The organism is Enterobacter sp. ENT02 (assembly GCF_019219165.1).
Lineage (GTDB): Bacteria > Pseudomonadota > Gammaproteobacteria > Enterobacterales > Enterobacteriaceae > Enterobacter > Enterobacter mori.
On record NZ_JAHUWD010000002.1, the window covers coordinates 115344 to 173014 of the forward strand.

51 protein-coding genes and 7 tRNA genes (2 of these 58 cut by a window edge) are annotated in these 57671 nt (G+C 54.7%); 11 read left to right on the top strand and 47 right to left on the bottom strand.

Translation table 11 applies throughout. The features are described 5' to 3' along the window. The 12 genes from lipB to leuS all read right to left on the bottom strand — a co-directional run. Positions 1-62 carry the 5' portion of a lipoyl(octanoyl) transferase LipB gene (gene lipB, locus KW829_RS06470; RefSeq protein ID WP_010428573.1) on the bottom strand. The gene continues 580 nt to the left of window position 1, outside the view, so the window shows 62 of its 642 coding nt (coding positions 1-62); it begins with the start codon at positions 60-62; its stop codon lies beyond the left edge, outside the window. Positions 63-155: 93 nt separating this feature from the next. Beyond that, a complete protein-coding gene (gene ybeD / locus KW829_RS06475) occupies positions 156-419 on the bottom strand; it encodes a DUF493 family protein YbeD (protein WP_006177135.1) in 264 nt (87 codons plus the stop codon). Between the two features lie 106 nt (positions 420-525). After that, positions 526-1737: a D-alanyl-D-alanine carboxypeptidase DacA gene (gene dacA, locus KW829_RS06480; RefSeq protein ID WP_042715190.1), complete on the bottom strand. Its 1212-nt coding sequence runs from the start codon at positions 1735-1737 to the stop codon at positions 526-528. 139 nt (positions 1738-1876) lie between these two features. Beyond that, positions 1877-2980 (bottom strand): endolytic peptidoglycan transglycosylase RlpA, encoded by a 1104-nt coding sequence (gene rlpA / locus KW829_RS06485; protein WP_089598885.1) that lies wholly within the window; start codon positions 2978-2980, stop codon positions 1877-1879. A 16-nt stretch (positions 2981-2996) separates the two neighbouring features. Continuing rightward, positions 2997-4109 (bottom strand): peptidoglycan glycosyltransferase MrdB, encoded by a 1113-nt coding sequence (gene mrdB, locus KW829_RS06490; protein ID WP_042715186.1) that lies wholly within the window; start codon positions 4107-4109, stop codon positions 2997-2999. Between the two features lie 2 nt (positions 4110-4111). Further along, complete coding sequence (gene mrdA / locus KW829_RS06495; RefSeq protein WP_089598886.1) at positions 4112-6013, bottom strand: peptidoglycan DD-transpeptidase MrdA; 1902 nt, start codon at positions 6011-6013, stop codon at positions 4112-4114. 28 nt (positions 6014-6041) lie between these two features. Beyond that, the gene (gene rlmH / locus KW829_RS06500) at positions 6042-6509 is read right to left on the bottom strand and encodes a 23S rRNA (pseudouridine(1915)-N(3))-methyltransferase RlmH (protein ID WP_003858701.1); all 468 of its coding nucleotides are present in this window, start codon (positions 6507-6509) and stop codon (positions 6042-6044) included. A 3-nt stretch (positions 6510-6512) separates the two neighbouring features. Next, positions 6513-6830 carry a ribosome silencing factor gene (rsfS, locus tag KW829_RS06505; protein ID WP_003858696.1) on the bottom strand — a complete coding sequence of 106 codons (318 nt, stop codon included), beginning with the start codon at positions 6828-6830 and terminating at the stop codon, positions 6513-6515. Positions 6831-7098: 268 nt separating this feature from the next. Beyond that, complete coding sequence (gene nadD, locus KW829_RS06510; RefSeq protein ID WP_218307870.1) at positions 7099-7764, bottom strand: nicotinate-nucleotide adenylyltransferase; 666 nt, start codon at positions 7762-7764, stop codon at positions 7099-7101. Next, on the bottom strand, positions 7757-8788 hold the full coding sequence (gene holA / locus KW829_RS06515) for a DNA polymerase III subunit delta (RefSeq protein ID WP_182946536.1): 1032 nt from the start codon (positions 8786-8788) through the stop codon (positions 7757-7759). Before holA ends, nadD begins: the two co-directional genes overlap by 8 nt. After that, the gene (lptE, locus tag KW829_RS06520; protein ID WP_041951371.1) at positions 8788-9357 is read right to left on the bottom strand and encodes an LPS assembly lipoprotein LptE; all 570 of its coding nucleotides are present in this window, start codon (positions 9355-9357) and stop codon (positions 8788-8790) included. Before lptE ends, holA begins: the two co-directional genes overlap by 1 nt. Positions 9358-9371: 14 nt before the next feature. Next, on the bottom strand, positions 9372-11954 hold the full coding sequence (gene leuS / locus KW829_RS06525) for a leucine--tRNA ligase (protein ID WP_211447177.1): 2583 nt from the start codon (positions 11952-11954) through the stop codon (positions 9372-9374). Positions 11955-12168: 214 nt separating this feature from the next. Between leuS and KW829_RS06530 the strand changes: the two genes are divergently transcribed. Further along, positions 12169-12651 carry a zinc ribbon-containing protein gene (locus tag KW829_RS06530; RefSeq protein ID WP_218308218.1) on the top strand — a complete coding sequence of 161 codons (483 nt, stop codon included), beginning with the start codon at positions 12169-12171 and terminating at the stop codon, positions 12649-12651. Positions 12652-12799: 148 nt separating this feature from the next. Here KW829_RS06530 and rihA read toward each other — a convergent pair whose 3' ends face one another. The 10 genes from rihA to miaB all read right to left on the bottom strand — a co-directional run bounded on the left by rihA (position 12800) and on the right by miaB (position 23066). After that, positions 12800-13741, bottom strand: a complete 942-nt coding sequence (rihA, locus tag KW829_RS06535; RefSeq protein ID WP_218307871.1) for a pyrimidine-specific ribonucleoside hydrolase RihA — start codon at positions 13739-13741, stop codon at positions 12800-12802. A 120-nt stretch (positions 13742-13861) separates the two neighbouring features. After that, positions 13862-14587: an amino acid ABC transporter ATP-binding protein gene (locus KW829_RS06540; RefSeq protein ID WP_010428605.1), complete on the bottom strand. Its 726-nt coding sequence runs from the start codon at positions 14585-14587 to the stop codon at positions 13862-13864. Continuing rightward, positions 14587-15261, bottom strand: a complete 675-nt coding sequence (gene gltK, locus KW829_RS06545; RefSeq protein ID WP_218307872.1) for a glutamate/aspartate ABC transporter permease GltK — start codon at positions 15259-15261, stop codon at positions 14587-14589. The genes KW829_RS06540 and gltK overlap by 1 nt, the downstream gene beginning before the upstream one ends. Then, on the bottom strand, positions 15261-16001 hold the full coding sequence (gltJ, locus tag KW829_RS06550) for a glutamate/aspartate ABC transporter permease GltJ (protein ID WP_218307873.1): 741 nt from the start codon (positions 15999-16001) through the stop codon (positions 15261-15263). Before gltJ ends, gltK begins: the two co-directional genes overlap by 1 nt. Positions 16002-16155: 154 nt before the next feature. Then, a complete protein-coding gene (locus tag KW829_RS06555) occupies positions 16156-17061 on the bottom strand; it encodes an amino acid ABC transporter substrate-binding protein (protein ID WP_010428610.1) in 906 nt (301 codons plus the stop codon). Positions 17062-17466: 405 nt separating this feature from the next. Next, positions 17467-19005 carry an apolipoprotein N-acyltransferase gene (lnt, locus tag KW829_RS06560; RefSeq protein ID WP_218307874.1) on the bottom strand — a complete coding sequence of 513 codons (1539 nt, stop codon included), beginning with the start codon at positions 19003-19005 and terminating at the stop codon, positions 17467-17469. A gap of 5 nt (positions 19006-19010) precedes the next feature. Beyond that, a complete protein-coding gene (gene corC, locus KW829_RS06565) occupies positions 19011-19889 on the bottom strand; it encodes a CNNM family magnesium/cobalt transport protein CorC (protein WP_218307875.1) in 879 nt (292 codons plus the stop codon). Between the two features lie 89 nt (positions 19890-19978). After that, positions 19979-20446: an rRNA maturation RNase YbeY gene (gene ybeY / locus KW829_RS06570; RefSeq protein ID WP_010428616.1), complete on the bottom strand. Its 468-nt coding sequence runs from the start codon at positions 20444-20446 to the stop codon at positions 19979-19981. Continuing rightward, a complete protein-coding gene (locus KW829_RS06575) occupies positions 20443-21489 on the bottom strand; it encodes a PhoH family protein (protein WP_010428617.1) in 1047 nt (348 codons plus the stop codon). The genes ybeY and KW829_RS06575 overlap by 4 nt, the downstream gene beginning before the upstream one ends. Positions 21490-21641: 152 nt before the next feature. After that, positions 21642-23066 carry a tRNA (N6-isopentenyl adenosine(37)-C2)-methylthiotransferase MiaB gene (miaB, locus tag KW829_RS06580; protein WP_218307876.1) on the bottom strand — a complete coding sequence of 475 codons (1425 nt, stop codon included), beginning with the start codon at positions 23064-23066 and terminating at the stop codon, positions 21642-21644. Between the two features lie 135 nt (positions 23067-23201). Here miaB and ubiF point away from each other — a divergent pair, with 135 nt between their 5' ends. Further along, positions 23202-24377, top strand: a complete 1176-nt coding sequence (gene ubiF / locus KW829_RS06585) for a 3-demethoxyubiquinol 3-hydroxylase (RefSeq protein ID WP_218307877.1) — start codon at positions 23202-23204, stop codon at positions 24375-24377. A 107-nt stretch (positions 24378-24484) separates the two neighbouring features. On the opposite strand, the gene KW829_RS06590 is transcribed toward ubiF, so the two are convergent. From KW829_RS06590 to nagB, 12 genes are all read right to left on the bottom strand, one after another. Continuing rightward, positions 24485-24559: transfer RNA gene (locus KW829_RS06590), tRNA-Gln, on the bottom strand. 37 nt (positions 24560-24596) lie between these two features. Then, positions 24597-24671 (bottom strand) — tRNA-Gln (locus KW829_RS06595). A 44-nt stretch (positions 24672-24715) separates the two neighbouring features. Beyond that, a tRNA-Met gene (locus tag KW829_RS06600) sits at positions 24716-24792 on the bottom strand. Between the two features lie 17 nt (positions 24793-24809). After that, positions 24810-24884, bottom strand: a tRNA-Gln gene (locus tag KW829_RS06605). Between the two features lie 32 nt (positions 24885-24916). After that, positions 24917-24991 (bottom strand) — tRNA-Gln (locus KW829_RS06610). 23 nt (positions 24992-25014) lie between these two features. After that, positions 25015-25099, bottom strand: a tRNA-Leu gene (locus KW829_RS06615). 8 nt (positions 25100-25107) lie between these two features. Beyond that, positions 25108-25184 (bottom strand) — tRNA-Met (locus KW829_RS06620). Between the two features lie 223 nt (positions 25185-25407). After that, a complete protein-coding gene (asnB, locus tag KW829_RS06625) occupies positions 25408-27072 on the bottom strand; it encodes an asparagine synthase B (RefSeq protein WP_218307878.1) in 1665 nt (554 codons plus the stop codon). A 249-nt stretch (positions 27073-27321) separates the two neighbouring features. Beyond that, entirely contained in the window at positions 27322-28074 is a 753-nt protein-coding gene (gene nagD, locus KW829_RS06630; RefSeq protein ID WP_010428628.1) for a ribonucleotide monophosphatase NagD, read from the bottom strand. Positions 28075-28119: 45 nt separating this feature from the next. Further along, complete coding sequence (locus tag KW829_RS06635; protein ID WP_010428629.1) at positions 28120-29340, bottom strand: N-acetylglucosamine repressor; 1221 nt, start codon at positions 29338-29340, stop codon at positions 28120-28122. Between the two features lie 8 nt (positions 29341-29348). Then, the gene (gene nagA / locus KW829_RS06640) at positions 29349-30497 is read right to left on the bottom strand and encodes an N-acetylglucosamine-6-phosphate deacetylase (protein ID WP_089598895.1); all 1149 of its coding nucleotides are present in this window, start codon (positions 30495-30497) and stop codon (positions 29349-29351) included. Between the two features lie 57 nt (positions 30498-30554). Further along, positions 30555-31355 (bottom strand): glucosamine-6-phosphate deaminase, encoded by an 801-nt coding sequence (gene nagB / locus KW829_RS06645; RefSeq protein WP_010428635.1) that lies wholly within the window; start codon positions 31353-31355, stop codon positions 30555-30557. A 328-nt stretch (positions 31356-31683) separates the two neighbouring features. Between nagB and nagE the strand changes: the two genes are divergently transcribed. From nagE to chiQ, 4 genes are all read left to right on the top strand, one after another. Continuing rightward, entirely contained in the window at positions 31684-33702 is a 2019-nt protein-coding gene (gene nagE / locus KW829_RS06650) for an N-acetylglucosamine-specific PTS transporter subunit IIBC (protein ID WP_100165289.1), read from the top strand. Between the two features lie 179 nt (positions 33703-33881). Further along, complete coding sequence (glnS, locus tag KW829_RS06655) at positions 33882-35549, top strand: glutamine--tRNA ligase (protein ID WP_010428641.1); 1668 nt, start codon at positions 33882-33884, stop codon at positions 35547-35549. 446 nt (positions 35550-35995) lie between these two features. Then, on the top strand, positions 35996-37393 hold the full coding sequence (chiP, locus tag KW829_RS06660; RefSeq protein WP_010428644.1) for a chitoporin: 1398 nt from the start codon (positions 35996-35998) through the stop codon (positions 37391-37393). 47 nt (positions 37394-37440) lie between these two features. Then, complete coding sequence (gene chiQ / locus KW829_RS06665; protein ID WP_010428646.1) at positions 37441-37767, top strand: ChiQ/YbfN family lipoprotein; 327 nt, start codon at positions 37441-37443, stop codon at positions 37765-37767. Positions 37768-37869: 102 nt separating this feature from the next. On the opposite strand, the gene fur is transcribed toward chiQ, so the two are convergent. The 4 genes from fur to ybfF form a co-directional block, all read right to left on the bottom strand. Then, entirely contained in the window at positions 37870-38316 is a 447-nt protein-coding gene (gene fur / locus KW829_RS06670; protein WP_010428651.1) for a ferric iron uptake transcriptional regulator, read from the bottom strand. Positions 38317-38607: 291 nt separating this feature from the next. Next, positions 38608-39138 carry a flavodoxin FldA gene (gene fldA, locus KW829_RS06675; protein WP_003858653.1) on the bottom strand — a complete coding sequence of 177 codons (531 nt, stop codon included), beginning with the start codon at positions 39136-39138 and terminating at the stop codon, positions 38608-38610. Between the two features lie 155 nt (positions 39139-39293). Next, positions 39294-39581 (bottom strand): LexA regulated protein, encoded by a 288-nt coding sequence (ybfE, locus tag KW829_RS06680; protein WP_010428654.1) that lies wholly within the window; start codon positions 39579-39581, stop codon positions 39294-39296. 128 nt (positions 39582-39709) lie between these two features. Beyond that, positions 39710-40483 (bottom strand): esterase, encoded by a 774-nt coding sequence (gene ybfF, locus KW829_RS06685; protein ID WP_089598900.1) that lies wholly within the window; start codon positions 40481-40483, stop codon positions 39710-39712. A gap of 183 nt (positions 40484-40666) precedes the next feature. Here ybfF and seqA point away from each other — a divergent pair, with 183 nt between their 5' ends. Further along, on the top strand, positions 40667-41215 hold the full coding sequence (gene seqA / locus KW829_RS06690) for a replication initiation negative regulator SeqA (protein ID WP_010428659.1): 549 nt from the start codon (positions 40667-40669) through the stop codon (positions 41213-41215). 24 nt (positions 41216-41239) lie between these two features. Next, on the top strand, positions 41240-42880 hold the full coding sequence (gene pgm / locus KW829_RS06695) for a phosphoglucomutase (alpha-D-glucose-1,6-bisphosphate-dependent) (RefSeq protein ID WP_218307879.1): 1641 nt from the start codon (positions 41240-41242) through the stop codon (positions 42878-42880). 104 nt (positions 42881-42984) lie between these two features. Here the strand turns inward: pgm and potE are convergent, their stop codons facing one another. The 9 genes from potE to kdpF form a co-directional block, all read right to left on the bottom strand. Continuing rightward, positions 42985-44298, bottom strand: coding sequence for a putrescine-ornithine antiporter (potE, locus tag KW829_RS06700; protein WP_010428664.1), 1314 nt, complete (start codon positions 44296-44298; stop codon positions 42985-42987). Continuing rightward, positions 44295-46493: an ornithine decarboxylase SpeF gene (gene speF, locus KW829_RS06705; RefSeq protein WP_218307880.1), complete on the bottom strand. Its 2199-nt coding sequence runs from the start codon at positions 46491-46493 to the stop codon at positions 44295-44297. The genes potE and speF overlap by 4 nt, the downstream gene beginning before the upstream one ends. Before the next feature lie 254 nt (positions 46494-46747). Beyond that, positions 46748-46852 (bottom strand): leader peptide SpeFL, encoded by a 105-nt coding sequence (gene speFL, locus KW829_RS06710; protein WP_003858645.1) that lies wholly within the window; start codon positions 46850-46852, stop codon positions 46748-46750. A 278-nt stretch (positions 46853-47130) separates the two neighbouring features. After that, positions 47131-47808 (bottom strand): two-component system response regulator KdpE, encoded by a 678-nt coding sequence (gene kdpE, locus KW829_RS06715; RefSeq protein WP_218307881.1) that lies wholly within the window; start codon positions 47806-47808, stop codon positions 47131-47133. Continuing rightward, positions 47805-50492, bottom strand: a complete 2688-nt coding sequence (kdpD, locus tag KW829_RS06720) for a two-component system sensor histidine kinase KdpD (RefSeq protein ID WP_218307882.1) — start codon at positions 50490-50492, stop codon at positions 47805-47807. Before kdpD ends, kdpE begins: the two co-directional genes overlap by 4 nt. Next, positions 50493-51068: a potassium-transporting ATPase subunit KdpC gene (gene kdpC / locus KW829_RS06725; RefSeq protein ID WP_218307883.1), complete on the bottom strand. Its 576-nt coding sequence runs from the start codon at positions 51066-51068 to the stop codon at positions 50493-50495. It lies immediately after the preceding gene. 12 nt (positions 51069-51080) lie between these two features. Then, the gene (kdpB, locus tag KW829_RS06730; RefSeq protein ID WP_218307884.1) at positions 51081-53129 is read right to left on the bottom strand and encodes a potassium-transporting ATPase subunit KdpB; all 2049 of its coding nucleotides are present in this window, start codon (positions 53127-53129) and stop codon (positions 51081-51083) included. 18 nt (positions 53130-53147) lie between these two features. Further along, entirely contained in the window at positions 53148-54827 is a 1680-nt protein-coding gene (kdpA, locus tag KW829_RS06735; protein WP_212474200.1) for a potassium-transporting ATPase subunit KdpA, read from the bottom strand. Further along, positions 54827-54916: a K(+)-transporting ATPase subunit F gene (gene kdpF, locus KW829_RS06740; RefSeq protein WP_014069365.1), complete on the bottom strand. Its 90-nt coding sequence runs from the start codon at positions 54914-54916 to the stop codon at positions 54827-54829. Before kdpF ends, kdpA begins: the two co-directional genes overlap by 1 nt. Before the next feature lie 309 nt (positions 54917-55225). On the opposite strand from kdpF, the gene KW829_RS06745 reads away from it, so the two are divergent. The 3 genes from KW829_RS06745 to KW829_RS06755 all read left to right on the top strand — a co-directional run. Continuing rightward, entirely contained in the window at positions 55226-55432 is a 207-nt protein-coding gene (locus KW829_RS06745) for a YbfA family protein (RefSeq protein ID WP_003858637.1), read from the top strand. A gap of 599 nt (positions 55433-56031) precedes the next feature. Continuing rightward, complete coding sequence (gene phrB / locus KW829_RS06750; protein ID WP_218307885.1) at positions 56032-57444, top strand: deoxyribodipyrimidine photo-lyase; 1413 nt, start codon at positions 56032-56034, stop codon at positions 57442-57444. 10 nt (positions 57445-57454) lie between these two features. Further along, positions 57455-57671 carry the beginning of a type 2 GTP cyclohydrolase I gene (locus tag KW829_RS06755; RefSeq protein WP_010428682.1) on the top strand. It continues 527 nt past the right edge of the window, so only the first 217 of its 744 coding nucleotides appear in the window; it begins with the start codon at positions 57455-57457; the stop codon falls past the right edge of the window.

A 57671-nucleotide genomic window follows, 5' to 3' on the forward strand; every position in this document is an offset into this window, starting at 1 on the left:
TGGGAGACAGGCTCGTAAGGTTGAAGCCCGAGATGGCGGACAAGAATGTTATCCTGGTACAAAACGACGTCTCCGAAGACGGGGAGAAAAGGGTGCGGAAAGTATATCACAGCAGGGAGAGGGGTTACCCGGCAAACCGGGTAACCGCAGAGGGACTACAGCACCATACGAACGATTTCGATATTGCCGAGTTCTTCGTACAGCGTCTCAACCTGCTCAATGTGTGTCGCAGTGATGGTAATAGAAACCGAGTGGTAGTTGCCCTTGCTGCTTGGTTTTACTGACGGAGAGTAGTCACCCGGCGCATGGCGCTGTACCACTTCAACCACCTGATCAACCAGCTCAGGCTTCGCCAGACCCATTACTTTGTAAGTAAATGAGGTAGGGAATTCAAGCAGTTCGTTAAGTTTGGTTTTCATGTCAGCTCCGGCGTAACGTCAAAAAATAATAACTCCCACGTCGGGTGGGAGTTATCAGGATACTTAGTATATGGGGATCAAAATCACACTTTCAAGTGTTCAGTTTTTAGCCAAACCAGTGGTGGAACATCAATTTAATGTAATCAATGATTTTGCTGAAGAAATTGCCTTCAGGAATTTCATCCAGCACCACGAGCGGACGCTGATCGATGGTTTTGCCGTCAAGCTGGAAGTTGATGGTACCCACAACCTGGTTCTTCTGCAGCGGGGCGTGCAGTTCGGTGGTGTTGAGCACATAGCTCGCTTTCAGATCTTTCATGCGGCCACGAGGAATGGTCAGATACAGATCTTTATCCACACCCAGGGAAGCACGGTCATTATCACCGAACCAGACTGGCTCTGAGGCGAACTCTTTACCCGCTTTCAGCGGATTGACGGTTTCGAAGAAACGGAAGCCCCAGGTCAGCAGTTTTTTGCTTTCGGTTTCACGGCCTTTGAAGGTGCGACCGCCCATCACGGCGGAAATCAGGCGCATCTGGCCTTCAGTCGCAGAGGCCACCAGGTTGTAACCCGCTTTATCGGTATGGCCAGTCTTGATGCCGTCAACGTTCAGGCTGTTATCCCACAGCAGGCCGTTACGGTTGGTCTGACGGATCCCGTTGAAGGTGAACTCTTTTTCTTTATAGATGGTGTATTCGTTCGGAACATCACGGATCAGCGCCTGGCCAATCAGGGCCATGTCACGTGCGGAGCTGTACTGACCGTCTGCGTCCAGGCCGTGTACGGTCTGGAAGTGACTGTTTTTCAGACCCAGTGCGGAAACATAGCTGTTCATCAGGCCAACAAACGCGTCCTGGCTGCCTGCTGCGAAATCTGCCATGGCGACGCAGGCGTCGTTACCAGACTGCAGGTTGATACCGCGGATCAGCTGGGAGACGGGAACCTGCATGCCAGGTTTCAGGAACATCAACGATGATCCTTTGAACACCGGGTTACCGGTCGCCCAGGCATCGTTACCGATGGTGACCAGGTCGGTTTCTTTGAATTTACCAGCCTTCATGGCCTGGCCGATAACGTAGCTGGTCATCATTTTAGTCAGGCTGGCCGGATCGCGACGGGCATCGGCATTCTGTTCTGCCAGAACTTTGCCAGAGTTGTAATCGATCAGGATGTAGGATTCCGCGTCGATTTGCGGAACGCCAGGGATCATGGTCTTGATGTTCAGGTCATCCGCGTGAGCTGCAGAGAGAGCAGCTGCGCAAAGGGCCGCGGTCAGCGCCATGCGCTGCACAAAACGAGCAGAAAAAGTGGTCTTCATGGTCAGAACTACGACATCCGTGATGGAATTAAAAAAAGTGCCTTACTATAGCAAATGCTATACAGGCAGGCATCCGACTTTCATCATGAGATTGTGAATGTGTTTTACACAAATTGACATTTCGGATACCGCCGATTCATTACTTCGCAACAGTGATAAATGACTGGAGCTGCGCTTCACTTTGCAAACGCTGTTGCAGGGAAGCTGCCTGAGATTTGCTGGCAAACGGCCCCATCTGAATACGCCAGACTGCACCGTTTTGCTCAACGCGGCCCGGCACGCTGAACTGCTGGCTTAAGCGCTGCTGATACTGCTGTGCACGTGCCCGATCGCTGACGGCGCCGACCTGAACCACGTAACTGCCGCTTGCGGCCGCAGGGGCGGGAGTACTTTGCGTGGTCGCTGGTGCGGTCACGGGAGCAGGTTGCGTGACTGGGGCTGCGACAACCGGGGCTGGCGTGGGTTCACTGCCTTCAAGGACGCCAGAGGATAAAGTTGTCGGCGCACCGAGGAAACCGCTGCTTTTCACCGGGGCACCGGTACTATCATCGCTTTGTAACGTATCGTTACTGATGGCGCGGACTTCGCCCTGTGGTTGAGCTGGCTCTGCAGGGGTAGACGCGCCTCCCATTCCACCACTCAGGTCAGGGCGAGCCGGCAGGGCATAGGTTTGTTTCGCGACAGTCGTACAGGCGGTGCCTGGACCTGAAAGGGTACCATCCTGCGCGACGATAATCGGATCGATACGCACTTTGGTGTTGTTCGAGGTGTTCAGACGGTCAGCCGCTGCGCGGGACAGCGAGATGACGCGGTCATTCCCGTATGGGCCACGGTCGTTGATACGCACGACGATCATACGGCCGTTCGCCAGGTTGGTGACGCGAGCATAGCTTGGGATCGGCAGCGTAGGATGCGCCGCCGTGATTTGCATCGGATCGAAGGTTTCGCCTGATGCGGTCAGGTTACTACCCGGCTCGGCATCATAAATGGCAGCAAAGCCAGCCTGGCTGAAACGGGAAGGATCCTGAACAATTTTGAAGCTTTTGCCGTCGCGCTGATAATCCTGATTCGCCGTTGCGTTCAGCGGTTCATAGATCGGATCGGCACCGCTAATTTCGACAATCGGGCCGTTACAGACCGCCGGCTGCGGCGGCGCGACGGTTGCCTGTTGCTGACCATCATCACTCGTGCAGGCTGCAAGTAAACTTGCTGCGATGCAGATCCCCAGCCACTGCTTACGCATTGCGATCCCCTTATTTTTATACGCTTTTGGACAACATTTTTCTGTGGGTATGGATCGACATGACGATACCAAACCCGGCCATCAACACGATCAGTGCCGAGCCCCCGTAACTCACCAGCGGCAGCGGTACGCCTACAACCGGCAGAATACCACTCACCATACCAATATTTACGAAGACATAAACGAATAAAATCAACATCAATCCGCCTGCCATCACGCGACCAAAGGTGGTTTGCGCTCGTGCGGCAATCCACAAACCTCGCATGATCAGCAGCACGTAGAGCGCCAGCAGAATTAAGATGCCAACCAGCCCTAACTCTTCCGCCAGCACGGCAAAGATAAAGTCGGTGTGGCGTTCCGGTAAGAATTCCAGCTGCGACTGTGTACCGTGCAGCCAGCCTTTCCCGCGCAGGCCACCGGAGCCAATCGCAATCTTCGACTGAATAATATGATAGCCCGCACCCAGCGGATCGGTTTCCGGATCGAGGAGCATCATCACGCGCTGGCGCTGGTAATCATGCATCAGGAAGAACCAGAGGATGGGGATAAAGGCGGCAACCAGCACCACCGCGATACCGATCAGACGCCAGCTCAGGCCTGACAGGAACAGGACAAACAGGCCGGACAGTGCGATAAGAATCGAGGTGCCGAGGTCAGGCTGTGCTGCAACCAGCAAGGTCGGCAGGAAAATCAGCACCAGCGCGATCGCGGTATTTTTTAGCGAAGGCGGGCAGACGTCGCGGTTAATAAAGCGCGCGACCATCAGCGGTACGGCAATTTTCGCGATTTCCGACGGCTGGAAGCGGACGATCCCCAGATCCAGCCAGCGCTGTGCACCCTTGGATATCGCACCAAAGGCATCAACCGCAACAAGCAGGATGATACAGAAAATATAGAGATAGGGCGCCCAGCCTTCGTACACACGGGGTGGGATCTGCGCCATCACCACCATGATGACCAGGCCCATCGCGATTTGGCCGATTTTGCGCTCCATCATGCCGATGTCCTGACCGCTGGCGCTCCAGATAACCAGGGCGCTGTATACCAGCAAAGCCAGCAGAATCAATAGCATGGCAGGGTCAATGTGGATCTTGTCCCACAGCGATTTTTTATTCGGATTATCCGTCATGATTATTGGTCCTCCGCCGCAGCGGCTGCCGGGTTTTCTGCCGGCAGTTCGGTGTTGTTATCACCCAGCATAATGTGGTCGAGGATTTGACGCATGATGGTACCTACAGCCGGACCTGCACCGCCGTTTTCGAGAATCATCGCCACTGCAACCTGCGGGTTATCATAAGGGGCAAACGCCGTCATGAGCTTGTGGTCACGCAGACGTTCAGCAATTTTGTGCGCGTTATAGGTTTCGTTTGCCTTCAGGCCGAAGACCTGCGCGGTACCCGATTTAGCGGCCACTTTGTAGGGTGCGCCAGCGAAGTACTTATGCGCTGTCCCGTTTGGACGGTTTGCCACGCCGTACATACCGTCTTTGGCGATTTCCCAGAAGCCGGAATGGATATCGCCCACCGGTGCCTCATGCGGCTGGATCCACGGGACTTTCTTGCCATTCTCAACCGTACTTTGCAGCAGATGAGGAACCTTCACCACGCCGTCGTTAATCAGGATCATCATCGCTTTGTTCATCTGCAGTGGGGTAGCTGTCCAGTAACCCTGGCCGATCCCGACCGGAATGGTATCACCCTGGTACCACGGCTTCTTAAAGCGCTTCAGCTTCCATTCGCGGGTGGGCATATTGCCAGAACGTTCTTCCGCAAGATCGATGCCGGTGTAGTGTCCGTAGCCGAATTTACTCATCCACGTCGACAGACGATCAATACCCATGTCATAGGCGACCTGGTAGAAGAAGGTATCCGCAGACTCTTCCAGTGATTTGGTCACGTTCAGATGACCGTGACCCCATTTTTTCCAGTCGCGGTAACGTTTTTCAGATCCTGGTAGCTGCCACCAGCCGGGGTCAAACAGGCTGGTATTGCGATTGATCACGCCCGCACTCAGTGCAGAAACCGCAACGTAAGGTTTTACCGTTGACGCAGGCGGGTAAACACCCTGTGTCGCACGGTTCACCAGCGGGGTGTTCGGATCGTTAAGCAGACCGGAATAATCTTTGCTGGAGATACCATCCACGAAGAGGTTAGGGTCATAGCTCGGCATGGAGACCATGGCCAGAATTCCACCGGTGCGTGGGTCGGTGACGATAACGGCGGCACGGCTGCCAGCCAGCAGGGTTTCGATATACTGCTGCAGCTTAAGGTCGAGTGTCAGATACACATCATGCCCCGCCTGCGGCGGCACCTCTTTCAGCTGGCGGATTACGCGGCCACGGTTGTTAACTTCAACCTCTTCATAACCGGTTTCGCCGTGCAGCACATCTTCATAATAACGCTCAATCCCCAGCTTACCGATATCATGCGTTGCGGCGTAGTTGGCCAGCTTGCCGTCTTTATCAAGGCGGTCAACGTCTTTATCGTTAATCTTGGAAACGTAGCCAATCACGTGCGTCAGCGCAGAGCCGTAAGGATAGAAGCGGCGCTTATAGCCTTTCACTTCCACGCCGGGGAATCGATACTGGTTCACGGCAAAACGGGCCACCTGCACTTCTGTCAGGTTGGTTTTGACTGGAATAGACGTGAAGCGGTGAGAACGGGAACGCTCTTTTTTAAAGGCGGCGATATCGTCATCGTTGAGATCGACCACGCTTCTCAGCGCGTTCAGCGTATCCTGCACGTTGTCGACCTTTTCCGGCATCATCTCGATTTGATAGATGGTGCGGTTTAAGGCCAGCGGCGTGCCGTTACGGTCGTAGATAATGCCGCGGCTTGGCGCGATAGGTACCAGCTTGATGCGGTTCTCGTTTGAACGCGTCTGGTAGTCGGTAAAGCGGACAATTTGCAGATTATAGAGGTTGGCGATCAGCACGCCGGTCAGCAGCAAAATCCCCGTAAAGGCGACCAGTGCCCGGCGCACAAACAGCGCGGACTCAGCCGTATAGTCGCGAAAAGAATTCTGTAGTTTCATCCGCTGCTTAATCTACCCTGGTCAGTCATTACTCGCGGTGGTAGGGGTGGTTGGTAGTAATGCTCCACGCGCGGTACAGGCTTTCTGCCACCAGCACCCTAACAAGCGGGTGGGGGAGCGTCAGCGCGGAGAGAGACCAACTTTGTTCTGCTGCCGCTTTGCAGGCGGGGGACAACCCTTCAGGTCCGCCAATCAACAGACTGACATCACGACCATCCTGCTTCCAGCGCTCCAGTTCGTGCGCCAGCTGCGGCGTATCCCAGGGTTTACCTGGAATATCGAGGGTAACGATGCGATTTTTGCCTGCGGCAGCCAGCATCAGTTCGCCCTCTTTATCGAGAATACGTTTGATATCCGCGTTCTTGCCGCGCTTACCGGCAGGAATTTCCACCAGTTCGAACGGCATATCTTTTGGAAAACGACGCAGATACTCAGTAAAACCGGTTTGTACCCAGTCCGGCATTTTGGTGCCGACAGCGACCAGCTGCAACTTCACGCATTAACCCCAGAGTTTTTCCAGCTCATACAGGCGACGACTCTCTTCCTGCATGACATGGACAATCACATCGCCGAGATCGACAACCACCCAGTCGGCGGTCGCTTCACCTTCAACGCCAAGCGGTAACAGCCCTGCTGCACGTGATTCCTGAACGACGTGATCGGCAATCGAAACCACATGGCGAGTAGATGTACCGGTGCAGATAATCATGCAGTCGGTGATGCTGGATTTACCTTTTACGTCGATAGCGATGATGTCCTGACCTTTCAGGTCATCAATTTTGTCGATAACAAAATCCTGGAGTGCTTTACCCTGCAAGTTTTCCCCCTGGGTGAATGAGATTGTGTAACTATAAATTCGTAGCCAGACAGTATACCTGAACTGACGCCAGTGTCGGGACAAATGTCACCGGCCGGGCTTTTGAAGGCGGGTATCATCCCACCCTCCGCCGGAGATTGCATCGCCATTTTTGTAAAACAATTTCTGTAAAGCAATGATCGGCGGGAAAGTCTGGCAGCGGAGGATAACAGTATGGCTTACCCTGTCAAGGCAGGATAATCAATCAGCCGCTTTTTCTTGCCTCAGGCTATGCGTCTGCGCTTTTCTGATACAACCCGTGCTGATTGATATACGCCAGCACTGACGAAGGCAGCATATCGTCACAGGCTAAACCCTGCTGCAGGCGCTCGCGAATGAGCGTCGCAGAAATATCAAACCACGGCGTTTCTGCCAGATAAATCTTCCCGGCTGGCTGATTATGCAGATCTTCCACGTTGTCGGTGAGATGAGCTTCAAGCCATTGCTGGTACTGTGGTTCGCGCATGGTCAGCGGATACCCGGGGCGACGGCACACGAGAAGGTGGCTGTTCTCCAGTATGGTTTCATACTGATGCCAGGTAGGAAAGTTGAGCAGGGAATCCTGACCGATAATAAAGGCCAGCGGTTTATCCGGCCCTTGTTCAGCTCGCCACTCCTGCAGCGTCTGGGACGTCCAGGACGGGGTGTTGCGACGTAACTCCCGTTCGTCAATACGGAAAAGGGGTTTATCCGCAATCGCCAGCGCGAGCATCTCTTTTCGCTGTTCGCTGGTGGCCTCTGGTTGAGGACGGTGCGGCGGAACGTTATTGGGCATAATAATTACGCGCTGCAGGCCAATCAGATTCGCCAGAATTTCAACCGGCTTAAGATGCCCGTAATGCACCGGGTCGAAGGTTCCGCCGTACAGCGCTTGTAGAGAATGCATGCTATCCATCGATAAATACGTCTGCCAGCGCCTTGTGGCAGAGCAGCAGTGAAAGGCTTTCCAGCTCCGACCAGACCGACTGACCGTAATCTTGTTTCAACGTGAGCTCGGCGCGCATCAAAAGCTGTACAGCCTGGCGCAGCTGTTCATGACTCAGGCGGTTGATGGCCTCGGTGGTCATCGCCCTGCGGTTTTGCCATACACGGTGTTTATCAAACAGTGAACGCAATGGCGTATGGGCAGACTGACGCTTTAGCGTATTCAGTAACAACAGCTCTCGCTGGAGTGTGCGCAGCAAAATGACAGGTTCACTGCCTTCAAGGCGCAACTGCTGCAATATGTGTAGCGCGCGTTTGCTCTTTGCTGACAGCAGCGCGTCAACCCAGTGAAACGGCGTAAAGTGGGCGGCATCGTTTACCGCCTGCTCAACACGCGGTAACGTCAGTTTACCGTCAGGCCAAAGCAGAGAAAGCCTGTCGAGTGCCTGCGCCAGCGCCAGCAGGTTGCCTTCATAGCAGTAGCAAAGCAGCTGGTTTGCCGCCTCATCCAACTGAAGATTGTGCTGTTTTGCTCGCGCGGCTACCCATTTAGGCAGATGTGCCTGTTCAGGTGTCTGGCAGGTGACCTGCACAGCGTTGGTCGCAAGTTGAGTAAACCACGCTGCGTTTTCCTGCGCCTTGGTGAGCTTGTTGCCGCGCACAATCAGCAGCAGATCGCTGTGTAACAGGCTGACCAGGGTAGCGAGTTGCTCATTCATGGCCGCGTTAGGGCCATTTTCCGGCAGTAGGATCTGGATTGTCTGGCGCGATGCAAACAGGCTCATTGCCTGGCAAAGTGAAAAGAGGGCGTTCCAGTCGGTGTTGTTGTCCAGCTGGACGGTGTGGTGTTCATCAAAGCCCTGAGCGACCGCCGCGTGACGAACGGCATCCAGACTTTCCTGAAGTAATAGCGGATCGTTTCCGAGCAGCAGATACGCCGCGCGCAGCCCTTCATTGAGCTGCGCGCGGAGTTGTTCAGGATACAACCTGATCATCAGTTACCCATCGACGTTGACATGGTCGGCGCGTTAGCGTCCGGTGTGTCGATAATGTCAGAGCCTTGTTTCGTCGACGCAGCAATGCTTGGCAGTTTACGGATCAGCTGTTCCGCTGCCTTATCATACATTTCGTTGATGATAATCTGCTGCTCGGCATCTTTTGCCAGCGCCGTTTGCGGGTTATCGAAGAACGAACGGTAGACTTTAGTACTGATTGGATAAATATCTTTACCCGGGATCAATACGGCCGCTTTCACGTTAAGCACCATCTGATATTCCGCAGTACGGCCATCCTGGAAGATGGACGCGGTATCTTTAGACAACGTCGAGGTCAGGATGCGGAATGACGGAACATCCTGGCGCAAAGTGCCTTTCTCGATCAACTCAACATCGTTCAAACGGAGCTGGTTACGAACAGCCCGGCTGAGTGGGCCATTCGGATCCGAAGAGTCGAAGATCAACGTTTTCATCTGAGGCGGCACTGCCGTAGTATTGCGCAGATGCCACCCGCAACCTGCGGTGACAAGCACCGCCAGGGATAAGAGTATTGTTGCCAGTTGTCGCACGTTTCCTCCCGCGCTTAGCCAACGACCAGATTAAGCAGTTTACCTGGTACGTAGATCACTTTACGTACGGTAACGCCCTCAAGATATTTTGCAACCAGCGGTTCCTGACCTGCGCGTTCGCGAACCTGCTCTTCGGTTGCATCAACAGCCACGGTGATTTTACCACGCACTTTGCCGTTGACCTGCACCACAACCAGGGTCGTGTTTTCCACCATCGCTGATTCGTCTGCCACAGGCCACGGCGCGTTGTCGATATCGCCTTCGCCTTTCAGCTCCTGCCACAGGGTGAAGCTGGCGTGTGGCGTGAACGGGTTAAGCATGCGAACAACGGCCAGCAGCGCTTCACGCATGATGGCACGATCCTGCTCGCCATCCTGCGGGGCTTTCGCCAGCTTATTCATCAGTTCCATAATAGCCGCAATTGCGGTATTGAAGGTCTGACGACGACCAATATCATCGGTTACTTTCGCAATTGTTTTATGAACATCGCGACGCAGCGCCTGCTGATCTTCAGTCAGTGCCGCAGCGTTCAGTGCTGGCGCATCACCCTGTGAGGTGTGCTCGTAAACCAGTTTCCAGACGCGTTTCAGGAAGCGGTTAGCGCCTTCAACGCCGGATTCCTGCCATTCGAGGGTCATGTCGGCCGGTGAGGCAAACATCATGAACAGACGCACGGTGTCAGCGCCGTAACGCTCAACCATGACCTGCGGGTCGATACCGTTGTTTTTGGACTTGGACATCTTGCTCATGCCGGTGTAAACCAGTTCATGACCTTCAGCGTCTTTCGCCTTAACGATACGGCCTTTTTCGTCGCGCTCAACGATCGCATCAACAGGAGAAACCCAGTTACGTTCGCCGTTCGCGCCCACGTAATAGAACGCATCTGCCAGCACCATGCCCTGACACAGCAGCTGTTTCGCGGGTTCGTCAGAGTTCACCATGCCCGCATCGCGCATCAGCTTATGGAAGAAGCGGAAGTAGAGCAGGTGCATGATGGCGTGTTCGATACCACCGATGTAGATGTCTACCGGCAGCCAGTAGTTTGCCGCATCGGAATCCAGCATACCGTCCTGATACTGCGGGCAGGTGTAGCGCGCGTAGTACCAGGAGGATTCCATAAAGGTGTCGAAGGTGTCGGTTTCACGCAGAGCAGGCTGACCGTTGACGGTGGTTTTTGCCCACTCAGGATCGGCTTTGATCGGGCTGGTGATGCCGTCCATGACCACGTCTTCCGGCAGGATCACCGGCAGCTGATCTTCAGGCGTTGGCATGACGGTGCCGTCTTCCAGCGTCACCATTGGAATTGGCGCACCCCAGTAACGCTGACGGGAAACGCCCCAGTCACGCAGACGGAAGTTCACTTTACGCTCGCCTACGCCCAGCGAAGCCAGCTTGTCGGCAATGGCGTTGAAGCCGTCTTCAAAGCTCAGGCCGCTGAATTCGCCGGAGTTGAACAGGGTGCCTTTTTCGGTCAGCGCTTGCTCGGACAGGTCGGGTTCAGAACCATCGGCGGCCAGAATAACCGGTTTGATTGTCAGGCCATATTTTGTGGCAAATTCGTAGTCGCGCTGGTCGTGACCCGGAACGGCCATCACGGCGCCTGTGCCGTATTCCATCAGCACGAAGTTAGCAGCCCAGACAGGGATGGCTTCGCCAGTCAGTGGGTGAATGGCTTTAAAGCCAGTATCCACGCCTTTTTTCTCCATCGTCGCCATGTCGGCTTCGGCCACTTTAGTGTTGCGGCATTCGTCGATGAAGGTAGCCAGTTCCGGATTGTTCTCTGCCGCTTTCTGCGCCAGCGGGTGACCTGCGGCTACGGCCAGGTAGGTCGCGCCCATGAAGGTATCCGGACGGGTGGTGTAGACGGTCAGGGTCTGGTCGTAGTTCTCAACGTTGAAGGTGATTTCCACGCCTTCAGAACGGCCGATCCAGTTGCGCTGCATGGTCTTAACGGTATCTGGCCAGTGGTCCAGGTTATCCAGATCGTTCAGGAGCTCATCAGCGTAAGCGGTGATTTTAATAAACCACTGCGGGATCTCTTTACGCTCAACTTTGGTGTCGCAGCGCCAGCAGCAGCCGTCGATAACCTGTTCGTTTGCGAGAACGGTCTGGTCATTCGGACACCAGTTAACGGCAGAGGTTTTCTTGTACACCAGGCCTTTTTTATACAGCTCGGTGAAGAATTTCTGTTCCCAGCGATAGTATTCTGGGGTACAGGTCGCCAGCTCGCGGCTCCAGTCATAGCCAAAGCCCAGCATTTTGAGCTGGTTTTTCATATACGCGATGTTGTCGTACGTCCACGGTGCCGGAGCCGTATTGTTTTTTACCGCTGCGCCTTCCGCAGGCAGACCGAACGCATCCCAGCCGATAGGCTGCAGGACGTTTTTGCCCAGCATGCGCTGGTAGCGCGCAATCACATCACCGATGGTGTAGTTACGCACATGGCCCATGTGTAGTCGACCAGAAGGATAGGGAAGCATCGACAGGCAGTAATACTTCTCTTTGCTCTCGTCTTCGGTTACTTCAAAGGTGCGCTTCTCGTCCCAGTGTTGCTGGACTTTTGATTCTATCTCTTCCGGGCGGTATTGCTCTTGCATGGCAGCCAGTGGTCCTGTTTTCAATACAGCTACAAATGTAGCCAATGGATGTGGTAATTCAGATCCGCATAGCATAGCCCAAACGCCCGCGTCAAAACAGCCTTTCGCACAAATGCGCTTTGCAGGAATTTACCGGGTCTGTGCTTCACCTGACAAAGCGGCGGCGAAATAAGGTCTATTATTAGAAATAGTTACTTACCCGGGAGGCAAAATGATGAACAAGGTTGCTCAATTTTACCGCGAACTGGTAGCGACACTGACGGAACGGCTGCGCAACGGCGAGCGCGATATCGACGCGCTGGTCGAACAGGCTCGCTCACGGGTGACGCAAACGGGTGAGTTAACGCGAACCGAAGTGGAAGAAGTGACGCGCGCCGTGCGGCGTGATCTGGAAGAGTTCGCGCGCAGTTACGAGGAGAGCCAGGACGAGGTCGCGGACAGCGTCTTTATGCGGGTGATTAAAGAGAGTCTGTGGCAGGAGCTGGCGGATATCACCGACAAAACGCAGCTGGAGTGGCGCGAGGTGTTTCAGGATTTGAACCACCACGGCGTCTACCAGAGCGGTGAAGTGGTGGGGCTGGGGAACCTGGTCTGCGAGAAGTGTCATCACCATATTGCGGTGTACACGCCGGACGTGCTGCCGCTGTGTCCGAAGTGCGGGCACGATCAGTTCCAGCGTCGGCCATTTGAGCCCTAGGTAAAAGCAAAACTGTTTGCTCCCTCTCCCCATGGGAGAGGGTTGGGGTGAGGGCATCAGGCCGCAAAAGGTAAAAGCAAAACGGCAACCCCTTGCCGTTTTTAGTGTTTGCTCCCTCTCCCCGTGGGAGAGGGCTGGGGTGAGGGCATCAGGCCGCACTATAGTAAGCCAGTCTCTCCGCCAGCAAATCCACAAACGCCTCCCGGTCGATGTTCACCATCACCGTAGTATTCGGTTTATTCCCCGTCAGCGAGTAATAATCCACTACCGTCATGCCCTGGGTGTATTTTCCCTGCGTCTCAACGCCAACCCATCTGTCCACCGTGGTAAACATCTCAGGTTTTAACAGCCAGACAATGGTGCACGGGTCGTGCAGCGGTGCGCCCTGGAAGCCCCACTTCTCGGTTTTGTGATACTCCATAAAGAAGTCGAGCAGTTCGGCCACGGTTGTCGCAACCGGGTTGCCCACCGAGCGGAAGCGCTCAATATCGTCCACCATAATCTGCGCGCGGTGGGTAACATCCAGCCCCGCCATCACAATCGGTAATCCTGACTGGAAGACAATCTCCGCCGCTTCCGGGTCGACAAAGATGTTGAACTCCGCCGCCGGCGTCCAGTTCCCCAGCCCCATTGCGCCCCCCATCATCACGATCCGGGCGATTTTACCGTGCAGTTCCGGATGACTGTTCAGCAGCAGCGCAACGTTGGTTTGTGGTCCGGTTGCCACCAGCGTTACGGGCTCTGCGCTTTCGCGCAGCACCTTCGCCATCAGCTCGACGGCGGTACAGTTTTGCGGTGCAAACACCGGCTCCGGCAGCGTAGGGCCGTCCAGCCCGCTTTCACCATGAACGTTGTCGGCAATAATAAGCTCGCGCATCAGCGGCTTCACGGCCCCACCCGCAACCGGAATATCGGTGCGTTTAAGCAGCGTGAGCATGCGCAGCACGTTGCGCAGGGTTTTTTCAGGCGTCTGGTTTCCGGCGGATGAGGTGACGGCTTTTACGTCGAGTTCAGGGGAGGCAAGTGCAAGGACGAGTGCGATCGCGTCATCATGACCTGGATCGCAATCGAGAATGATCGGCTGTGCCATAGGGTTCTCCATTCTTAGCGTTATTTTGTGACAAGGTTAACGCTGCAATGTGACGCCGACGAGAAGCAGAGTGTGAAAGCGTGAAGCAGTGCGCAATCCGCAGATCGCGCACCGGGAAGATTAGTGCAGGATTTTGGCGAGGAAGTCTTTGGCGCGGTCGGATTTCGGGTTGGCAAAAAACTCTTCTTTCGGAGAGTCTTCCACAATTTTCCCTTCGTCCATAAAGATCACGCGGTTGGCCACTTTACGGGCGAAGCCCATTTCGTGGGTTACGACCATCATGGTCATCCCTTCGTGCGCCAGCTCGACCATTACGTCCAGCACTTCGTTGATCATTTCAGGATCGAGCGCCGACGTTGGCTCATCAAACAGCATCGCCACCGGATCCATACACAGCGCGCGGGCGATCGCCACGCGCTGCTGTTGGCCGCCAGAAAGCTGTGCCGGGAACTTATCGGCATGTGCCGAGAGACCCACGCGTTCCAGGAGCTTCAGCCCTTTCTCGCGCGACGCCTTTTTATCACGCTTAAGCACTTTAACCTGTGCCAGCGTCAGGTTCTCGATGATAGAGAGGTGAGGGAACAGCTCAAAATGCTGGAACACCATGCCGACGTGTGAGCGAAGCTGAGCAAGATTGGTTTTCTTGTCGTTCACTTTGGTACCGTTGACGACAATTTCACCCTGCTGCACCGGCTCCAGGCCGTTAACGGTTTTGATCAGCGTCGACTTACCGGAGCCGGACGGCCCGCACACCACCACGACGTCGCCTTTTTTCACTTCGGTGGAGCAGTCGGTCAGCACCTGAAAGTGCCCATACCATTTCGAAACATTTTTCAGGGAAATCATTATACAGTCCTTTTCTTCAGCCAGCTGACCAACAGCGACGCGCTTAAACTAATCACAAAATAGACCCCACCCGCGAAGAGGACCATCTCAACCTGCGTACCATCACGCTCGCCGATGGTGGACGCGGTACGGAAGAAGTCTGCCAGGCTCAGGACGTAGACCAGAGAGGTATCCTGGAACAGCACGATGCCCTGTGTCAGCAGGAGCGGAACCATGGCGCGGAACGCCTGCGGCAGAATAATGAGCTGCATGGATTGCCAGTGGGTCATCCCCAAAGCCAGTGCGGCGCTGGACTGCCCGCGGGAGATACTCTGAATGCCCGCACGGATAATCTCGGAGTAGTAAGCGGCCTCAAACATCGAGAATGCCACCATGGCGGAGATCAGGCGGATATCGGTTTTCGGCGACAGTCCCAGTACGTTCTGCAGGAAGCCGGGAACAATCAGGTAAAACCACAGCAGCACCATCACCAGCGGAATGGAGCGGAAGACGTTAACGTAGGCAGTCGCAAACCAGGCGAGGGGTTTAAAGCTCGACAGGCGCATCACCGCCAACAGGGTGCCCCAGACGATACCGATGATGATGGCGATCACGGTGATCTTTAAGGTGATCGCCAGGCCATCCAGCAGGTAAGGCATGGATGGAACGATAGAACTCCAGTCAAATTCGTACATTATTTGCCCCCCAGATTGCCCGGCAGGCGAATTTTGCGTTCAACCAGGTTCATCACCAGCATGATGAAAGCGTTAATCAGAACGTAAGCGAGGGTAATCGCGGTGAAGGATTCCCACGCGTGGGCGGAGTAGTCCAGCAGCTTACCCGCCTGCGCCGCCATATCCACCAGACCAATAGTCGAGGCGATGGCCGAGTTTTTCACCAGGTTCATCATCTCTGACGTCATCGGTGGAACGATAACGCGATAGGCGTTAGGCAGCAGAACGTAACGGTAGGCTTGCGGCAGCGTCAGGCCCATCGCCAGAGCCGCGTTCTTTTGCCCGCGCGGCAGTGACTGGATGGCAGCACGCACCTGTTCGCAAACGCGCGCAGCGGTGAACAGCCCCAGGCACAGCATGGAAGAGACAAAGAACTGAACGTTAGGATCCAGCTCCGCCTTGAACCACATGCCGATATTTTCCGGCAGCAGTTCCGGAACGACCAGATACCAGGTAAAGAACTGCACGATCAGCGGAACGTTACGGAAAAGTTCCACATACAGGGTGCCGAGTGTTGAAAGAAAGCGATTGGGAACGGTGCGCAGAATACCGAACAGCGAACCGACAAGAAACGCGATAATCCACGCCGTTATCGATAGCGCAACGGTGACCTGAAAGCCGCTCCACAGCCAGCCAAGATAGGTGGTGTTGCCGAACGGGGCTTGTTGCAGAAAGATGCCCCAGTTCCAGTCAATTGACATAATAAACTCCAGAAAAAAAAGGGTAGCAGCGCTACCCTCGAAGATTGGTGAGAAGCTCATTTTCGCGCTGAGTGGGGAACGACCACTCAACGTATAGTCTGTCCATGCTTCCCGACAATCGAGAGGGCAGGAGATCCCGCCCCTGTCGTTCTAATTAGTTAAGCGCTTTATCGTTTGGTGATTTGAACAGTGCTTTCATGTCGTCAGACAGTTCAAAGTTCATGTTGAGGTTCTTTGGTGGAATCGGGTTCTTGAACCATTTGTCGAACCATTTTTCCGCGTCGCCGGATGTCTGTGCCTGCGCGATGGTGTCATCAATCAGCTTTTTGAAGTCAGCATCGTCTTTACGCAGCATACAACCGTAGGCTTCTTTCGACTGCGCGGTGCCCACGATTTCCCAGTTGTCTGGTTTCTTCGCTTTCGCACGTTCGCCCGCCAGCAGGGCGTCATCCATCATAAACGCGACGGCACGACCGCTTTCCAGGGTACGGAAGGAGTCGCCATGGTCTTTCGCGCTGATGATGCGCATATCCATTTTCTTCTCGTCGTTCAGCTTGTGCAGCAGCACTTCGGAAGTCGTACCGGAGGTCACAACGACCGCTTTGCCTTTCAGGTCAGCAAAATCTTTAATTGCGCCGCCTTTCTTGGTCAGCAGACGGGTGCCCACGACAAAGATGGTGTCGGAGAAGGCGGCCTGTTTCTGACGCTCAAGGTTGTTGGTGGTGGAGCCACACTCGAAATCAAAGGTGCCGTTTTGCAGCAGTGGAATACGGTTCTGTGAAGTGATTGGGATCAGCTTCACCTGCAGGTCAGGTTTGTTCAGCTTTTTCTTCACAGCTTCAACGATGGCGTTGGAGTAATCCTGTGAATAGCCTACGACTTTTTGCGTGTTGTCGTAGTAAGAGAACGGGACAGAAGATTCACGGTGGCCGACCACGATGACGCCGTTTTTGGCAATCTTGTCGAGAGTGCTGCCTGCTGCCGGCGCATCTTCAGCGTGAACGACGCCAGCAGACATTCCCATAACCAGCATTGCTGTGGCCAGTTTACGTAATTGCATACCCAACTCCTTTCTTATCAGCGCCAGTGACGCATTGATACCCATTGTGATGTTGTTATATCTCGCGCTATGCGAGTGCAGTGTTATGCAAGCTTGTTAACATTTAGTCTGGCTTAATGTAAAGATTTTGCTGCGTTATTGTTTATTTTTGCGAAGCGCGCCGCACCATTCAGAGGCAATAATCTTTCGTTGCACCGTTTCGGTGCTGCCGATGATCTACGCTGGTGCGACAAGGTTGCACGTTAAGCCAAACTGCGTTTGCGCGAATAAACAAAGCAATAGGCGTGCCAGAATGGGAGTTTGGAGGGTATTGTCGGGTGGCGGCTACGCCTTACCCGACCTACGGGAGCAAAAAAAATTGTAGGCCGGGTAAGCGTCAGCGCCACCCGGCAACAGAAGGTAAAATTATTTACGACGCTGACGCAGACTCATCAGCACCGCGGCAAAGCCGAACAGCGTGGTCAAAATCCAGAGCGGCCAGTTGCCGGTACGTGCGTACGGCGTCAGCCCCGTGGTAGGCGTGACTGTAGTGGTCAGCACCTCGCGGGTGAACTGCGGGATCATCGCCTGAATTTCACCCTGCGGACCAATCACAGCGGTGATGCCGTTGTTGGTGCTGCGCAGCAGCGGACGCGCCAGCTCCAGGGAGCGCATGCGTGCCATCTGGAAGTGCTGCCACGGGCCGATTGACTTACCAAACCACGCATCGTTGGAGATGGTCAGCAGATAGTCAGTATCCGGGCGGAAATTATCGCGCACCTGTTCCCCGAGAATAATTTCGTAGCAGATGGCCGCCGTCAGGGCGAGACCGTGCGCGTGCAGCTGAGGCTGAACGTACGGACCGCGGCTGAAAGAGGACATCGGCAGGTCAAAGAACGGGGCCAGCGGGCGCAGAATCGACTCCAGCGGGACAAATTCACCAAACGGTACCAGGTGATTCTTATTGTACCGGTCGGTGGAGTTGTAGCTGTATTCGCTGTCTTTGCCGAGCGTAATGATGGTGTTGTAGGTGTCGTAGCGGTTTTGCTGATTCAGGCGTGCATCAACGATGCCGGTAATCAGCGTGCTGCCGCGCGCCACAAGCAGATCGTTCATCATGTTGAGGAACGGCTGCTGGTTAATTTCCAGATCGGGAATGGCGGACTCCGGCCAGATAATCAGCTGGGACTTACCCATCACCTCTTCGGTGGCGTTGGCGTAGATCTTCAGCGTATTCAGCAGCTCTTTTTCGTCCCACTTCATGGACTGTGGGATATTCCCCTGCACCATGGAGACCTGCATGGCGCGCTCGGGTTCAGGCGTGAACCACTGGATATAGCGCAGCGGGAAGGGCAGAGCGAACAGCACCAGCGCCACAGCCAGCGGTTTCCAGCAGCGCGTGACCAGCGCCAGCACCAGCAGGCCGCTGACCACCATCAACAGGAAGTTAATGGCTTCAACGCCCATCACCGGTGCCAGCCCTTTCAGCGGGCCGTCAATCTGGCTGTAGCCGAACTGCAGCCACGGGAAGCCGGTAAGCACCCATCCGCGCAGGAACTCGGTAATTTGCCAGACAACCGGCGCGGCAATCGCGACGCGCAGCCAGGTGGTTTTAGGCCACAGACGCGAGAGGATCCCTGCAAACAGTCCGGTATAGAGCGAGAGATAGGCGGCGAGCAGCACAACGAGGAAGACGTTAACCGGCCCCGGCATGCCGCCAAACTGCGCGATGCTGACGTAGACCCAGTTGATGCCTGAGCCAAATAGCCCCAGCCCCCAGAAGTAACCGATGGCGGCAGCCTGTACCGGACGCCGATTCAGGGTTAAACCCTGAAGCCCCATCAGGGAGAGAAGGGCCGCGGGCCAGATGTCGTAAGGAGAAAAAGCCAGCGTACCGCTGGCTCCGAGCAACAGCGCCAGCAGCAAACGGACGCGCTGGCGTTCAAGTAATGGGGCAAATGCCATTTACATTAATCTTCCAGTTTTGGCAGCGGTGAGTCGTCCGGCGTTCTGACGTGAACCTGAATAATACGTCGGCTGTCGGCCATGGCGACTTTGAATTGGTAACCGTCGATGTCAACGGTCTCTCCGCGCGCCGGAAGATGACCAAAGGCCTGCATCACCAGTCCGCCAATGGTATCGACCTCTTCATCGCTGAAGTGAGTGCCGAAGGCGTCGTTGAAGTCTTCAATCGAGGCCAGCGCGCGCACGGTCCATGTGTGGCGGCTAAGCTGACGGAAGTCGATATCTTCTTCTTCGTCATACTCGTCTTCGATTTCGCCTACGATCAGCTCAAGAATATCTTCGATCGTGACCAGACCTGAGACGCCGCCGAATTCATCAATAACAATCGCCATGTGGTAACGCTGAGAGCGAAACTCTTTCAGCATCCGATCCACACGTTTACTTTCCGGCACAACCACGGCCTGGCGTAACACTTTTTCCATGCTGAAGGCTTCGGCATCGCTGCGCATAAACGGCAGCAGATCTTTGGCCATCAAAATCCCTTCGATGTGATCTTTGTCTTCGCTGATGACCGGGAAACGCGAGTGGGCGGATTCGATGATCACATCGAGGCACTCGTCCAGCGTCTGGTTACGTTTCAGGGTGATCATCTGCGAGCGGGGGATCATGATGTCGCGGACGCGCTGGTCGGCGATGTCCATGACCCCTTCGAGCATTTCGCGCGTATCTTCGTCGATAAGGTCGTTCTGCCCGGAATCACGAATCAGCTCCAGCAGTTCATCACGGTTTTTCGGTTCGCCGTGGAAAAGCTGGTTCAGAATGAGGGAGAAAAATCCCTTTTTACTGTTTGTCGTGTCGCTACTGTGTGAATTGTCGTCGCTCATGGCGTTTGTTAAGGGTTCTCTTGTGAGTTCAATGTTTACCGCCGCGCTATGTCCTTGCGCGGCGGCATGTTAGTCAGGCGTTAGACCGACTATTCTTTCTCGGCAATGTACGGATCCTCATAGCCCAGAGCAAGCATTATCTCTGTCTCGAGGGACTCCATCTCTTCCGCTTCGTCATCTTCAATGTGATCGTAGCCCAGCAGGTGCAGGCTGCCGTGTACCACCATATGCGCCCAGTGGGCGTCGAGCGGCTTTTGCTGCTCTTTGGCTTCCTGTTCAACCACCTGACGGCAGATGATCAGATCGCCAAGCAGCGGCATCTCGATGCCCGGTGGCGCTTCGAACGGGAAAGAGAGCACGTTGGTCGGCTTATCTTTCCCGCGGTAGGTCAGGTTAAGCTCATGGCTTTCTGCTTCATCCACCAGGCGAATCGTGACTTCTGATTCTTCCTGAAACTGGGGGATAACCGCATCCAGCCATTTCTGAAACTGTGCCTCATCTGGCATGCCGGAATTGTCTTCACAGGCCAGCTGTAAATCGAGGATCACCTGACTCATTTCTGTTCTTGCTCCTGCGCTTCGCGCTTACGTTCCGCGGCCTGTTCGGCCCTGCGTTTTTGATCTGCCTCTTCCCAGGCTTCATAGGCGTTAACGATACGTGCGACCACCGGGTGGCGAACGACGTCTTCACTGTGGAAGAAGTTGAAGCTGATTTCATCGACCTCGGCCAGGACCTCAATGGCGTGGCGCAGGCCAGATTTGGTGCTGCGCGGCAGGTCGATCTGGGTGACATCACCGGTGATAACCGCTTTCGAGTTAAAGCCAATACGCGTCAGGAACATCTTCATCTGTTCGATGGTGGTGTTCTGGCTCTCATCGAGAATGATGAACGCGTCGTTAAGCGTACGGCCACGCATGTAGGCCAGCGGCGCAACTTCAATCACGTTACGCTCAATCAGCTTTTCAACTTTCTCAAAGCCTAACATCTCGAACAGCGCGTCATAAAGCGGACGCAGGTAAGGGTCCACTTTCTGACTTAAATCGCCCGGCAGAAAGCCCAGTTTTTCACCCGCTTCAACGGCAGGGCGGGTCAGCAGAATACGACGGATATCCTGACGCTCCAGCGCATCCACCGCAGCGGCAACGGCGAGATAGGTTTTACCCGTACCTGCCGGGCCCACGCCGAAGGTGATGTCGTGGTCGAGGATATTGGCGATATACTGCGCCTGGTTCGGCGTACGTGGCTTGATGACGCCGCGTTTAGTCTTGATGTTGATCGCCTTGCCGTAGTCCGGCACGCTTTCTGCGCTTTGCTCAAGCACGCGAGCCTCTTTAATGGCGAGGTGAATTTGTTCCGGTTCGATGTCCTGAATCTCGCCACGCATTGGGGCGGTATCGACATACAGGCTGCGCAGAATATCCGCAGCCGCGTTGACGCAGATAGGGCGTCCGGTGAGTTTGAAATGGTTATCGCGACGATTGATTTCGATACCCAGACGTCGTTCCAGTTGTTTGATGTTGTCATCAAACGGCCCGCACAGGCTCAGCAGGCGAGCGTTGTCTGCGGGCTCAAGGCTAATTTCACGCGTGTCTATATTCAAACCGTTCCTCTTTGAGTGTTTTGTAGGCCTGGCGACATAAAACTGTCATTACCGAAAGTATTCACGCCTTAGATTAAAGGCGCAAGCATTGCTATGCATATTGGGACGACGAGAGGAAATACAAGGCCTGCCGGAAAGGCAGGCCAGAAGGATTACGGCTGGTAAATGCCCACGCCTGAATCGTTGACTTTGCGAGTGCGAGAGATAACGGATTCCGGAGATTCAGCAATTCGCAGGCCCATTTCGTCTTCGGTGCGTACCAGCTTCGCGCGCAGCGAGTTGGTCATCACGTCGACAATCTCGACGTCCACGAATTTACCTATCATGTCCGGGGTGCCTTCAAAGTTCACCACGCGGTTGTTTTCGGTACGACCGGACAGTTCCATAATGCTCTTGCGCGAGGTGCCTTCCACCAGAATGCGCTGAACGGTGCCGAGCATACGGCGGCTCCACGCGTTGGCCTGCTGGTTAATACGCTCCTGCAGAATATACAGACGCTGCTTTTTCTCTTCTTCCGGCACATCGTCAACCATATCGGCCGCAGGTGTTCCAGGACGCGCAGAGAAGATGAAGCTGTAGCTGACGTCAAAATTCACTTCACCAATGAGCTTCATGGTGCGCTCGAAGTCATCGGTGGTTTCGCCAGGGAAGCCAACGATAAAGTCGGAGCTGATTTGGATATCCGGACGCGCGGCAAGCAGCTTACGAATGGTGGATTTATACTCCAGCACCGTATGTGGACGGCCCATCAGGTTCAGCACGCGGTCAGAGCCACACTGAATCGGCAGGTGCAGGAAGCTCACCAGCTCTGGCGTATCGCGATACACCTCAATAATGTCGTCGGTAAATTCCATCGGGTGGCTGGTGGTAAAGCGAATGCGGTCAATGCCGTCAATCGCAGCCACCAGGCGCAGCAGTTCAGCAAAGCTGCCGGTGGTGCCGTCGTAGTTCTCACCGCGCCAGGCGTTAACGTTCTGGCCCAGCAGGTTCACTTCGCGAACGCCCTGTGCGGCAAGCTGCGCGATTTCAAACAGAATGTCATCCGCCGGGCGGCTGACCTCTTCACCGCGGGTGTAAGGCACCACGCAGTAAGTACAATATTTGTTGCAGCCTTCCATGATGGAGACGAAAGCAGTCGGGCCATCAGCGCGCGGCTCTGGCAGACGGTCAAATTTTTCGATCTCCGGGAAGCTGACGTCAACGACCGGGCTGCGATTGCCGCGCACCTTATTGATCATCTCTGGCAGGCGGTGCAGGGTCTGTGGGCCAAAGACAATATCCACATACGGCGCTCTCTGGCGGATCAGCTTACCTTCCTGCGATGCGACGCAGCCGCCCACGCCGATGATCAGGTCCGGATTTTTACGCTTGAGAAGCTTCCAGCGGCCTAATACGTGAAAGACTTTCTCCTGCGCTTTTTCACGAATCGAACAGGTGTTCAGCAGCAGCACGTCCGCTTCTTTCACGTTTTCTGTCAGCTGGTATCCGTGGGTTGAATCCAGCAGATCGGCCATCTTAGATGAATCGTATTCGTTCATCTGACAGCCCCAGGTTTTTATATGGAGTTTTTTAGTCATCGACTTGCTCAGCTCAGGATTGCAAGCCGCGTATTGTAATGCTTTGGTGGGGTTGTGACCAGTATGAAGGTTATGGGCCTCAAGACCACAAAAATCCGGTAAACTTAAGGGATTCTCCAATAAGGAAAATTGACCATGACACTCCTACACACCGAAGTTGCCGTTGTCGGCGGCGGTATGGTCGGCGGCGCGCTGGCGCTGGGGCTGGCGCAACAGGGATTTGAAGTAACGGTAATTGAACAGTCTGCTCCGCCAGCCTTCGATCCCGCCAGCAAACCGGATGTGCGCATTTCCGCGATCAGCGCGGCGTCTGTCGATCTGCTGCGCGGGCTGGGCGTCTGGGAGGCGGTGCTGGCGATGCGCGCGCATCCTTACAGCCGTCTCGAAACCTGGGAGTGGGAAAATGCCCACGTCGCGTTTGATGCCGCCGAGCTGAAGCTGCCGCGTCTGGGCTATATGGTAGAGAACAACGTGCTCCAGCTCGCGCTCTGGCAGGCGCTGGAGGCGCACCCGAACGTCACGCTGCGTGTTCCTGACTCCCTCAAGGCGTTGCATCATCAACCGGGGGGATATGTGCTGACGCTGGATAACGGCGATGAGCTGGCCGTGAAGCTGGTGGTGGGGGCGGATGGTGCCAATTCGCAGGTCAGACAGATGGCGGGCATTGGCGTTCATGCCTGGCAGTATCAGCAATCCTGCATGCTGATCACCGTTCAGTGTGAAAATGCGCCCGGTGAGAGCACCTGGCAGCACTTTACCCCGAACGGCCCGCACGCCTTTTTACCGCTGTTTGATAACTGGGCCTCGCTGGTGTGGTACGACAAACCGGCGCGCATTCGCCAGCTGCAGGGGCTGAGTATGGAACAGCTGCAGCGTGAGATTCTGCTGCACTTCCCGAGCCGCTTAGGTCACGTCACGCCGGTTGCGGCTGGCGCATTCCCGCTCACGCGCCGTCACGCTTTACAGTATGCCCGTGAAGGGCTGGCGCTGGTGGGCGATGCGGCGCACACCATTCACCCGCTGGCCGGGCAGGGGGTGAATCTGGGATATCGTGATGTCGACGCGTTACTGGACGTGTTAGGTAATGCGCGCACTCATGCTGAAGCCTGGGCCAGCCATCAGATTCTGAAACGCTACCAGACGCGACGTATGGCGGATAACTTCATCATGCAGTCGGGGATGGATCTGTTCTACGCCGGGTTCAGTAACGACCTGGGGCCGGTGCGCATTTTGCGTAACATTGGGTTGATGGCGGCAGAGCGAGCCGGTGGTTTGAAGCGCCAGGCGCTGAAATACGCTCTCGGACTCTAATCCTTTTTCCCTCTCCCCGTGGGAGAGGGTCAGGGTGAGGGCATCAGGCCGCACAATTCTGTACAAAAACAAAAAAGCCCGCAGAGCGGGCTTTTTTGTTACTTAAGTGGCTGGGGTGCAGGGATTCGAACCCCGGAATGCTGGTATCAGAAACCAGAGCCTTACCGCTTGGCGACACCCCAATTGCGTTAAACAGACTGCTTAACGACTTTTTTAAATTGGCTGGGGTACGAGGATTCGAACCTCGGAATGCTGGTATCAGAAACCAGAGCCTTACCGCTTGGCGATACCCCAACAATTTTTTCTAGTCTATCGAATAACTCGACAGATTACTAATTTGGTGGCTACGACGGGATTCGAACCTGTGACCCCATCATTATGAGTGATGTGCTCTAACCAACTGAGCTACGTAGCCAGTACTGCAATCTTCGATGGCTGGGGTACCTGGATTCGAACCAGGGAATGCCGGTATCAAAAACCGGTGCCTTACCGCTTGGCGATACCCCAATACCGCGGAGAACCGCAAAATCGAAGAAAAATGGCTGGGGTACCTGGATTCGAACCAGGGAATGCCGGTATCAAAAACCGGTGCCTTACCGCTTGGCGATACCCCATCCGTGCAACGCTATCCTGGGAATGGTGCGGGAGGCGAGACTTGAACTCGCACACCTTGCGGCGCCAGAACCTAAATCTGGTGCGTCTACCAATTTCGCCACTCCCGCAAAAAAGATGGTGGCTACGACGGGATTCGAACCTGTGACCCCATCATTATGAGTGATGTGCTCTAACCAACTGAGCTACGTAGCCATCTTTTTTCGCGTTACCTTATCGGCGTTGCGGGGCGCATTATGCGTATAGACCCTTGCAGCGTCAACACCTTTTTCAACGAAAATAGCCGGAATGTGACTGTTTGGTTAGGTTGCGAACAGCGTGGCCGAATATTCGGCAATTATTGGTTATTAATCGGTTTTAGCAGGTGAAAAGTGGGGAAAAAAATCAGGCCCCGGAGGGCCTGACGTCTTCATATTGATTATTTGTAGGCAGACTGGTGAACGCCGACCGCACGTCCTGACGGATCGTTCATGGATTTGAACGATTCATCCCATTCAATCGCTTTGGCAGACGAGCAGGCAACGGAAGGACCACCCGGTACACATTCGGCAGCGCTCGGTACCGGGAACAACTCTTCGAAAATTTCACGGTACAGATACGCCTCTTTCGAGCCCGGCGTGTTGTACGGGAAGCGGAAGCTTGCGGTTTCCAGCTGTTGGTCAGAAACCTGTTTCGCCGCCACCTCTTTCAGGGTGTCGATCCAGCTGTAACCGACGCCATCAGAGAACTGCTCTTTCTGACGCCATGCAACGCTCGCCGGCAGGTAGGATTCAAAACATTCACGCAGGATATGTTTTTCCATTTTGCCGTTGCCGCACATTTTGTCCTGCGGGTTGATGCGCATCGCCACGTCGAGGAATTTCTTATCCAGGAACGGCACGCGCGCTTCCACGCCCCAGGCGGACATCGCTTTGTTGGCGCGCGCGCAGTCAAACATATGCAGCGCCTGCAGCTTACGCACCGTCTCTTCGTGCAGCTCTTTGGCGTTCGGCGCTTTGTGGAAGTACAGGTAGCCGCCAAATACTTCGTCAGAACCTTCACCGGAGAGCACCATTTTGATGCCCATCGCTTTGATCTTACGCGACATCAGGTACATCGGCGTTGAGGCGCGGATGGTGGTCACGTCATAGGTTTCAATGTGATAGATCACATCGCGGATCGCATCCAGACCTTCCTGCACGGTGAAGTGAATTTCATGGTGCACGGTGCCGAGGTGGTTCGCGACTTCCTGCGCGGCTTTCAGGTCAGGAGCCCCTTCCAGGCCTACAGCGAAGGAGTGCAGCTGCGGCCACCAGGCCTCAGAGCGCTCCTGATCTTCCACGCGGCGGGCCGCGAATTTTTTGGTGATCGCGGAGATCACGGAAGAGTCCAGGCCGCCGGAGAGCAGTACGCCGTAAGGCACGTCTGACATCAGGTGGCTTTTTACGGAATCTTCCAGCGCCTGACGCAGCTCGGTTTTGTCAGTCACGTTGTCTTTTACCGCGTCGTAGTCGAACCAGTCGCGCTGGTAGTACTGGCGGATCTCACCGTCTTTGCTCCACAGGTAGCTGCCTGCCGGGAACTCTTTAATGGTGCGGCACACCGGGACCAGGGCCTTCATTTCAGACGCAACGTAGAAGTTGCCGTGCTCATCGTGGCCCATGTACAGCGGGATAATACCGATGTGGTCGCGGCCAATCAACCAGGCGTCTTTTTCACTGTCGTACAGCGCGAAGGCAAACATGCCCTGCAGGTCGTCCAGGAACTCCGGGCCTTTTTCCTGATACAGCGCCAGGATCACTTCACAGTCGGAACCGGTCTGGAACGCGTAGCGATCGCCGTATTCGGCGCGCAGCGCCTGATGGTTGTAGATTTCACCGTTTACCGCCAGCGCGTGCGTTTTTTTCTCGTTATACAGCGGCTGTGCACCGGCGTTGACGTCAACAATGGACAGACGTTCGTGAGCCAGAATCGCTTTATCGCTGGCGTAGACGCCTGACCAGTCCGGGCCGCGATGGCGCATCAGGCGGGACAGTTCGAGTGCTTTTTTACGCAGTTCGCCTGCGTCAGTTTTAATATCCAGTACGCCAAAAATTGAACACATAACCTTCTCCGTTAACCCTGTTGCTTTGTAATGTTGCTTGCTTATGAAAATGCCGCAAAGGGTAAAGGCGCGCAAGCGTTTTACCGGGGAAAACGCAAATAGCGCAATGGTGATTGCAGAATGTTGAAAAAAGCGTACGTCTGACGCGCTTTTATTGAGGATTATTTAATAGAAGGCGTTTTTTATTAGATGGTGCTTCGGTTTTGCGAGCCAGAAATGAAAAACCACGCCCTGAGGCGTGGTTGGGTGTCAGATAATGTCGATTTCATCGACGGAGGGGTAAATCCAGCTTGGCCGGAATGGCATCGCGTCAATGTCATCAAGTTGAGAGACGCCAGAAAGCACCAGGATGGTCTCAAGACCCGCCTGGAAACCGGCCAGAATATCGGTGCGCAGGTTATCGCCGACAATCACGGTTTCTTCGGAGTGTGCCTGCATCTTGTTCAGCGCGGCACGAATGATCCACGGGCTCGGTTTACCGACCACAAACGGCTGACGACCGGAGATTTTCTCAATACCGGCGCACAGCGCGCCGCAGGCCGGATAAAAACCACGGCCGTGCGTATCCGGATTGGTGGCGATAAAGCGCGCGCCGCTGGCGACAAAATACGCAGCTTTATGCATCATCTCCCAGTTAAAGGAGCGCGTTTCGCCGACAATCACAAAGTCCGGGTTCACATCGGTAATGGTAAAGCCTGCTTTATACAGCTCGTGGATCAGCGCGCCTTCACCGACGACATAGGCCTTTTTTCCTTCCTGACGCTTCAGAAAATCAGCGGTTGCCATCGCGGAGGTATAAAACACGCTGTCCGGTACGTTGACGCCCGCCGTGGCAAAGCGGTTTGCCAGATCCTGACCGGTTTGGGAAGGGTAGTTCGTGAGAAGAACCAGAGGCATTCCTTTGTCGATGATGCGGTGAAGAAACTCCGCAGCACCCGGCACGGCAACGTTGTCGTGCATCAGCACGCCGTCGATATCACAAATTACATTCTTAATGGTCATGGACAATCCGGCATCAAAAAAAGAAGGCGTTACTATAAGTCCCGATCAACTTTCCAGCAAATGCTGGAGCAGGATCCCGTTGAGCATGGCGCGTTTTACCAGGGCAAACGCACCAATTGCGGAGCGGTGATCCAATGTAGATCGCACTACCGGTAAATTCTGACGAAACGCTTTCAGCGCCTGGGTATTGATGCAACCTTCAATGGCGGGCAGTAAGACTTTTTCGGCTTCGACGATTTCCCCGGCAATCACGACTTTTTGCGGGTTAAACAGGTTGATAGCAATGGCGATGGTTTTGCCAAGATGGCGTCCAACCTGCTCGATCACTTCGCAGGCCAGCGCATCGCCTTTATTAGCGGCTTTGCAGATGGCGCCAATCTTACAGTCGTTCAGCGTAACACGGCTTTGATAGCCCTGTTCCAGCAGATGGCGAACGCGGTGCTCGATGGCGGCGTTGGCGGCAACCGTTTCAAGGCAGCCGAAATTGCCGCAGTGGCAGCGCTCGCCGAGCGGTTCAACCTGAATGTGACCAATCTCGCCGACGTTGCCGTTGCGACCGATAAAAATACGGCCATTCGAGATAATGCCCGCACCCGTCCCCCGGTGTACGCGCACCAGAATAGAGTCTTCGCAGTCCTGGCTCGCACCAAAGTAGTGCTCAGCCAGCGCCAGCGAGCGAATATCATGACCCACAAAACAGGTGACTTTAAAGCGCTTTTCCAGCGCGTCGACCAGCCCCCAGTTCTCGACCTGGATATGCGGCATGTAACGAATCACGCCGCTTTCCGGGTCGACAAGGCCGGGCAGGATCACTGAGATAGCGATAAGTTCGCGGATCTTACGCTGACAGCTCTCAATAAAGTGCGCGATGGTGTTCAGCAGCGCATGCTCCAGCGTCTCCTGGGTGCGCTCCGGAAGGGGATAGTGCTCTTCCGCAATGGCTTTGCTGCTCAGATCGTAGAGCGTGAGCGTGGTGTCATGACGACCCAGTCGGACGCCAATCGCCTGAAAATTGCGGGTTTCGGTAATGATGGAGATGGCGCGGCGGCCCCCGGTGGAGGCCTGCTGATCGACTTCTTTGATCAGACCGCGCTCAATAAGCTGACGCGTAATTTTGGTTACGCTGGCGGGAGCAAGCTGGCTTTGTTCGGCTATCTGAATTCGAGAGATTGGCCCGTGTGAGTCAATCAGGCGATAAACCGCCGCGCTGTTAAGTTGTTTAACGAGATCGACATTACCGATTTGAGCTTGTCCGCCTGGTGTCATACTTTTACTTACTCAGTGACGACCTCGTTACCATTAACGATGGTCTTAATAATTTTATAATCGTGTGTGAACGCCGTCAGGTTTGCAACCATACCCGGTGCAATTCCGCCAAGCTGTTTATCCACGCCCATTGCGCGAGCCGGATAAAGCGTCGCCATACGCAGCACTTCATCAAGCGCAATGCCGCAATGCTCAACCAGGTTACGTACCCCTTCAATCATGGTAAGGGCAGAACCGCTCAGCGTGCCGTTTTCGTCCACACAAAGTCCATTGCGGTAGTATATTGTTTTACCAGCAAAAATGAACTGCTCAATATTTGCCCCTGCTGGCGCTGTGGCATCTGTCACCAGACACAGCTTGTCGCCTTTCAGGCGTTTTGCGTTGCGAATGTTGGTGAAATCGACGTGCAAGCCGTCTGCGATAATGCCGCAGTAAACGTCTGGCTCATCCAGAATCGCGCCAACCAGCCCCGGCTCGCGACCGGTAATATACGGCATTGCGTTGTACAAATGCGTCGCAAAAGTAATACCTGCGCGGAAACCGGCTTTCGCTTCTTTCTGCGTGGCGTTTGAGTGACCCGCTGACACTACGATCCCGGCGGCAGCCAGTTTGCTGATAACGTCAGTACCGGTCATTTCAGGTGCCAGCGTCACTTTGGTAATGACATCGGCGTTAGCACACATGTAGTCGACCAGCTCAGCGTCCGGTTTGCGGACGTAGTCAGGGTTATGCGTACCTTTCTTCACCATGTTCAGCCACGGCCCTTCAAGGTGCAGACCCAGCGCCTGATTAGGGTGTTTGGCCAGGTATTCACGCATCACGCGGATACCCTGCTTCATGAGGTCATCACTGCTGGTGATGAGCGTTGGCAAATAGCTGGTGCAGCCCGATTTCTCGTTGGCTTTCTGCATGATCTCCAGCGTTTCGACCGTCACGGCATCCGCGGAGTCATTGAACTGCACACCGCCGCAGCCGTTAAGCTGTACGTCGATGAAACCGGGGGAGATTACTGCTCCATTGAGTGAGCGCTGTTCAATCTCCGGCGGCAGTTCTGCCAGCGGACAAACACGTTCAATCAGGCCATTCGCGATAACAATCGCGTGGTCATCCAGAATTTCATGGCCGGTATAAATCCGACCGTGGGTTAAAGCGTACATAACGACCCCCGGTTTAAAAAAAAGCGACCGCCCCTGCATACAGAGGCGGTTATTCAATTACAGACCTTTGATGTTCTCTGCTTCTAACTCGTTGAAGTATTTCAGCGTTTTCACTTTCAGCTCCATCGTGGACGGTTCGTCACACACGACGACGGCTTTAGGATGCAGCTGCAGGCAGCTGATGGTCCACATGTGGTTAACGTTGCCTTCAACGGCAGCCTGAAGTGCCTGCGCTTTCACGCCGCCCAGTACCAGGATCATCACTTCTTCGGCATCCAGCAGGGTGCCTACGCCAACGGTCAGGGCGTATTTTGGAACCTGGTTCACGTCGCCGTCAAAGAAACGGGAGTTTGCCACGCGGGTGTCATGGGTCAGCGTCTTGATACGGGTACGGGAAGCCAGAGAAGATGCTGGTTCGTTGAACGCGATATGACCATCGTTGCCCACGCCACCCATGAACAGGTGGATTTTACCGTAAGAACGGATTTTTTCTTCGTACTGACGGCATTCTGCGTCAATATCAGGCGCGTTTCCATTCAGCAGGTTAATATTTTCAGCTGGGATATCAACGTGATCAAAGAAATTACGGTGCATGAAGCTATGGTAGCTTTCCGGATGTTCCTTTGGCAGGCCAACATATTCGTCCATGTTGAAGGTTACAACATGCTTAAAGCTAACCTGGCCCGCTTTGTGCATTTCAACCAGAGCTTTATATGCGGTCAGCGGGGTACCACCGGTTGGAAGGCCAAGAACGAAAGGACGATCGGCGGTAGGTTTGAACGCATTAATGCGGTTAACGATATGACGCGCAGCCCATTTACCGACTTGTTCAGCTGTTGCCAGGGGGATCAGTCTCATTGTTCACCTCTAAAGTTTAATTAAAAAAGTGGGCGGATGATTAGTGCAACCTGATACGTAAGCGTAACCTGGAACCTTTCAGGCCGGATCAATCCGTCTTGATTTTTTGAATGATAAAATAAGTTTTCGCTGTTAGCCAGTGAAAGGGAGGGGTGATTACGATATTTGGTGACAAAAATCACAAAAAACGGGTGTTTAATTTGCGATACGAATTAATTTTTCACACACTCACAATGCCAGTGAATCATCAACTGTATCTATTAGTGAATGACACAATAAAAACACAGCAGAGAACGTGCCTGAAACGGGGTCTCATAGGGGGAAGAAAGTGAGTATTCTAGGTTATTTACAAAAGGTTGGCCGCGCGCTTATGGTGCCGGTTGCCACGCTGCCAGCGGCAGCGATATTAATGGGTGTCGGTTACTGGATTGACCCGGTTGGCTGGGGTGGAGACAACGCGCTAGCGGCGTTCTTCATTAAGTCTGGTTCTGCCATCATCGACAACATGTCCGTGCTGTTCGCCATTGGTGTGGCTTACGGTATGTCCAAAGATAAAGACGGTGCTGCGGCATTGACCGGTTTCGTGGGCTTCCTGGTGCTGACCACGCTCTGTTCTCCGGCTGCGGTTTCCATGATCCAGAAGATCCCGGCGGACCAGGTTCCTGCCGCGTTCGGTAAGATCAGCAACCAGTTCGTGGGTATCCTCGTCGGTATTATCTCTGCGGAACTGTACAACCGCTTCAGCAGCGTTGAGCTGCCGAAAGCGCTGTCATTCTTCAGCGGCCGTCGTCTGGTGCCAATCCTCACCTCCTTCGTGATGATCTTCGTTGCGTTCATCCTGATGTACATCTGGCCGGTGATCTTCGACGGTCTGGTGAACTTCGGTGAACACATCCAGAAGCTGGGTTCCGTCGGTGCGGGCGTGTACGCGTTCTTCAACCGTCTGTTGATCCCTGTTGGTCTGCACCACGCGCTGAACTCCGTATTCTGGTTCGACGTTGCCGGTATTAACGATATTCCTAACTTCCTGGGTGGCGCACAGTCCATCGAAGCAGGTAAAGCGGTTGTGGGTATCACCGGTCGTTACCAGGCAGGCTTCTTCCCAATCATGATGTTCGGCCTGCCGGGTGCAGCGCTGGCTATCTACCACTGCGCGCGTCCAGAGAACAAAGCGAAAGTGTTGGGTATCATGATGGCAGGTGCGTTCGCGGCCTTCTTCACCGGTATCACCGAGCCGCTGGAATTCTCCTTCATGTTCGTTGCGCCGGTTCTGTATGTGATCCACGCCGTGCTGACCGGTATCTCCGTGTTCATCGCTGCAAGCATGCAGTGGATTGCCGGTTTCGGCTTCAGCGCCGGTCTGGTGGATATGGTGCTGTCGTCCCGTAACCCGCTGGCGACCCACTGGTGGATGCTGATCCCACAAGGTCTGGTGTTCTTCGTTATCTACTACGTGGTATTCCGCTTCACCATCACCAAATTCAACCTGATGACCCCGGGTCGCGAGCTGGCTGTTGCCGGTAGCGAAGCGGATGGTCAGGATGTGAACGTGAGCGGCGGTCAGGAGCAGGATGTTTCTGGTCTGGCGCGTCAGTACATTGCCGCTGTCGGCGGTTCTGACAACCTGACCGGTATTGATGCCTGTATCACTCGTCTGCGTCTGAACGTTAAAGACTCTTCTCTGGTGAACGAAGCGCTGGCAAAACGTCTGGGTGCGTCCGGCGTTATCCGCCTGAACAAAACCAGCGTGCAGATTATCGTCGGCTTCGTGGCAGAGAAAATTGCTAACGCGATGAAAACGACGGGTCCGGTAGCCGCAGCTGAAGCCACTGCAGCGCCTGCTGCACCCGCTGCTGCTAAACCACAGGCTGTGCCAAATGCGGTGACCATCGCCGCGCTGGTGTCTCCGGTTACGGGTGACGTGGTTGCCATTGAGCAGGTACCTGACGAAGCGTTCGCCAGCAAAGCGGTCGGTGACGGCGTGGCCGTGAAGCCAACGGACAAAACCGTTGTGTCTCCTGCTGCCGGTACCATCGTTAAAATCTTCAACACCAACCACGCGTTCTGCCTCGAAACGGAAAAAGGCGCGGAGATCGTTGTCCACATGGGTATCGATACCGTTGCGCTGAACGGTCAGGGCTTTACTCGCCTGGTGGAAGAGGGGGCAGAAGTAGTGGCAGGCCAGCCGATTCTGGAAATGGATCTGGACTTCCTGAACGCTAACGCGCGCTCGATGATCAGCCCGGTCGTGTGCAGCAACATCGACGACTTCAGCGGTCTGGTTATCCAGGCGAAAGGTCAGGTGGTTGCGGGCCAAACGCCACTGTATGAGATTAAAGGCAAGTAATCGCTCCTGAGTAGAGTCATGCCTTAAGCGGCGGGGGATATCCTCCGCCGCTTTTTTTTGCAGCAAACGCCCCCATTATTTTCATCTGATACGTATTTTCCGTAACTAAGGGTTGTCACTACGTCCGGCTTATAAGACCATATGCCGTTATACGTTGTTTACGCTTTGAGGAATCCACGATGAGTGAGGCAGAAGCCCGCCCGAGTAACTTTATTCGTCAGATCATCGATGAAGATCTGGCCAGTGGTAAGCACACCACAATTCATACCCGCTTCCCGCCGGAGCCGAACGGCTACCTGCATATTGGGCATGCAAAATCTATCTGCCTGAACTTTGGTATTGCGCAAGACTATCAGGGCCAGTGCAACCTGCGTTTCGATGACACCAACCCAGTAAAAGAAGACATCGAATACGTTGAGTCCATCAAGAACGACGTGCAATGGCTGGGCTTCAGCTGGTCTGGCGATATCTGCTACTCCTCTGACTATTTCGATCAGCTGTACGCCTACGCTGTAGAGCTTATCAACAAAGGTCTGGCGTATGTGGATGAACTCTCTGCTGACGAAATCCGTGAATATCGCGGCTCGCTGACCGCACCGGGCAAAAACAGCCCATACCGCGATCGCAGTGTAGAAGAGAACCTGGCGCTGTTTGAAAAAATGCGTGCCGGTGGCTTCGAAGAAGGCAAAGCGTGTCTGCGTGCCAAAATCGACATGGCCTCTCCGTTCATCGTGATGCGCGATCCGGTGTTGTACCGCATTAAGTTTGCGGAACACCACCAGACCGGTAACAAGTGGTGCATCTACCCGATGTACGACTTCACCCACTGCATCAGCGATGCGCTGGAAGGCATTACGCACTCTCTGTGTACGCTGGAGTTCCAGGACAACCGCCGTCTGTACGACTGGGTGCTGGATAACATCACCATTCCTGTGCATCCACGTCAGTACGAGTTCTCTCGTCTGAACCTGGAATACACCGTGATGTCCAAACGTAAGCTGAACCTGCTGGTCACTGACAAGCACGTTGAAGGCTGGGATGACCCGCGTATGCCGACCATCTCCGGTCTGCGCCGTCGTGGCTACACCTCTGCGTCAATTCGCGAGTTCTGCAAACGTATCGGCGTCACGAAACAGGACAACACCATTGAAATCGCTTCTCTGGAATCCTGCATCCGTGAAGACCTGAACGAAAACGCCCCGCGCGCGATGGCGGTGATCGACCCGGTTAAACTGGTTATCGAAAACTACCCGCAGGGCGAGAGCGAGCTGGTGTCTATGCCTAACCATCCGAGCAAGCCGGAGATGGGTACCCGCGACGTGCCGTTCAGCGGCGAGATCTGGATCGATCGTGCTGACTTCCGCGAAGAAGCGAACAAGCAGTACAAGCGTCTGGTGCTGGGCAAAGAAGTCCGTCTGCGTAATGCATACGTGATTAAAGCTGAGCGCGTTGAGAAAGATGCAGAAGGTAACATCACCACCATTTTCTGTTCTTACGATGCAGAAACGCTGAGTAAAGACCCTGCTGATGGCCGTAAGGTGAAGGGCGTTATTCACTGGGTGAGCGCTTCCCATGCGCTGCCGGTTGAGATCCGTCTGTATGACCGTCTGTTCAGCGTGCCTAACCCAGGCGCGGCTGACGATTTCCTGGCGACCATAAACCCGGAATCACTCGTTATCAGGCAGGGTTACGCTGAGCCGTCCCTGAAAGCGGCTGAAGCGGGTAAAGCGTTCCAGTTCGAGCGTGAAGGTTACTTCTGCCTGGACAGCCGTTACAGCACCGCAGAAAAACCGGTATTTAACCGTACCGTCGGGCTGCGTGACACCTGGGCTAAGATCGGCGAATAATATTGCTGCTCTGGTCAAGGAGAAACAAACGCCGCTTATTGCGGCGTTTTTTTTATTTAATGATCATGGTATTAAGCCAGGGCTTAAAGATAAGCCGCTAAAATATCAGGTCAATGAGGTGCTACTTATTTTTCTAAAAAAAGTTTGTATTTTTACGAAATACAAAAAGGATGAAAAATAAACACCAAGTACCTACGCTACCCGCTGAAATTTCTTATATTTCCCCGCCAATCCTCGCTCTCCTCTAAATGTTACAAAGCACTACGAATTATGTGCACTTCGTCATAATCCTGACTTTTGCCCACGGAAAAGCATTGATAATTCGCGTCGCGAAAAATAACCTAAAGGCGGTAGTTAATTCGAGGGTATTTCTAACTACCCCTGACCTTTTGGTCTTTTATATTTTCGCCGTTAAGGCGTTTTAATTCGTCAAAGAGGAATAATCTATGCGTACGTTCAGTGGCAAACGTAGTGCGCTGGCGCTGGCTATCGCCGGTGTGACAGCAATGTCGAGCCTGGCGATCACCCCAGAAGCTAAGGCAGAAGGTTTCATCGATGATTCTACCCTCACGGGCGGTATTTATTACTGGCAGCGTGAGCGTGACCGTAAAGACGTCACTGAAGACAAATACAAAACCAACCTTTCGCACTCGACCTGGAACGCCAACCTGGACTTCCAGTCAGGCTATGCCGCGGATATGTTCGGTCTGGATATTGCTGCCTTCACCGCCATTGAAATGGCTGAAAACGGCGACAGCGCACACCCGAACGAAATCGCCTTCTCCTCCAGTAACAAAGCGTATAAAGAAGACTGGTCTGGCGATAAAAGCGGTGTCAGTCTGTACAAGGCAGCAGCGAAATTCAAATACGGCCCGGTGTGGGCACGTGGGGGCTATATTCAGCCAACCGGTCAAACGCTGTTAGCGCCGCACTGGAGCTTTATGCCGGGTACCTACCAGGGCGCGGAAGCCGGGGCTAACTTTGACTACGGCGATGCGGGCGCGCTGAGCTTCTCCTATATGTGGACCAACGAGTACAAAGCACCGTGGCACATTGAGATGGACAAGTTCTACCAGAACGATAAGAAAACCAAAGTCGATTACCTTCACTCGCTGGGCGCAAAATACGACTTCAAAAACGACCTGGTCCTGGAAGCTGCATTTGGTCAGGCGGAAGGTTATATCGATCAGTATTTTGCTAAAGCTAGCTACAAATTTGATGTTGTGGGCAGCCCGCTGAGCACCAGCTACCAGTTCTACGGCACGCGCGATAAAGCCAGCAATGGCACCGTTAACGATATCTATGACGGCACTGCATGGCTGCAGGCACTGACCTTCGGCTACAAAGTGGGCCAGGTCGATTTACGTCTGGAAGGAACATGGGTGAAGGCTGAAGGGCAGCAGGGCTATTTCCTGCAGCGTATGACGCCAACCTACGCGTCCTCTAACGGTCGTCTCGATATCTGGTGGGATAACCGCTCTGACTTCAACGCCGACGGCGAAAAAGCGGTGTTCTTCGGCGCAATGTATGACCTGAAAAACTGGAACCTGCCTGGCTGGGCGGTGGGTGCATCTTACGCTTACGCCTGGGACGCAAAACCTGCTGATATGGCGACACCGGACGCGTACTACGATCCAAACTATCGTCTGAAAGAGTCTTCTTACAGCCTGGATGCGATCTACACCCTGCAGGATGGCCGTGCAAAAGGCACGATGTTCAAACTGCACTTCACGCAGTATGACAACCACTCCGATATCCCGAGCTACGCGGGCGGTTACGGCAACATCTTCCAGGATGAACGTGACGTGAAATTCATGGTCATTGCGCCATTCACTATCTTCTGATGAACACACCGGCGGGCAATGTCCCGCCAGTATGGAGACTGCACATGATGAAAAAAATCGTAATCGTCGCGTTGCTGGCATCAGGGCTGGTGGCGTGTGCTCAGACTGAGGCACCAAAAGAAGATTCCCGCCTGAAGGAGGCCTATAGCGCCTGTATCAATACAGCGGAAGGGTCGCCGGAGAAAATCGAAGCCTGTCAGAGCGTGCTGAACGTGCTGAAGAAAGAGAAAGCGCATGAGCAGTTTGCGACGCAGGAAAACGTCCGCGTGATGGATTACCAGGCCTGCATTCAGGCGCGTAAAACCGGTAACGATCAGGAAGTGGCGAAGCGTTGCGATAAGATCTGGAGCGATATTCGCAGTAACAATAAATAAGTTGCTTTACGCCCGGTGGCGCTGCGTCACCGGGCTTTTTTTTGCCCAAAAACAGGCAAAAAAAAGCCAACCTTACGGCTGGCTCAGAGTATAAACACGATATTATTTCGCGTCGTGCGCGTGGTCGTCTTCACGGCAGTCGCCTTCAGCACAGTGACCATACAGGTACAGGCTGTGGTTGGTCAGGCGAATACCGTGACGTGCGGCGATTTCACGCTGGCGTGATTCGATGGAATCATCGCTGAATTCAATAACCTTGCCACAATCGAGGCAGATCAGGTGATCGTGATGGTGCTGCTGGGTCAGCTCGAAAACGGATTTGCCGCCTTCGAAGTTATGACGGGTAACAATGCCCGCGTCATCGAACTGGTTCAGCACACGATACACGGTTGCCAGCCCAATCTCTTCACCCATGTCGATAAGACGTTTGTAGAGGTCTTCCGCACTGACATGGTGATTGTCTGGCCCCTGAAGCACTTCAAGGATTTTTAACCGAGGAAGCGTTACTTTCAGGCCAGCCTTCTTTAATGCGGTATTGTTGTCAGTCATGCGGAATCTGTCCTGTTGCTAAACGATTCACTTCTAAAGAAGAAGTGACAGAAAATGCACTTGGGATAATGCGTCTCATTATAGAACTGCCATGGCTAAATGAAAACTGCAAGTCTCAAGCAAAGTATGCTTATAAAAACGTGGTATCACCAACAAACTTGTTCGATGGCATCCACTTTTTACCAGGGGGGTATTGTACAGGTCTGAACGAAAAAGTTAAAAGTTTGTAGCAATTAATTTAATCGGTTTTACCTGGTAAGCGGGCGCAACCGGAGTTGCGCCACCGGGAAATCAGGCGTTAAGAATGTCGTCGAGGTTCAGTTCTTCGCGAACCTGCTTAACCCATTTCTCAACGCGTTCAGCGGTCAGTTCTGGCTGACGGTCTTCGTCAATGGCAAGGCCGACAAAGTGGTCGTCGTCTGCCAGGCCTTTAGAGGCTTCAAAGTGGTAACCCGCCGTTGGCCAGTGGCCCACGATAGCAGCACCGCGCGGTTCAATAATGTCGCGGATGGTGCCCAGTGCGTCACAGAAGTATTCTGCGTAATCTTCCTGATCGCCACAACCGAACAGCGCGACCAGCTTACCGTTGAAGTCAACTTCTTCCAGGGTTGGGAAGAAATCATCCCAGTCACACTGCGCTTCGCCGTAGTACCAGGTTGGAATGCCCAGCAGCAGGATGTCATAGCCTTCGAGATCTTCTTTGCTGCTCTTGGCGATGTCGTGCACATCGGCAACGTCTTTACCGAGCTGTTTTTGAATGTTTTTTGCGATATTTTCGGTATTGCCGGTATCACTGCCAAAGAAAATGCCGATGATTGCCATGAGTAAAATAACCTCTTGAAACTTAATGGTATGGTGGCGCAATTTGTCCACGGATAAGGGCAATAATAGCAGAACAGGCAACCCTGCGGAAACAGCTATCGCGCAGGACTGCACTCTGTGCTACATGAAAAGGGTCATAAAGGGGATTTTCAGACTTATGCCTTGCTGCGCAATGTCTCAAGTTGGGTGATTAACATCTCTTCAATCAGTTCGCTGCGGCTGATGTTACGCGCCTCGGCCAGCTCATTTAGTGCATCGACAGCATCGGCGTTCAGCTTCAGTTCGACACGCTTAAGCCCACGATTTTTATCGCGTTTAAGCTGGTTGCGTTTATTGATACGCAGCTGTTCATCGCGCGAGAGCGGATTCGTTTTCGGTCGTCCCGGTCGACGCTCATTCGCGAACAGATCTAGTGTCGTACGGTCCGTTTGTTCTTTGGCCATGATTCTGAGACTTCGGGGGAAATACGCCGCCCTGCTAATGCCCGGGCGATAAGCGCGCCATCATACATCACCGAAAACGGCACGCCAACGACTGGAAGCCCACAACCTTCCAGTCGCTCTCTTTTTAATCAATTTGCAGTATCAGAGAGATAGCGACGAATGGCGCGCAGGACGGCGTCCGGTTTTTCGGCGTGAACCCAGTGCCCGGCACCGGCGATCACATGGGCGCGAGCCTGCGGGAATTGGGCCAGCAGCGTGTCGCGGCAGGCATCGGTAACGTAAGGCGAGTTTCCGCCGCGAATAAAGAGGGTAGGGTGTGGCCACGCGGGGACGTTTTCCCAGCCCACGATGTTGTTGTATTGCTCCCAGAGCACCGGCACGTTAAAACGCCATTGCCCGTCGACAAACGACTTCAGCAGGAACTGCACGACGCCTTCTTCATCCAGATGCTCACGCATTACGGCGGCGGCCTGTTGGCGTGTTGCGACGCCCGCTTCTGTGACCGCATTAATAGCGGCGAAAATCTCATCGTGACGGCGGACGTTGTAATCCACAGGCGCGACGTCAATGACAACCAGCCCGTTGATACGCTCTGGCGCAAGCGCCGTCAGGGCCATCACCGCTTTGCCACCCATGGAATGCCCGATCAGCGTTACCTTCTGCAGGTTATGTGCATCCAGCGTATCCAGCAGATCCTCCGCCATCGCCGCGTAGGTCATCTCGTCGGAACGCCCGGAAAGACCGTGATTGCGCATATCAACCTGTAAAATATCGTGGTCGGAAACCAGATCGCGCGCCAGCACGCCCAGGTTATCGAGGCTACCAAACAGCCCGTGAACCAGTACGATGGGAGAATTATTGTTCGGCGATTGTGCAGATTGCGCTCGGGTATTCAATTTCATGGCAAAGTTCTTTTTTTACGTATGTCAGGTTAGGGTATCATGTTGACCATTCTGCCGCCCGGCTGCAAGGATCCAGTTTAATCTGACTTTTGCCGCCTGCCGGGTTTGACGCTATCCGCTGTTGGGATTTGACCTTATAATCCCAACGACTTGTATTCAGATAAGATATCGCACTGGATTAAGATGAAAACAATCGAAGTTGATGACGAACTCTATCAGTTTATTGCCAGCCAGACGCGGCATATCGGGGAGAGCGCGTCCGACATTTTACGGCGTATGCTTAAAATTTCCGCCGCCTCACAGCCTGCTACCCCTGTCACAAAAGATGTCGTGTCTCAGCCGAGCGTTGTTGCACAAGCAAAACCTGCCGTGATACCGGCAAAAGATAAAGTGCGCGCAGTACGTGAACTGCTGCTCTCTGATGAATACGCAGAGCAGAAAAAGGCGGTTAACCGCTTTATGCTGGTGCTGTCTACACTTCATTCACTGGATAACAAAGCGTTTGCTGAAGCTACCGAGTCGCTCCACGGTCGCACCCGTGTCTATTTCGCGGGCGACGAACAGACGCTGTTACAAAATGGCAATCAAACCAAACCTAAACATGTCCCTGGCACACCGTACTGGGTCATCACCAATACCAATACGGGCCGCAAGTGCAGCATGGTTGAACACATCATGCAGTCCATGCAGTTCCCGGCGGAATTGATTGAAAAGGTTTGCGGTACAATTTAACCCTTGCATCAAAAGGACCAGGCAATGGCAAATCACAGCCGTGCAGGCCAACCTGCACAACAAAGCGATTTGATTAACGTCGCTCAACTGACCGCGCAGTATTACGTGCTGAAGCCGGTCGTGGGCAACGCAGAACACGCAGTGAAGTTCGGCACATCTGGTCACCGCGGTAGTGCGGCGCGCCATAGCTTTAACGAACCGCACATTCTGGCCATTGCCCAGGCCATCGCGGAAGAGCGCGCCAAAAATGGTGTTACCGGTCCATGCTACGTGGGGAAAGATACTCACGCCCTGTCTGAACCGGCGTTTATTTCCGTACTGGAAGTGCTGGCAGCGAACGGTGTGGATGTGATTGTTCAGGAGAACAACGGTTTCACGCCAACGCCTGCGGTCTCTAACGCAATCCTCGTACACAACAAAAAAGGTGGCGCACAGGCTGACGGTATCGTCATTACGCCATCTCATAACCCACCAGACGACGGTGGCATTAAATATAACCCGCCTAACGGTGGCCCGGCAGACACCAACGTCACCAAAGTGGTGGAAGACCGTGCGAATGCCCTGTTAGCCGACGATCTGAAAGGCGTTAAACGTATCTCTCTGGATGCCGCCATGGCGTCCGGTCATGTGAAAGAGCAGGATCTGGTTCAGCCATTCGTGGAAGGGCTGGCGGATATCGTCGATATGTCGGCCATCCAGAAAGCCGGTCTGAAGCTGGGCGTGGATCCGCTGGGCGGCTCCGGTATTGAATACTGGAAGCGCATTGCAGAGCATTACAAGCTGGATCTGACCATCGTGAACGATCACGTCGATCAGACCTTCCGCTTTATGCACCTCGATAAAGACGGCGCGATCCGCATGGACTGCTCCTCGGAGTGCGCAATGGCGGGCCTGCTGGCGCTGCGTGATAAATTCGACCTGGCGTTTGCTAACGACCCGGATTATGACCGTCACGGTATCGTCACCCCTGCCGGGCTGATGAACCCGAACCACTATCTGGCCGTTGCAATTAACTACCTGTTCCAGCATCGCCCGCAGTGGGGCAAAGAGGTGGCTGTTGGTAAAACCCTGGTTTCCTCCGCGATGATCGACCGCGTGGTCGAGGCACTGGGCCGCAAGCTAGTGGAAGTGCCGGTGGGCTTCAAGTGGTTTGTTGACGGTCTGCACGACGGCAGCTTCGGCTTCGGCGGTGAAGAGAGCGCGGGCGCGTCCTTCCTGCGCTTCGACGGCACGCCGTGGTCAACTGACAAAGACGGCATCATCATGTGCCTGCTGGCGGCGGAAATCACCGCGGTCACCGGTAAGAACCCGCAGGAACATTACAACGCGCTGGCGGAGCGTTTTGGTGCGCCAAGCTATAACCGCATTCAGGCTGGCGCGACCTCTGCCCAGAAAGCCGCTCTGTCCAAACTCTCTCCGGAGATGGTCAGCGCAAGCACCCTGGCGGGCGATCCGATCACCGCGCGTCTGACGGCGGCGCCGGGCAACGGTGCGTCTATCGGTGGTCTGAAAGTGATGACCGAGAACGGCTGGTTCGCCGCGCGTCCATCCGGTACGGAAGATGCGTATAAAATCTATTGCGAAAGCTTCCTCGGCGCTGAGCACCGTCAGCAGATTGAGAAAGAAGCGGTAGAGATTGTCAGCGAAGTGCTGAAAAACGCGTAAGTAGTGTTCTGGTGCGGGCTGATGCCCTCACCCCGGCCCTCTCCCACTGGGAGAGGGAGAAAACATTAAAAACGGCAACCCTTGGGTTGCCGTTTTGCTTTTACCTAACTGTGCTTGTTCTTCAATTCAAACCGCGGTGACACCAGACCGTACAGCGTCCAGCCCATAAAGGTCACCATCGCGCCATACAGCATCGCTTCCTGGCCGGATGAGTAGAGCGCATAGAAGCTGTAGATTGCCCCAATCAGCGCCACGATATTGGCCGCTCGCGCCTTGCGTGGATCAACCTTCGCGACTTTCTGAATAATCACCAGCGCCGCCATCGACAGAATATACGGAATGATATTTGTCACAACCGCCAGGTTGACCAGCACGTTGAACTGGCTGTTCAGCGATGGGCTAATGGTCATCAGCGACAATCCGCTCTGGAAGATGACAATCGCCAGCATGCCCTGCACCGGCGCATCGGCCTTGCTTACGCGGGAGAAGATTTTCGGGAAGTAACCTTCATCTGCGGAGGATTTAAACACCTGCGCGATGGTGAACTGCCAGCCGAGAAGGGAACCGCAACAGGACATCACCATCAGACCCATAATCACTTTCCCGACTTCCGGCGTGAACATCTGCGCGAAAGCCAGCCCGAACGGCGCCGTGGAGTTTGCCAGATCCATATTCGGTACGATGCCCGCAATCACGTTAGTAGAGACGATATAGATCACCGCCGCGCCCAGCGTGCCGCCGAGGACCGCAATCGGCACGTTCTTTTCCGGATTCTCTACCACTTCCGCGTTCGCGCAGGCGGATTCCAGACCGAGGAAGGCCCACAGCGTCATGGCGATAGAAGAGCCCACTGCGGTAAAGAACGGCACGTGGTGCGGGTTCCAGGAGTTGGCGTACAGTGTCGGGCTAAACCAGAACCAGCCGATGATGCACAGACCGACTACCGGGATAATCACGCCCCAGACGGTGATGCTGCTGAGCTGTCCGGTGATGCGCGCGCCGCCAAAGTTGGCGACGGTGCAGATCCACAGCACCCCGATGGTCGCCAGCCCTATTTGTACCGGGCTGAGCGTCGCGCCAAACAGCTCCGTACCGTAACCCACCGCGGAGATGGCAATCGCCACGTTGGCGATCAGCAGCGACACCCCGTAGGTATAGTTGGCCATAAAGTTGCCCGACTTGCCAAAGGCGTATTCGGCATAGCCGCCCATGCCGCCAGACTTACGGCTGAACATCCCGCACTTGGCAAACGCCCACGCCAGCGCCATTGAGCCGACTGCCGTTACCAGCCAGGAGATAATCGAAATGGTACCCACTTCTGCGAGCTTGGTGGGCAGCATGATAATCCCGGATCCCATCATGTTGACCATGGTGAGGATGGTGAGTTGCACCACGCCCATCTTATTGGACTTGCTCATAATTTTTCTCCTTTCAGCAGAGATGGCTGAGCTGCGGGTTGTTTAATGACGTAGCAGCGAACCTGTTTTCGACCGTCACACTCCTCGACGTACACGCCCTGCAGCTCCGGCGCGAAGCCCGGCAGAAGGTTGATGCCTTCTTCCAGCGCGGCAAAATAGCGCAGTACGGAACCGCCCCAGACTTCACCCGGCACAACGCACAGCACCCCCGGTGGATAAGGAAGTGCACCTTCAGCGGCGATACGGCCTTCTGCGTCACGCAGTGAAACCAGCTCGACCTCACCGCGCAGGTAGGCATAGTTCGCCTCTTGCGGGTTCATCATGACGCGCGGGAAGTGAGACTTGCGGAACATCTCTTTCTGCAGCTGTTTCACGTTGTGGCGGGCGTACAGGTCATGCATTTCCTGACAGATCTGGCGCAGGGTGTAACCGACGTAACGCTCCGGATGCTGTTTGTAGAGAGAAGGCAGGACCTCTTTTAGCGGAACATCGCTCTCAAGCAGTTTTTCGAAGCGCACCAGTTGAGCAACCAACTGCTGCAGTTTGCCCATGTCCTCCGCAGGCGTGAGCAGGAACAGGATCGAGTTGAGATCGCATTTCTCCGGCACGATGCCGTTTTCACGCAGGAAGTTGGCGAGGATAGTGGCGGGCACGCCGAAGTCCTCATATTCCCCGGTGCGGGCGTTGATGCCCGGCGTGGTCAGCAGCAGCTTGCACGGGTCGATAAAATACTGGTGCTCAGCGTAGCCTTCAAAGGCGTGCCAGCGTTCACCCGGCACGAAGTGGAAGAAGCGCAGATCGGTCGCAATGTCCGCCGTGTCCCAGCTTTCCCAGGGACGTCCATCCACCGTTTCCGGCACGAACGGGCGCAGATACTGACAGTTCTCCAGGATCAGCTTGCGCGCCTCGATACCGTTCACCACGCAGTCCATCCACATGTTGCGGCCGCTCTGGCCTTCATGCATACGGGCGTTGATGTCCAGTGCGGCAAACAGCGGATAGAACGGGCTGGTGGAGGCGTGCATCATAAAGGCATTATTCAGCCGCTTATGCGGGACATAGCGTTGTTGCCCTTTGATATGGCTGTCTTTCTTGTGGATTTGCGAAGTCTGCGAGAAGCCTGCCTGCTGTTTGTGCACGGACTGAGTGACCAGGATCCCCGGATCGTTTTCGTTCAGCTCAAGCAGCAGCGGAGAGCAGTCGGCCATCATCGGAATAAACTGCTCGTAGCCTACCCAGGCAGAGTCAAACAGGATGTAATCACACAGGTGCCCAATCTTATCCACCACCTGACGGGCGTTATAGATGGTGCCATCGTAGGTACCCAGCTGGATCACCGCCAGACGGAACGGACGCGCATCGCGTGCACGGCCAGGCGCTACCTCTGCCACCAGCTCACGTAGATAATTTTCTTCAAAGCAGTGGGCGTCAATGCCGCCAATAAAGCCGTACGGGTTGCGCGCGGTTTCCAGATAGACCGGCGTTGCGCCAGCCTGGAGGAGGGCACCGTGATGGTTAGATTTGTGGTTGTTACGGTCGAACAGCACCAGGTCGCCCGGCGTGAGCAGGGCGTTTAGCACCACTTTGTTGGATGACGAGGTGCCATTCAACACGAAGTAGCTCTTATCGGCATTAAAGACTTTTGCCGCATGCTGTTGGGCGATGCACGGCGCACCTTCATGAATGAGCAGATCGCCCATTGCGACGTCAGCGTTACACAGATCGGAGCGGAAAAGCGTCTCACCAAAGAAGTCGACAAACTGATTACCGGCTGGATGACGGCGGAAGAACTGTCCTCCCTGATGCCCCGGGCAGTCGAACGCGCTGTTGCCCTGTTTAACGTAATCGACCAGGGCGCGGAAGAACGGTGGACGAAGCTGGGTTTCGTACTTCAGTGCAGCCGCTTCCAGCTGGCGTCCATAAAAATCGTTGCTGGTGTCTGAATACTCAAATACGCCATGAATGCGCGATAAATAGTCTGCCGGAATGAATTCTTCTTTGTGCGTCGCGACAAAAACAGGAATGCCAAAACCGGTGGCTTCTATTTCGTCCAGAATGCCGCTGGCAATATCCGTGACCGCCAGAACAATGGCGGCAACATCAATATAATCAGAAGCGCGGACATCCACCAGTTCACGCTGGGTAGTAAAGCAATCCGGACATGCACGGCTGGCTGCGATTTTTAAACTTTTCATCTTTCTCTCTTTATTTTAGGTAATAAGCGTCCCTCGATTTCTGGCAAGAAAGAAATCGATAATTTTCCGGAAAAAAAGCAAAGGGTGACCGCTGATTAAAATCAGTAGATTGCTTTTTTGATGATTGAAATTCAGTCCGCCCGGTGCGGATGAGTCTGAATCAAGATGAGTGAGCGCACGAGATCACAGGCAATGGCCTGTAAAATAAGGTGTTTAAGGATGACCTGTAAGCGAGTGCGCCAGAAGTCGAAGGACTACCGGGCATTAAAGAGATGAAAGTCAAAGCAGTTTCGGTGGGCAAACATCATGATATGTGTTGTCCGCCTTATATGGGGCATTAAACGATTGTTGTTTTCCATGTTTCATTTTCCTTTCAGTAATTGAAAGCATGGTCATTTTATCCAGGAAATGGCGATTAACTGTGAACGAGATCACCGTTAACTGATCATTTCACAAATAATTAGTCGTTTTTGATGAATAACGCAGATCAAAATGCTGTTTTGTTGATGATGTGTTAATGTTGTGTTTGTTTGGTGTTTTTATTGGGCGGAAATAATCCGTAAAATAACGACTGGATTATTTTTATGTCTATTTTGGAAGGTGGTTTTCTTTATTTGAAATTAATTTGAATAGTTATTCAAATCATAAACCGATAACCGATACCGGTTTCAGTTAATAAATGGCGAGGGCGCGCGGGGTCAACTTCAAGTTTTTGACGAAGGTGTCCCATATAAATGCGTAAATAGTGACTATGCTCGACGGCATTGGGTCCCCAGACCTGGCTTAACAACTGGCGCTGAGTCAGCACCTTGCCATGATTGTTGAGCAAAACGGCAAGCAGACGAAACTCGATAGGCGTGAGGTGGATCTCTTCTTCTGCCCGGGTGATGCGCCGGGCGGCAAGATCGACCTGAATGTCACCGAAGGTATACACCGGGTCGGAAGGCGTCGTTGCACTATGACGACGCAATGCGACGCGAAGCCTAGCCTGCAACTCACCAATGCCAAAGGGCTTGATAAGATAGTCGTCTGCACCTGCATCCAGCGCGGCGATTTTATCCGCTTCTTCCGTTCGCGCAGAAAGCACCAGAATCGGCATTTGGCTCCACTGACGAACCTCACGGATAAAATCGATGCCATCCCCATCCGGTAGCCCCAAATCGAGGATCGCCAGGTCAGGTTTGCGCGTTGCGGCCTCAATTAACCCCCGTTGAAGCGTACCGGCTTCATGAACGCGCAGGCCGTCGGCTTCCAGCGCGGTACGCAGAAAACGGCTTATGGCGAGCTCATCTTCAACAATCAGGACGTTAATCACAAATCCTCTGGTAATTCATCAAGTTCTGGTGGGGTATCAAGTGGAAGTGTAACACAAAAATGTGCGCCGCCTTCCGGACGGTGCTCTGCCGAAATGGTGCCGCCATGCACGTCAATAATCGCTTCGCAAATAGCGAGACCCAGCCCAACGCCGGGGATCGCAGATTCCTTATTACCCCGCGAAAATTTTTCGAAAATGGCCTTTTCCTGCCCGACCGGAATACCCGGCCCGGTATCCCAGACTTCCAGCTGCAGCGTTTGTGCGTTCACCGTGGCATTAATGCCAATCTGTGCTTTCGCCCCCGCATATTTAGCGGCATTTTCGAGCAGGTTAATCAGCACACGCTCGAACAGGGGGCCATCAACGTGAATTAGCGTCAGGGGTTCAGGCATGTTCAATGCGATATGGCGGCCGCCCAGGCCGGGCTCCAGCATTTTCAGCGAGCTCCCGACGACCTCTTCCAGCGTGAGCCACTCTTTTTTGAGGTTAAACCCGCCAGACTGAATGCGCGCCATATCCAGCAGGTTATTCACCAGCCGCGTGGTATTTAGCACATGCTGGCGGATTTCGCTGGCCTGCATTGCATGTTTTGAACCTTCTGCAGCCAGGTCCAGCGTCAGGATCTCCGACTGACCAAACAGCACGGTGAGGGGGGTGCGTAGATCGTGAGAGAGCGCCGCCAGTAATGAATTTCGGATGCTTTCGCGCTCGCTTGCCAGCCGCGCCTGCTCTTCGCTGGCGGTGAGTGCCAGCCGGTCGAGCGCGCTGGCGACCAGCAGGGTGAAGGTTTCCAGCAAACGTTGCTGTTCGGGGATCATCAGCTGGCGCAGGTTGGTCGGCTCAACGATAACCAGCCCCTGATTTTTATCCGCACTGCGTAGCGGCAGGATCTGATAAGGCACGCCTGGCAGAGTGTCCGTTCCTGCGCCTGCGGGCAGCCCTTTATCAAAACTCCAGCGCGCAATGGCTTCATCCCAGGGCGTCATGCCGGAGGCGGAGGTGAGCGGACGAAGGTTGCCATGCTCGTCCGGGAGCAAGATAAGATTACTGGCGTTAAACGTAGAGCGAATAAATTGCTCGCTGGTCTGGACAATATCCAGCGGCGTGCGGCCGACTGCCAGCGATTTGGACATTTCATAGAGATGGCGCGTACGCTGCTCGCGATAGCGTGCAATACGCGCCTGATAGCGAACGCCCGCCGTCAGATTACCAATCACCAGCCCGACGGTGAGCATCACGCCAAAGGTGAGAATGTACTGCACGTCGGACACGGCAAGCGTTCCGCGCGGGGCAATGAAGAAAAGATCGAAGCTGACAACGTTGATGACCGTCGCCAGTACGGACGGCCAGCGTCCGTAGAAGAGCGCCACCACCACCACGCCAAGCAGGTAAATCATCACCAGGTTGGCGGCGTCAAAGGCGATCAGCCACTGGCTGGCAATCACGGTAATCAGGGCGCAGAGCACGACGGCGACAAGGCAGCCGCGGATCTGGATCCGCCATTTATCACCAAAGGCGCGGGCATCCGGCGCACGGTTGGGCAGGGGCGTGGGCTTGTCATCCAGCGCCACGATCACCAGATCCAGGTCCGGCGCGCGGCGGGCCAGCTTATCGGCGAAGGATTCACGGCTGAACCAGCGGCGGTGTTGGCGACGACCAATGACAATTTTTCCCAGGTTATGCTCGCGCGCGTAGCGCAGGATGGCTTTATCTTCCTGAGGATCGGAAAGGGTGGCGGTTTCGGCACCCAGCTCCTGCGCCAGCCGCAGCGAGCTGAGGATGGCGCGACGCTGATGTTCCGGCAGAGCATGCAGCTGCGGCGTTTCGACATACACCGCATGCCAGACGCTGCCAAATTTCGCTGCAAGCCGCGCGGCGGTGCGGATCAGTTTCTCATTGCCGCTACCGTGCCCGATGCACAGTAGAATGGCGTCGCGGGTGTGCCAGACGCGTTCTTGCCCCTGCAGGTCGCGCCAGGCGCGCATCTGGTCATCAACGCGGTCGGCGGTACGGCGCAGGGCCAGCTCGCGCAGAGCAATCAGGTTTCCTTTACGGAAGAAATGTTCGATGGCGCGCTCGGCCTGACCGGCAATGTAGACTTTGCCCTCGTGCAGGCGCTGGCGCAGGTCGTCCGGCGGCAGATCGACAAGCACCACCTCATCGGCGGAGTCAAAGAAGGGATCGGGCACTGTCTCTCGCACCTGAATGCCGGTAACGCCGCTCACCACGTCGTTCAGGCTCTCCAGATGCTGAACGTTAACGGTGGTGAACACGTCGATGCCGGCTTCCAGCAACTCTTCCACGTCCTGCCAGCGTTTCGGATGACGCGAGCCTGGCGCATTGCTGTGTGCCAGTTCGTCCATCAGGATAAGTGCAGGACGGCGGGCGAGGGCGGCATCGAGATCGAACTCCGTGACCAGCCGTCCACGATGGCTTATACGTCGTGGCGGCTGTGTGGCAAGTCCTTTCAACAGCGCCGCGGTCTCTTTACGGCCATGAGTTTCCACCACGCCGATGAGAATATCGAGCCCCTGCGCCCGAAGCCGCTGGGCTTCCGTCAGCATGGCGAAGGTTTTCCCGACGCCTGCGCAGGCGCCAAAGAAAATTTTCAATTTGCCGCGATGGGCTTCAGCCGTCTGTTCTAGCAGCCTGTCCGGATCCGGGCGCATGGGCTCGTCGGTCATTTAGTTTTTCCTTAGCGCGTCCAGCGCCAGATTCAGCTCAACAATATTCACTACCGGCATGCCGATGAAGCTGACCAGCGGCTTTTGCGTATGCTCAGCGACCAGCTGGCTCACCTGCTCAATGGTCATCTGACGGGCCGCAGCCACGCGCGGAATTTGCCATGCCACCGCCTGTGGCGTCAGGCTGTAGTCCAGCCCGCTGGCTGAGGTGGTGACCAGCTCTACGGGAACGTCACGGCTGGCCTGCGGGTTGGCGGCGCGCAGCGCGGCAACGCGTTCTGCAACGGCTTTATCCAGCTCCGGGTTGCTGCCCGCCAGGTTGCTGCCGCCGGATGCCATCGGATTATACGGGCTTTCCGCGGTGGCGGAAGGGCGGCCCTGGAAGTAGCGCGCGTCCGTAAAGTTCTGACCAATCAGCCGTGAACCGCGGGATTCTCCGTTCTGGATAATCTGTGAGCCGTTAGCCTGCTCGGCAAACCACCACTGACCCAGCGCGGTGGTCACCAGCGGGTAAAGCCCGCCGGTAATAAGAGACAGTAGAATAAATAACAGTATAGCGGGACGTAACATCGTCATTTGATTCACCTTTTAGACCAGCCCGAACAGCGTCAGGAGCACGTCGATAACCTTAATACCAATAAAGGGCACAACCAGCCCGCCCAGACCGTAAATCCACAGGTTGCGGCGCAGCATGGCGGCCGCCGTCAGCGGTTTATAGCTCACCCCTTTCAACGCCAGCGGAATAAGAAAGACAATGATCAGGGCGTTAAAGATAACCGCACTGAGAATGGCCGATGCCGGGGAGTGCAGGTGCATCACGTTCAGCGCATTCAACTGTGGATAGGTTGCCGCAAACGCCGCCGGAATGATGGCGAAATACTTCGCCACGTCGTTGGCGATGCTGAACGTGGTCAGTGAACCCCGCGTCATCAGCATCTGTTTCCCGATGTGCACTACCTCAATCAGCTTGGTTGGGTTAGAGTCGAGGTCAACCATGTTGCCCGCCTCTTTTGCCGCCTGCGTGCCGGAATTCATTGCCACCGCCACGTCGGCCTGCGCCAGGGCAGGGGCATCGTTGGTGCCGTCCCCGGTCATCGCGACCAGACGGCCCTCAGCCTGATACTGGCGGATCAGCGCCAGCTTCGCTTCCGGCGTCGCTTCAGAAAGAAAATCATCCACGCCCGCTTCGGCGGCAATGGCGGCAGCGGTCAGGCGGTTATCCCCGGTGATCATCACCGTTTTAATGCCCATTTTGCGCAGCTGTGCAAAACGCTCCTTGATGCCGCCCTTAACGATATCCTTCAGGGCAATCACGCCCAGCACGTTCGAGCCTTCCGCCACCACCAGCGGCGTGGCTCCCTGTCGGGCGACACTTTCGACCAATTTGTCTACTTCAGGCGGGAAGTGACCGTTGTTGGCTTCGATATGGCGACGGATGGCGTCAACGGAGCCTTTACGTATCATTCGGTCCTGAATGTTAATCCCACTCATGCGGGTCTGTGCGGTGAAGGGGACGAAAGTGGCATGCAGGCTTTGCACGTCACGCTGACGCAGGTTGAAACGCTGCTTAGCCAGAATCACGATGCTGCGACCTTCCGGCGTTTCATCGGCCAGAGAGGAGAGCTGTGCGGCATCCGCGAGCGTTTTTTCATCCACGCCCGGTGCCGGCAAGAAATCAGAGGCCTGGCGGTTGCCGAGGGTGATGGTCCCGGTTTTATCCAGCAGCAGTACGTCGACGTCACCGGCGGCTTCAACGGCGCGTCCGCTGGTGGCGATGACGTTCGCGCCCAGCATACGGCTCATCCCGGCGACACCGATAGCGGACAGTAATCCGCCAATGGTGGTTGGGATCAGGCATACCAGCAGCGCCACCAGTACGGTGATGCTGACCGCCGTGCCGCCATAGGCGGAGAACGGCCACAGCGTCGCGGTTGCCAGCAGGAAAACGATAGTCAGGGCGACCAGCAGAATGGTCAGCGCAATCTCGTTCGGCGTTTTGCGACGCTGCGCGCCCTCCACCATGGCGATCATCCGGTCAAGGAATGTTTCGCCCGGGTTAACGCTGCACTGGATCACCAGCCAGTCGGAGAGAATGCGCGTCCCGCCCGTCACGGAGGCGAAGTCACCGCCAGACTCACGAATAACCGGCGCGGATTCCCCGGTAATGGCGCTTTCGTCAACCGATGCGCCGCCTTCAATGACTTCCCCGTCGCACGGGATGATGTCACCAGCCTCGACCAGCACCACGTCGCCTTTACGCAGTTCATCTGCCGGAACGTGGTCCATCTGTGCGCCGTGTTTGGGTTCACGTAATTTGCGCGCGAAGGCGGTTTTTTTGACCCCTTTCAGGCTGTTAGCCTGTGCTTTACTGCGCCCTTCCGCCAGCGCTTCTGCGAAGTTGGCAAACAGCACGGTAAACCACAGCCACAGGCTGATGGCACCGGTAAAGGGTGCATTACCCGGAAGATGCCCCGTACCCATCGCAACTGCCAGCGCGGTGGTGAGTAAACTCCCTATCCAGACGATAAACATCACCGGGTTGTGCCACTGCACGCGTGGGCTCAGTTTTTTCACCGCATCCATGAGGGCCTGACGAACTAACGTCGGTTCGAGCAGGGCCAGTTGTTTACGACTCATGACAAATTCTCCGCAAAATCAGCGTAAAGAGAGGGTTTCCGCGACCGGGCCTAACGCGAGGGCGGGGATAAAGGTCAGGGCACCGACCAGCAGTACGGTGCCAATCAGCAGGCCGATAAACAGCGCGCCGTGTGTCGGTAACGTACCGGTGGTGGTCGGTTGGATTTTTTTGCTCACCAGCGCTCCCGCGATCGCCATCACTGGCACAATCACGCCGAAACGCCCCACGAACATGCAAAACGCCAGCAGACAGTTCCAGAACGGTGAGTTAGCGCTTAAGCCTGCAAAGGCGCTGCCGTTGTTGTTGGCGGCAGACGAGACGGCATAAAGCACTTCGCTAAAACCGTGAATGCCTGGGTTAAAGATGCCGCTGCGTCCGGCGTCGGTCATCAGCGCCAGCGCGGTGCCGATCAGAACGAGGGCAGGGGTGACCAGAATCGCCAGGGCGGTTAATTTCATCTCGCGGACGTCGATTTTTTTTCCCAGATATTCCGGAGTACGGCCAATCATCAAACCGGCGATGAATACGGCGAGGAGAACGAACAGCAGCATGCCGTACAGCCCGGAGCCGACGCCGCCAAAGACCACTTCGCCAATTTGCATAAGCCACATTGGGATCATGCCGCCGAGTGCGGTAAAGGAGTCGTGCATGGCGTTAACCGCCCCGCACGACGCCGCCGTGGTGACCACCGCATACAGGCTGCTGGCGAGAATGCCAAAGCGGCTCTCTTTGCCTTCCATATTGATGTTGCTGTTGGCACCCAACTGCATGAAGTGGCTGTTACCGTTCCATTCGGCCCACATCACCAGCGCCACGCAAACCACGAAGATTAGCGACATTGCCCACAGCAGGGTGCGCCCCTGACGGCGATCGTTAACCACATCGCCAAAGGCAAAACACAGCGCGGCGGGGATCAGGAAGATCGCCAGCATTTGCACCATGTTGGTCAGCGCCGTTGGGTTTTCAAAGGGATGTGATGAGTTGGCATTGAAGAACCCGCCGCCGTTAGTGCCAAGCATTTTAATCGCTTCCTGCGATGCCACTGGCCCCATCGGCAGGAGTTCTTTTGCGCCTTCCAGTGAGGTGTATGGGGCATAAGGCAGCACGTTTTGCAGGGATCCTTGCTGGATAAAGAACAGCGCAATCAACAGTGCCACAGGCACCAGCACCCACAGGGTTATGCGCGTCAGATCGACCCAGGCATTGCCCAACGTGCCAATGTTCTGACGGGCAAATGCACGCGTCAGGGCGAAGATCACCGCTATCCCGCTTGCCGCAGAGAGGAAGTTTTGCACGGTTAAGCCAGCCATCTGACTGAAATAGCTGAGCGTGGTTTCACCGGCATAAGATTGCCAGTTCGTGTTGGTCACAAAGCTCACTGCTGTGTTCAGCGCCAGATGCCAGGACAGGCCCGGCAGCTGCTGCGGATTAAGCGGCAGGCTCCCCTGCAGCATCAGCATGGCGAAGAGAACAACCAGCCCGACGATATTTAGCAGCAAAATGGCCATCAGATACTGACGCCAGTTCATCTCCCGATCGTCTATTCCCAGTACCCGCCAGATCCCTTTTTCAATGCTTCCCGTGCCCGGTAAGGCTACGTTGTTGATCAGCCGTGCCAGTCCTGTTCCCAATGGCCTGGCCAGTACGAACAACACCAGTAAAAAGCTGGCGATAAGCAAAAACGCCTGAGCAGCCATCAGAATGCCTCCGCATTAATCAGGGCGTAGACCAGATAACCCAATAACAGGAACACCAGCACAATGCCGGCAATCAAACCTGCACTCACAATCCACCTCCGGGTGACATTTGTATTTGTGCTAAAGGTAGGATTTACGGCGCAAAGATTTCGCAAAAATCAGGCGGGAGGGTGTAAAAAAAGTATAAAAATGGAGATACCCATAATTTAACTATTGATAAGTAAATCGTTAACTTTTTTGTAACTTAATTACGGCGTGAATGTAAATATTCACTAAATGGATAAAAATAAGTGGTCGGATGAGTAGTAAAATTACAAACAAAGCGATATTATTTTAGCCAGGTCACAGATTTTGAATTTTCCGGATGACGTTTCCGGCCAACTATAGGGGAGAAAAATATGGATCTTTATAAAGAGTTTCCGGCTCATATCATTTTCATGCGTCGCACTTTCGCCGTAGTGGCTGGCGTGCTGGCACTGCCGGTAATGCTGTTCTGGAAAGATCGTGCACGTTTTTATAGCTATCTGCACCGCGTCTGGGCGAAAACCAGCGAGAAGCCGGTGTGGATGGATCAGGCCGAGAAAGCGACCTGCGATTTCTACTGATACGAAGTCTACACACAGCAATAAAAAAACCGCCTACATCAATGTGGCGGTTTTTTTGTCCCTCGGGATTCGCGGTCCGTTGGGTGGTTTTCAAACCCTCGTCAGAGGCTTACAAGAATATCTCGGGTCCTTAAGTAATCAAACTGCAACGCCCTAAATATAATCTTAAAAACCTTTTCAGTGGATTACGTTTTGTCCCTGTGCCAACTACTATGCAGCGTCCCTTTCCGCCATCTCGCACATGGGCGCCGGTCCCGGGAGAGGTGTTACCACAACCGTAAGTCAGGCTCTCGTCAGAGCTTGTGTCCACCGACTTATCACCGGTGGTGAACGGTGGAGCGGTTAGCTGCAGGGACCGCATAATGAAACGCTATTTTTGCATTGCGTTCATTGTCGCCAGCGTACTCGTTGTGAAAAGTGATGAACCGACCGCGTTTATTGCATTTACCACGATAGCGCAGGACAAGTAGCGTTAAGGCCGCCTCGGGCGGCCTTTTTTATTTCATCCCGTCTACACTTCATGGCAAAGTAGTTCAATGCATGCTTTTTCCTTTTACGGCATGCCCTTACGGACATAATGGACAATTGCCTGGAGTTTTATGCCCACCCATCTGGTTTGGTTTCGCGCGGACCTGCGCGTACATGACAATATCGCCCTTGCGGCAGCCTGCCGCGCCAAAGACGCTAACGTACTGGCACTGTTTATGGCTACGCCCGAGCAGTGGCGGCAGCACGATATGGCCCCCCGACAGGCGGCCTTGCTCCGGGCGTATCTGAACGATCTGCAGCACTCGCTTGCCGGAAAAGGCATACCGCTTCTCTATAAAGAGGTGAGTGATTTTGCCGCGCAGCTCCAGACGCTGCAGGAGATCTGTGAGCAGCACGACGTCAGGTATCTTTTTTATAACTACCAGTATGAATTCAACGAGCAGCAGCGGGATCGTCAGCTGGAGAACGTGCTGGAAGGGGTCGTCTGTGAAGGGTTTGACGACAGCGTGATGCTGGCACCGGGCAGCGTGATGACCGGCAACCACGAGATGTATAAAGTTTTTACGCCGTTTAAAAACGCCTTTATCAAACGCCTGAAGGAGGCGCTGCCGGAGTGCGTTGCCGCGCCTGCCGCGCGGGGCGAGCCCGTGACGGATTTGCCAGAGCTGACGTTTGATTACCCTCAGCAGGCGTTTGATGAAACGCTGTTTCCCGCCGATGAGAAAGCGGCTATTGCCCAACTCCGGCAGTTCTGTAAACAGAATGCGGCTGATTACGAAGCGCGTCGGGATTTCCCCGCCGTTGAAGGCACCAGCCGTCTGTCGGCCTGTCTCGCGCTGGGTGCGATCTCTCCCCGCCAGTGTTTGCATCGGCTGCTGGCAGAACAGCCGCAGGCGCTGGACGGAGGCGCAGGGGCTGTCTGGCTCAATGAACTTATCTGGCGCGAGTTCTATCGCCACCTGATGACGTATCACCCTGATTTATGTAAACATCGCCCATTCATTCAATGGACTGATAATGTAAGGTGGCAGTCGAATGATAAGCAGCTCAGAGCCTGGCAATCCGGACAGACGGGTTTCCCCATTGTCGATGCCGCCATGCGTCAGCTCAATGAAACCGGATGGATGCACAACCGCCTGCGGATGATTACCGCCAGCTTTCTGGTGAAAGATCTGCTTATCGACTGGCGTATCGGAGAGCGCTATTTTATTTCTCAGCTGATCGATGGCGATCTCGCAGCGAATAACGGTGGCTGGCAGTGGGCGGCCTCCACCGGCACCGATGCGGCTCCCTATTTTCGGATTTTTAATCCGACGACACAGGGACAAAAATTTGATGCGGACGGCGAGTTTATCCGCCAGTGGGTACCTGAACTTAACGTTGTCCCCGCGAAAGCGATCCACGACCCATGGGCATGGGCGGATAAACAGGGCGTAAAGCTCGATTATCCCCGTCCGGTTGTCGACCACAAACAGGCACGCGTCGCCACGCTGGCGGCGTACGAAGCCGCGCGCAAAGTATGAGAGAGTGATGATGAAAAACAGCGAACTGGAAAGCCTGATTAACGAAAAACTGAACAGCACCTCCTTCAGCGACTACGGCCCGAACGGCCTGCAGGTGGAAGGGCGTGAAACGGTGCAGAAAATTATCACCGGCGTGACGGCAAGCCAGGCGCTGCTGGATGAAGCCGTGCGTCAGGAAGCCGATGCGGTTATCGTTCACCACGGTTATTTCTGGAAGAACGAATCCC

Excerpts from the sequence above, each read along its gene's own strand:
- corC (WP_218307875.1), bottom strand. The coding sequence starts at position 19,889 with ATGAGCGACGACAATTCACACAGTAGCGACACGACAAACAGTAAAAAG.
- phrB (WP_218307885.1), top strand. The coding sequence starts at position 56,032 with ATGCCCACCCATCTGGTTTGGTTTCGCGCGGACCTGCGCGTACATGAC.
- miaB (WP_218307876.1), bottom strand. The coding sequence starts at position 23,066 with ATGACTAAAAAACTCCATATAAAAACCTGGGGCTGTCAGATGAACGAA.
- fldA (WP_003858653.1), bottom strand. The coding sequence starts at position 39,138 with ATGGCAATCATCGGCATTTTCTTTGGCAGTGATACCGGCAATACCGAA.
- speFL (WP_003858645.1), bottom strand. The coding sequence starts at position 46,852 with ATGGAAAACAACAATCGTTTAATGCCCCATATAAGGCGGACAACACAT.
- chiQ (WP_010428646.1), top strand. The coding sequence starts at position 37,441 with ATGAAAAAAATCGTAATCGTCGCGTTGCTGGCATCAGGGCTGGTGGCG.
- asnB (WP_218307878.1), bottom strand. The coding sequence starts at position 27,072 with ATGTGTTCAATTTTTGGCGTACTGGATATTAAAACTGACGCAGGCGAA.
- potE (WP_010428664.1), bottom strand. The coding sequence starts at position 44,298 with ATGAGCAAGTCCAATAAGATGGGCGTGGTGCAACTCACCATCCTCACC.
- lnt (WP_218307874.1), bottom strand. The coding sequence starts at position 19,005 with ATGGCATTTGCCCCATTACTTGAACGCCAGCGCGTCCGTTTGCTGCTG.
- leuS (WP_211447177.1), bottom strand. The coding sequence starts at position 11,954 with ATGCAAGAGCAATACCGCCCGGAAGAGATAGAATCAAAAGTCCAGCAA.
- gltJ (WP_218307873.1), bottom strand. The coding sequence starts at position 16,001 with ATGTCAATTGACTGGAACTGGGGCATCTTTCTGCAACAAGCCCCGTTC.
- nadD (WP_218307870.1), bottom strand. The coding sequence starts at position 7,764 with ATGGATAGCATGCATTCTCTACAAGCGCTGTACGGCGGAACCTTCGAC.
- speF (WP_218307880.1), bottom strand. The coding sequence starts at position 46,493 with ATGAAAAGTTTAAAAATCGCAGCCAGCCGTGCATGTCCGGATTGCTTT.
- KW829_RS06635 (WP_010428629.1), bottom strand. The coding sequence starts at position 29,340 with ATGACACCAGGCGGACAAGCTCAAATCGGTAATGTCGATCTCGTTAAA.
- glnS (WP_010428641.1), top strand. The coding sequence starts at position 33,882 with ATGAGTGAGGCAGAAGCCCGCCCGAGTAACTTTATTCGTCAGATCATC.
- kdpA (WP_212474200.1), bottom strand. The coding sequence starts at position 54,827 with ATGGCTGCTCAGGCGTTTTTGCTTATCGCCAGCTTTTTACTGGTGTTG.
- chiP (WP_010428644.1), top strand. The coding sequence starts at position 35,996 with ATGCGTACGTTCAGTGGCAAACGTAGTGCGCTGGCGCTGGCTATCGCC.
- KW829_RS06745 (WP_003858637.1), top strand. The coding sequence starts at position 55,226 with ATGGATCTTTATAAAGAGTTTCCGGCTCATATCATTTTCATGCGTCGC.
- KW829_RS06530 (WP_218308218.1), top strand. The coding sequence starts at position 12,169 with ATGAACAAGGTTGCTCAATTTTACCGCGAACTGGTAGCGACACTGACG.
- fur (WP_010428651.1), bottom strand. The coding sequence starts at position 38,316 with ATGACTGACAACAATACCGCATTAAAGAAGGCTGGCCTGAAAGTAACG.
- gltK (WP_218307872.1), bottom strand. The coding sequence starts at position 15,261 with ATGTACGAATTTGACTGGAGTTCTATCGTTCCATCCATGCCTTACCTG.
- ybeY (WP_010428616.1), bottom strand. The coding sequence starts at position 20,446 with ATGAGTCAGGTGATCCTCGATTTACAGCTGGCCTGTGAAGACAATTCC.
- nagA (WP_089598895.1), bottom strand. The coding sequence starts at position 30,497 with ATGTACGCTTTAACCCACGGTCGGATTTATACCGGCCATGAAATTCTG.
- kdpC (WP_218307883.1), bottom strand. The coding sequence starts at position 51,068 with ATGACGATGTTACGTCCCGCTATACTGTTATTTATTCTACTGTCTCTT.
- holA (WP_182946536.1), bottom strand. The coding sequence starts at position 8,788 with ATGATCAGGTTGTATCCTGAACAACTCCGCGCGCAGCTCAATGAAGGG.
- ybfF (WP_089598900.1), bottom strand. The coding sequence starts at position 40,483 with ATGAAATTGAATACCCGAGCGCAATCTGCACAATCGCCGAACAATAAT.
- pgm (WP_218307879.1), top strand. The coding sequence starts at position 41,240 with ATGGCAAATCACAGCCGTGCAGGCCAACCTGCACAACAAAGCGATTTG.
- ubiF (WP_218307877.1), top strand. The coding sequence starts at position 23,202 with ATGACACTCCTACACACCGAAGTTGCCGTTGTCGGCGGCGGTATGGTC.
- KW829_RS06555 (WP_010428610.1), bottom strand. The coding sequence starts at position 17,061 with ATGCAATTACGTAAACTGGCCACAGCAATGCTGGTTATGGGAATGTCT.
- dacA (WP_042715190.1), bottom strand. The coding sequence starts at position 1,737 with ATGAAGACCACTTTTTCTGCTCGTTTTGTGCAGCGCATGGCGCTGACC.
- mrdA (WP_089598886.1), bottom strand. The coding sequence starts at position 6,013 with ATGAAACTACAGAATTCTTTTCGCGACTATACGGCTGAGTCCGCGCTG.
- nagB (WP_010428635.1), bottom strand. The coding sequence starts at position 31,355 with ATGAGACTGATCCCCCTGGCAACAGCTGAACAAGTCGGTAAATGGGCT.
- mrdB (WP_042715186.1), bottom strand. The coding sequence starts at position 4,109 with ATGACGGATAATCCGAATAAAAAATCGCTGTGGGACAAGATCCACATT.
- rlpA (WP_089598885.1), bottom strand. The coding sequence starts at position 2,980 with ATGCGTAAGCAGTGGCTGGGGATCTGCATCGCAGCAAGTTTACTTGCA.
- seqA (WP_010428659.1), top strand. The coding sequence starts at position 40,667 with ATGAAAACAATCGAAGTTGATGACGAACTCTATCAGTTTATTGCCAGC.
- ybeD (WP_006177135.1), bottom strand. The coding sequence starts at position 419 with ATGAAAACCAAACTTAACGAACTGCTTGAATTCCCTACCTCATTTACT.
- rihA (WP_218307871.1), bottom strand. The coding sequence starts at position 13,741 with ATGGCACAGCCGATCATTCTCGATTGCGATCCAGGTCATGATGACGCG.
- kdpD (WP_218307882.1), bottom strand. The coding sequence starts at position 50,492 with ATGACCGACGAGCCCATGCGCCCGGATCCGGACAGGCTGCTAGAACAG.
- KW829_RS06540 (WP_010428605.1), bottom strand. The coding sequence starts at position 14,587 with ATGATTTCCCTGAAAAATGTTTCGAAATGGTATGGGCACTTTCAGGTG.
- kdpB (WP_218307884.1), bottom strand. The coding sequence starts at position 53,129 with ATGAGTCGTAAACAACTGGCCCTGCTCGAACCGACGTTAGTTCGTCAG.
- nagD (WP_010428628.1), bottom strand. The coding sequence starts at position 28,074 with ATGACCATTAAGAATGTAATTTGTGATATCGACGGCGTGCTGATGCAC.
- ybfE (WP_010428654.1), bottom strand. The coding sequence starts at position 39,581 with ATGGCCAAAGAACAAACGGACCGTACGACACTAGATCTGTTCGCGAAT.